This is a genomic window from Boseongicola aestuarii, assembly GCF_900184815.1.
Classification (GTDB): Bacteria; Pseudomonadota; Alphaproteobacteria; order Rhodobacterales; family Rhodobacteraceae; genus Boseongicola; species Boseongicola aestuarii.
Genome location: NZ_FXXQ01000006.1, coordinates 1 through 56,562, shown reverse-complemented (window position 1 = coordinate 56,562; position 56,562 = coordinate 1). Strand labels below are relative to the sequence as shown.

Sequence of the window (56,562 nt, the reverse complement as noted above, 5' to 3'; positions counted from 1 at the left end):
CAATGATCCTTGCGCCACCACGGTGACGAAGCAGCGCAGCATTTCTATCTTGATCGACATGACCGGAACAATTTCAGAAATCGCGAAATTTTCCAAGAAAATTTCAGCATGCCTGTAGCGCCGTTACCTCAGAACGTAGACCGCGCAATGGGCACGACGCACCACGCGTGACGCCGTGGACCCAAGGTGATAATCCTCTTGACCCGGGCTGTGAGACCCGACGATGATCAGATCAACACCCGCGTCCTTGGCGAATTTCGTGATTTGCACACCGGGTTTGCCCGAGATCACCTTGCAGTCGATATCCGGCGCACCGGCTGCGGCCTCATTCAGCTTTTCTAGCACCTTTGCGCTGAGGTGGTTTTCGGGTTTCACAGTGACGAATTCCGCCACGAAACCACCAATTTGCTCAAGCACGGTCAACAGGGTAATCGTTCCACCCGGCGCAAGCATATGGCGCGCCGCTTCGATCTTGCGAGCGACCAAAGGGGCGTGATCCAAAGCGACCGGAATTAGGATTTTCTTGTGCATGACGTTTGTCTCCTTGGTGCCGGGTGCGGGCCGCACTCGGGGTTAAGTCTATGATTTCGAACCGGATGCCAACGCGCGCGCGGCATCAAGGTATCGCGCGGAAACCAGCAATCCATCGGCCTTTGACGCCTGAATTGCGGCAAGTCGACGGGTGCCTGGAAGTCGCGCGCCCTCAAGGTCGGTGATGGCGGTCAGCAGTTCTTCAAGGCGGTCCGCAAAGCCAGTGCCATCCGAATTCGGTCGAATGGCGATCAGGGTCTGACCGACGCGCGGGCGCACACCATCGGCGGTAAAAAACGATCCGGCTTCAAAGCTGAAGGCGCTGCCGGTCAGCGGTGCGGCAAGGATTTCAACCATCAACGCCAGCGCCGCGCCCTTGGCATCGCCAATCGGCAGCATGGTTCCCGCAAGTGCGGCGTCGGCATCGGTCGTCGGATTGCCCGCGGCGTCCAAAGCCCAGCCTTCGGGGATGGCTTTGCCCTGCTTTTTGGCGTTCATCACCTTGCCACGCGCCACCTTGGACAATGATAGGTCTATGACCAGCGGATTAACCTTTGCGCGCGGGACACCGAAGGCGATAGGGTTCGTGCCGAACAGAGGCTGGTGCGATCCCCAAGGTGCAATCGCCTTGGGCGCATTCGTGAACATCAGGCCAATAAGTCCAGCGTTTGCAAGCTTTTCCACCTGCAACGACAGCGCCCCGCAATGATGCGAATTGCCAACGGCGGCAATGGCGATGCCCATTTCCTTGGCCACCGGCACCAGTTCCGAAATCGCGCGATCAATCGCGGGATAGGCAAAACCACAGTCGGCGTTAATCAACATTGACGCCGGGCGCAGAGCGTTAACCGTAATCTCGGCTTCGCGATTGATCTTTCCCGACCGAACCTGCGCCGCGTAATCCTCCACGCGCGAAAACCCGTGCCCGATCTGCCCCTCGGCCTCGGCCGACACCAGAGCAATTGCTGTGGGTCTTGCCTGTGCTTGGGTTGCCCCACACGCCATAAGCGCGTCGGAAATCAGGTCTGTCGCATCAGCAATGCTGATCCGGGCTGTGTCGCTCATCTTGGTTACCTTGGCTAATAAGTGCGGCCCGATAACACCGGGCCGCACACACACCGCTTAGGCGCTGCGATAAAGTTTGGTCATCGAGAATTCGCGGTGACCAAGGGCTTCGGCTGCCGTGAAACGACCGTTCGCGGTGCGGCGGATCATTTCGATCAGCGCATCGCCCGCTTCGTCGATCGTCTGTTCGCGACGCAGGATGCCCGAGACGTCCACGTCCACGTGCTCGGACATGGTCCGCACGGTCCGCGGGTTCGCTGTGATCTTGATGACCGGCACGATCGGGTTGCCGACAACGTTGCCCTGACCTGTCGGGAAGGTGTGAATTACGGCGCCACCGGCAGCCATAAGCGTCACACATTCCGCAGCCGCCGAAGACGAGTCCATGAAGTAAAGACCCGCGCCCGACTGTGGCGCTTCTGCCGGCCCGAGGATGTCGATGAACTTCGACGTGCGGCCGATCTTTTCGAGGTTGCCCAGAGCTTTCTCTTCGATGGTCGTCAGACCGCCTTCGATGTTGCCCTTTGTCGGCTGGCTGTCGGAGAGGTCATCCGTCTGGTGCGCGAAAATCACATCCTCGGAGTAGGCCTTCCACATTTTGTACCAGCGCTCTCCGACTTCCTCGTTGATCGCGCGCTTTTGACAGATGTGCTCGGCACCAGTGATCTCGGATGTCTCACCGAAGAAGCCCGTAATGCCTTCCGGCAGCAGCTTGTCGTACATGTTGCCGACGGTCGGGCACGAGCCGAGACCTGTTGTCGTGTCGCTCTCGCCGCATTTGGTCGAAACCCAAAGTTCGTTGATCGAGCACTCTTCGCGCTGGATTTCCGATGCATGGTGAACGAACTCTTTCGCGGCCCATGAGGCTGCGCGGATCGTCTCGAAGTCGCCCTTCTGTTCGATCGAGAACTCGGCTACTGGCTTGCCGGTCGCGCGGATGCCGTCGGCAATGCGCTTGGTCCAGCCTGGCTCGATGCCGATGACAACAACTGCCGCCACGTTGGCATTTGCGCCGGTGCCGATAATCGTGCGGAAGTGCACTTCGAGGTCTTCACCGAACTGCAGGCGGCCATAGGCGTGTGGGATAGCCATCGTGCCTTTGACGTTGTTTGCGACCGCTTCACAAGCGGCATTCGAGATATCGTCCACAGGCAGAATGATGACGTGGTTACGCACGCCAACCCGGCCGTTTTCGCGCCGGTAGCCCTGGACCGTGATGTTGGAATATTTAGAAGCCATTGTCTGAGTTCCTTACCAGCGTTTCGTTTTGCAATTGTGGGTGTGAACGTGCTCACCCTTACCGATATCGGCGATGATCTTGCCGATATCTTCGCCGTACTTCATCGCGGTATCGCCCGCTTTGAGGTCCTTCAGGGCGACCTTGTGCCCAATCGGCACATCGGCCTTGGACGTCAGGCGGAAGGTCGAGTTGTCGTGAGTGATGCAGCACAGCATGTCTGTGCCGGCCTTCAGACCCTCAACAACGACCACGCCGACATTGTCGGCTTCTTCGTGGACAAGAAGGTGCGGGATTTCGGACATTTCAGTCTCCTAGCGTTTCTTTCAGGGTTTCAGAATGATTTTGGGGGCCGCGGTGGCTCCCGAGCGGATGTCGGCGAAAGCGGCTGCCCCGTCGGCAAGTGGTCTCTGTTCAGTCCAGTCCAGCGAACCAAGGTGGCCCGCGAAAATCGCGGCCGCGGTGTCACGGAAGTCCTGCGCAGTATAGGTATAGGTTCCGGTGAAGGTGATCTCCTGCAGTGTCATCCGGCGGATATCAAGCCCGGCGGACCCGCCCCCAAGACCGATGTGCAGAATGACGCCACCGGGGCGAGCATGGGCCGATGCAGTTGCACGTGTGGAGTCGAAACCGACACCATCGATGACCATATCGAACATCTCCGAGCCAAGCTGATCGGGCGAAATAATCTTGAAATCAACGGTTTGCTCAAGGTAATTGCGGCGAATTTCGTTCGGCTCGCTCAAGGTCACATTGCCGATACCCTGCGCCTTCAGGCTCAAAGCAGCTCCAACCCCAATCGCGCCGCCGCCAATCACAAGCGCCGTGTCAGCCGCGCCGCCGATGATCCCCTTGCCAAGCCGCACCGCGTGCCAGCCGCAAGCGATCGGTTCGGCCAGCGCGGCTTTTTCGAACGAAACACCATCCGGCATCACCACCAGATTTTTCTCGGGCATCGTGACGAACTGAGCAAACGCCCCCTCGCGCGGCGGCATCGAAATGATCTGGCGCGTTGGACACAGATTGTCACGCCCGGCCTTACAGGCCGGACAGGTGCCACAAGTGACGAGCGGATTGATCGTCACGCGGGCTCCATCCATGGCACCACCGACAATCGTCCCTGCCCCTTCGTGACCAAGGATCAGCGGCGCCGGACGACGATCATCATGGCCGAGGTATGCGTGCATGTCCGACCCGCAAATCCCTACGCTGTCGATGCGGATCAAATGGGTATCGGGCGCGGCAACGGGGTCAGCCACATCGCGGAATTCAAGCGTCTCGACGCCGGTATAAACCAAAGCCTTCATTTTGCGGTGAACCCCCCGTCAACCATCAGGACTTGACCTGTCACATAAGCACATGCGTCTGAACAAAGGAACAGCAGCGGCCCGTCCATGTCCTCGACCTCACCGTTGCGACCGATACAGGTCTGGGCCGCGTTACGCGCAGCGCGGGCCGGGTCATTGAAGACCGCGGCCGTTAGTTCGGTGCGAAAGAAACCGGGGCCAATCGCGTTTGCGCATATGCCATGTTTTGACCAGGCCTCAGCCATGGCGCGCGTCAGTTGCGCGACACCGCCCTTGGACGCACCATACGAAAGACCGCCCGGAAACGCGCGATAGCTCTGAAGCGAGGCGAAATTCACGATTCTCCCCCAGCCCTTTTCCTTCATGCCACCAACAAGGTGTTGCGACAGAAAAAACGGTGCAGCCAGATTGAGGTTGATCGTCACGTCCCAACCTTCTGGCGTCACGTCGTCAGCCACTTCGCGGGTGTTGATCCCCGCCGCATGGACGACAATGTCAGGCGCACCAAAAGGTTCGGCGGCCCGTTTTGCGATATCGGCAAGAGCATTCCGGTCAGCCAGATCCGCAGGCAACGCTACAACCGGCCCTGGCGCTTCGTTGACCAGCGACGCCAAGGCGTCCTCGCGACGTGCAAGGGCGACCACAGACGCCCCTGCCATTGATAAAACCAGTGCAGCACGCCGACCAAGGCCAGAGCTGGCTCCGGTCACCAGGGCAACGTGGCCCGAAAGATCAGGATGATCGGCGGCGTTCATCTGGTTATTCGCTTGCGGTCAGATCGAAGGTTTCGTCGGGGAAGTATTTCGCCAGACGCACATCAGCGGCGCGCGCGTGACCTTCCATCCCTTCAAGACGCGAAATCCGCGCGGTTGCGATGGCGACATCTTTCGCCCCTTCCCGCGTGGCACGCTGCCAGGTGACGATCTTCATGTACTTGTGGACTGAAAGACCACCCGTATAGGTCGCCGCACGGCTGGTCGGCAGAACGTGGTTCGTGCCCGACGCCTTGTCGCCATAGGACACGGTTGTTTCCTCACCAAGGAACAACGAGCCGTAGCAATTCAGGTTCTCAAGCCACCAGTCCAGATCCTCGGCCTGCACCGTCAGGTGCTCGGGCGCGTAATCATCGGACGTTTTCGCCATTTCTTCACGATCCGCACAAAGGATTACTTCCGCATAATCGCGCCATGCCGCAGCCGCGTTTTCGCTGTTCAGCTTGGGCAGATCAGCGATCAGTTCGGGCACCAGTTCCATGACCTTCTCGGCCAGTGCACGGTCATCGGTCACCAGCCAGACGGGCGAGTTATACCCGTGCTCTGCCTGGCTAACGAGGTCGGTGGCCACAATGAACGGATCTGCCGTCTTGTCGGCCAGAACCAGACTGTCGGTCGGACCTGCGAACATGTCGATCCCGACGCGGCCAAACAGAATACGCTTGGCTTCGGCCACGAACTGATTGCCCGGGCCCACAAGGATATTCGCTTTCGGCAGACCGAACAGACCAAAGGTCATCGCCGCAACACCCTGAACACCGCCCATCGCCATGATCTTGTCCGCGCCGCAAACGTGCGCTGCATAGACAATCGCCGGAGCAACTCCGACGCCGGGGCGCGGTGGTGAACAGGCGACGATATGGCTGCAACCGGCGACCTTCGCCGTGGTCACGGTCATCACGGCGGACGCGATGTGGCTGTAGCGACCACCAGGCACATAACACCCGGCCGCGTCCACAGGGATCGTCTTTTGACCGGCCAAAAGGCCCGGTACGATCTCGACTTCGATGTCCGTCAACGTCGCCTTCTGCGCTTCGGCGAATTTCTTCACGTTGGCATGGGCAAAGTCGATGTCGCGCTTCAGTTTCGCTGGCACCAGTGCGCAGGCTGCTTCGATTTCCTCGGGCGACAGCATGACGCTGCCCTCGTACTTGTCGAACTTCGCCGCATACTCCAGCGCCTTGGAGTCGCCGCCCGCTTCGATATCGTTCAGGATACCCACAACCAGATCATGAACGTTGCTTGCGTCACTGGTCGAGGTCAGGGTCGCTTTCTTGAGATACTCTAAGGCCATTGGTCAGATCCTATTTATAGATATCCGGAAGGAACGCTGTCGAAATACCCGGGATGTAGGCAATCATCAGAGTCACGATCAGCATGAAAAGTACGAAAGGCACGGCGCGGTAGGCTATCTTCAGAATTGACTCACCGGTAATGCCAGATACCACGAAAAGGTTCAGTCCAAGCGGCGGCGTGATGAAGCCCACACCCAGCGCCGTGATCATCATGATACAGAACTGAATTTCGTTCATCCCGATGTTGTCCGCCAAAGGCTTCAGGATCGGTGCCAGGATCACGATATTGGGCGTCGTTTCCATGACGCAGCCCGCTGCAATCAGGATACCTACCATCATCAGGATCAAAACCCATGGCTCGTCCGACACGCCTGTCGCGGCCGCCACAAAGCCCTGTGGCACACCCATGATTGCCAGCGCCTGCGCCAGCGGCAAAGAGAAGGCGATGATTGGGAGAATGACACCGTTCACCTTGGCCGAACTGACCAGCATAGCCGGGAAGTCGGAGAGCTTCAGGGTCTTCAAGAAGAAGCCCATGAAAATCGTCACGACAACCGCAGTTGCGCCAGCTTCCGTTGGGGTCAGACGACCCGAGAAGATACCGTAGAAAATGATGCCCGGCACGATGAACGCGTACCAGCCGGACTTCAGCGCCTTGCCGAGACGGGAGAAGTACTCACCCGCCGACATGTTGCCGCCGCCTTCCCAGCCGTTCAGACGGTTCATGATGATGTTGGTGGCAAGAATCGACACCAGGATCGCCAGACCGGGGATAACGGCTGCAAGGAACAGCGTGGAGGCCGATATACCCAGCACCAGACCGATGATGATATAAGCAATCGACGGCGGAATAAGGATGCCCGTACAGGCACCCGCCGCGACCAGCGCACAGGCATAGGGGCGCGGGTAACCGCTTTCGACCAGACGGTCGATGGTCATCCGACCCACAGCCGCAGCACCCGCCGCGTCCGAGCCCGAGATCGCCGCGAACATGCCGCAGACCAGAACCGTGGCCGAGCCGAACCCGCCCTTGGCAAACTGAGTCAGCGCCTCGGCGACATCGAGGAATTTTCGGCTGAGGCCGGTGCGCACCAGCACGTCACCCGTCAGGATGAACAACGGTACCGCGGTCAGCGCGAAGTGGTCGATGCCGTGAAACAGGCTCTCGCCCACCAGCGACAGAGGCAGCGCCCCTGACCACATCAGCATCAGGATTGCAGAGGCACCGATCGCAGCCCAGACAGGCACGGCCAAAGCCACCAGAAGAACGAAGAGGAGAACCGGGCCATAGAAGTCCCAGCCAAGCTCGACGGTTTGTTCAAGTTGATTCCAAAGCATCTCGCGCCCCCCTTAGTCGAACAGTTTGTCGCCTTCGTAAACCGGGCGACCGGCACGAAAGTCATTGATATCACGTAAAAAAGACTGGACGAGACGGACCATCACCAAGGCAAAGCCAAGGGGGACCGCCGACAAGAACCAGACTTGGCTCACCCGAAGACCATGCGTCACCGAGCCGAATTTCCAGCTCACGTGTACCGCCTCGTACGACCAGTAAAGCGCGATGAGCGCGACCACCGCCATGACGATGTCACCGAACATGTACAGCAACGCTTTCAGTCGCGGGTTCAGATATTCCATGATCACATCGATGCGGATGTGACCGCGCTCCTTGACCGCCGCAGCGGCCCCGATCCAGGCTAGATAAATAAACGAATAGCGGACGATTTCCTCGCCCCAGATCGACGAATACGAAAACACTTCGCGCCGGATCACTTCGATGAACATCGTCGCAACCAGCATGACGTAGAACACCAGAAGCGCCCAGCGCTCCAGGTTTTTGTCCAGGCTTTTAATGATATCAGGCATAGAGTCCTCCCGTATGGATACGGACCATGCCGCACCACTCACGTCTCTCGCTTGGGTTCAGGGTAGATCTTGAAGGGTTCGGGGCGGCGCCGTTCCGGCGCCGCCCCTTTTGGTCTTAAGCGTCGTGCACGTAGTACTTGCCCTGCGTGCCTGCGGCTTCTTCGAGGCTTGCGAACTCGTCCATCGAACCGGCCAGCTCGACCTTGAACTCGTCCCATTCGCTGCGCTGGAAGCCACCGGCTTCTTTCCACTCGGCCAACTGATCTTCGTTCAGCGAGTGGAATTCAACGCCGGCCTTGACCAGTTCGGCCATCGCATAAGCGCGTGCCGATGGCACTTTTGCCAGGTTCTGGTGCGCCGTCATTTCGCCGGCCCATTCAACGCCGTCCTGTACATCGGATGGCAAGCCGTTGAACCACTCAAGGTTCATCGAATAGACTTGGCTGTCCGGAACCGCTTGCGTGAAGGTCACGTGGCTGAGGATTTCAGCGAAGCCAAACACGTAAAGCGCGCCCACGGATGGATCAAGAGCGTCTGCAACGCCTTGCTTGATCGCCGAAGGTGTCTCTCCCCAAGCAACCGGTGTCGGGTTCGCGCCGACCATGCGGTAATACTGCTGAAGCATCGCAGAACCCGGAACCCGGAACTTAACACCAGCCAGATCGCCCGGCAGAATGACAGCGCCAGCGCCGCCCTTGCGAACAGCAACGACGCGAGGGTCGATGTTGATGTAGAACAGCGGCTTGAAGCCCGATGCTTCCACTTTCGGATGCACTCGGTTCTTCCAGGTATCCGACGTCACAAGGTTTGTGAAACGCTGGTTGGAGCCGCAGAAGTAAGGCATGTTGATAAGGTCAGCCGCCGGAGCGAATGGAGCGAAGTTCGAAAGCGAGTGCTGCGCACACTGAATTGTGCCGCCCTGAACTGCCTGAACCAATGCTCCGCCTGCACCAAGCTGTCCACCAGGGGCCAGTTTGACATAGACTTTGCCGTTGGTTGCGTTCTGGATGTTCTCTTTGAGGTCAAGCTGCATGATCGGATAGCTGCGCGATGCACCCAGCACATAGGCAGTCGCCAATGTCATGGTGTGCTCGGCTGCGGCTTCGCGCTCGCGCTCTTCGTTGGCTGTCTGTGCAACAGCGGCGTCAGACCAGAGCATTCCGCCCGCGCCCACGACCATGGCTGCGGTAAAGCTACCTGTGCCTGCCAGTTTCAGAAAGTTGCGGCGCGACGCTGAGGCCAGCTCCTGTTTCGTTTTGGTATTCATGTATAGTCCTCCCTAGGATATTGATCAGTCTTGGTTTTCTTTAGCGGCGTCCCGTTCGGCTTCTTTCTTCAAAACCGAAGTGACGAATGAAATCGAGGCTCCAAACAACAAGAGCATCTCTTCGACGTTCCCAAGGATGGGCGCGCCGGCAACAGAGCCGATCACAACATTTGCGGCAAATACTAATACGAGAAGTGCGGCGATGATCAGTGCCATTGTAGTCCCTCCCAACGTCGTCATTTGCTGACGATTCGCCTTAATGTAAGCGCTTACATTTTCATAAGCAAGCATTTAGATCGCTTGGTTAGCGTTAACTTTGCGGCTATCCTCAGCTCATATTAGCAAGGTGACCATGACAAGAGAGAGATCTCCACTTACGCCCGAAAGCAGCGTTCCGACGCTGGCCGACGTTGCGCGGCGGGCGAATGTGTCCACGGCGACCGTTTCGCGCTGCCTGAATTCACCCGATCAGGTGATCGAGCGCACCCGAAACCGCGTCATGGACGCCGTCAACGAGCTTGGCTATGCCCCCAACTTCAGCGCCCGCGCCCTTGCCGCCCGACACACCAATACCATAGGGGCGGTCATCCCCACGATGGACAACGCGATTTTCGCGCGCGGCATTCAGGCGTTTCAGGAAGAGCTCGGACGGCACGGCTTCACGCTTCTGGTCGCCAGCTCATCCTATAAGGAAGCCCTCGAAGAAGAACAAATCCGCACACTCGCCGCCCGTGGCGCGGATGGTCTCTTGCTGATCGGCTATCACCGCAACCCGGCCCTGCACGAGTTCCTGCGCGCCCGCTCGGTGCCGGCCCTTGTCGCCTGGGCCTACGAGGTCGACAGCGATATTCCCGCCATCGGCTTTTCGAACCGAAACGCCATGGCCGACCTCGCCCGGCTCGTGTTCGAAAAGGGCCACCGCGACATCGGCATGATTTCGGCCGACACCAAAGGCAACGACCGCGCCCGGGACCGCCTTGCCGGTGTCAGGCTGGCCGCGCGAGAAGCCGCCATCGACGTGGACCGCATGCCGGTCATCGAAACAACCTATTCGATCGAAAGCGGCATGCAGGCGTTTCGCCAGATAATGGGCTGGACGCCGCGCCCGACGGCTGTCTTCTGCGGTAATGATGTCCTTGCGATTGGTGCTTTGAAAGCGGCCAAGGAGATGGGCCTCTCGGTGCCCGAAGACGTGTCGATCACGGGGTTTGACGATATCGAAATCGCCTCGCTTGCCGAACCCGCCTTGACCACCGTCCACGTTCCCCACCGCGAGATGGGTCGCCGCGCGGCGGGCATGCTGATCGACATGGTCACCAAGCGCACCGTACCGGAAAGTGTCGAACTGCAGACCGATATCCGCCTTCGCCGCTCGCTTGGCCCGCCCAAAACCTAGAATTTAAAGCTGTTCCAATCGCTCCAGCGCGGTCTCGAAAAAGCCCTCCGCCCCGAAGTTGCCCGACTTCAGCGTGATCGCAATGTCCACGCCCTCGCTCTTGGCAAAGCACCAAGGGACACCCGGCGCTATCTCGGGCCCCACATCCAGACGTGATACACCCAAAGCCTGCGTCACAGCCCCCGAAGTTTCGCCCCCTGCCGAAACGAACCGCCGCCGTCCGGCGTCACGCGCGGCCACCGCCAGCGCGCCCAGCGCCGCTTCGACCAACTCCCCCGCACGCGCGCGTCCCAGCTTCTCCTGAACGGCGCGCACCTCATCCGGCGTCGCGGTTGCATAGATCATCGGCGTCGCGTCCAACGGCTGATCTTCCAACCAGGCCCGCGCCGCCCCAACCCCCTCGTCGGCCAAAACCAACGGGTCAAGTCGATACGACGGATGACCCGCCTTGAAGGCCGCCACCTGCGCGTTGGTCATCGCCGAAGCACTTCCCGACAGGACCACCGCCCCCGCGCCCACCTCAGGCGCATGAAACGCCGCGTCCGAGCGCGACAATACACCGGCCTCGATCAACAACTCCGGCAAGGCCATCGCCACCGCCGACCCGCCCGTCATAAGGGTCATGTCGCGACATGCCTCGGCGATCACGCGCAGATCGGCATCCGCAACCGCATCCACCACAACATGCGCCACGCCCTCGCCCGCCAATTCCGCCAACCGCGTCCGCAACGCCTCGGCCCCGCGCGCAACGGTCAAATGGTCTGCCAGACCGACCGCGCCTTTCACCTGAGGCGCCAGCAACCGGCAGAGGTTCGAATCCCGCATCGGCGTCAGCGGGTGGTCCTTCATCGAGCTTTCCGCCAAAAGCTGCTGGCCGACAAACAAATTCCCCATGTAGATCGAGCGCCCGTTCTCTGGAAACGCCGGGCAATAAATCGTCTGCTCTGCCCCGACAGCCCCCATGATCGCCTCGGCCACAGGCCCAATGTTGCCCTCGGACGTTGAGTCAAACGTCGAGCAATACTTCCAGAAAAACCGCTCGGCCCCGGCACCCTTCAGCCATGCCAAAGCCTCCAATGCCCCGGACACGGCCTCGCCCACAGGCGCAGTCCGCGATTTCAAAGCGATCACCTCAAAGGGTGCCGTCTCACGCGGGCTCTCGTGCGGTACGCCAATCCGCAAGGACACCGCCACGCCCGAGCGCGCCAAGAGCCCCGCCAAATCCGTCGCCCCGGTGAAATCGTCCGCAATCGCGCCCAAATGTGTGGTCATGCCCTACGCCTCGCCCGGCAGTTTCAGACCGGCGTTGCGCGCATAAACCTTCGCCACCGCCGCATCATCCTCGCGCCCATGTCCTGACCCCGAGGCCGCCACGAACTGCTGCAAAGCCGCCGCCGTCAAAGGCGCGCCAAACTTCGCACCGCGCGCAATATCCAGCACGATTCCAAGGTCTTTCGGCCAGATATCCACCGCAGAGTGTGGCGTGTAATCGCCTGTCACGATATGCGGCGCTCGGTTTTCCAGCATCCAGCTTGTCCCCGCACACTGAGGGATCACACGCAGGAAATCCTCCGGGGCAATCCCCTGCGTCATCCCGAACGTCATGGCCTCCGCCATAGCCGCGATATGCACGCCTGCAAGAAGCTGATTCACCGCCTTCATCGCGGACCCTGCCCCAGCGGCATCGCCAAGGCGAAACACCGTCTCGGCACAAGCCTCCAACAAGGGAGCCGCCGCCTCGAACGCCGCAGGCGCACCCGACGCCATTACCGACAACTTACCTGCCGCCGCCTTGACCGACCCGCCCGATATCGGCGCATCCACATAATGCACGCCGACCGCGTTGCACTTCGCCTCCATGTCACGCGCAAACTCCGGCGGCACTGTGGCGCAAGACATCACGACCGCGCCCTTGCGCAACCCCGCGACAACCCCGTCCTTTCCAAACAACACGCTCTCGGTCTGGCCCGCGTTCAGCACCACAACCACGACCGCATCCAGATCGCCCGCGACGTCCGCCAAATCTCCCGACGCCCCGCCATCACCCTGAAACCGCGCAACCGCGTCCGCGTTCACATCAACGCCGTAAACCTCATGGCCGGCCTGCAAAAGCGACGAAGCCATTCCATATCCCATGGACCCAAGTCCAATCGCTGCCACTTTCATCGCTCGCCCTCCCCAAATAGCGTCATCCCAACGCCTGCCAAAGCATCCTAATCGACGTGACGAACAAGAACAGCGCAAAGACCCGCTTCAGCGGCCCCGCATCCATCGCGTGCGCCAACTTCGAGCCCACCGGCGCGGTGAACACACTCATCGCGAAAATCAGGACCGCCGCCGGCACGTTGACGAACCCGAACGACCACGGAGGCCGCCCCTCCACGCCCCAACCGGCCCAGATGAACCCGCAGACCGCAGGTACCGCAATCACCAGCCCCAAGGCCGCCGCCGTGCCGATTGCGCGATGCACAGGATAAGAGAACGCCGTCAGGATCGGCACTGACAAGGTTCCGCCACCGATCCCCATCAAAGCCGAGAACACGCCGACACCCGTTGGCACCGTCGTGCGTGCCAAGACACCGCCCGGCAGGCTTTCGGCCACAACGATGGTCTTCGGCAAGGCAAGGTTCACCGCAACCGCCAAGGCGATCACGCCAAAAAGCAGTGTCAGGAACGCGCCCGACACAAAATTCGCCAGTACGCCGCCCATCAGGGCGCCGAAAAACACGAACGGCGCCCAGATCTTCAACAGGTCCACATCCATACTGCCGCGCTTGTGATGTGAGCGCGCCGAGGAAATCGACGTCGGGATGATCGTCGCCAGCGAAGTGCCCACTGCCATCGGCATCGCCAGCTCCGCCGGGAACCCAAAGAACCCCGACAGCAAGAACAGCACCGGCACAATCACGATGCCGCCACCGACCCCCAACAACCCCGCCAACACGCCCGCAATCGCTCCCGTCGCCAACAGTCCGATGACAAACGCGATCAGAAACTGCGTCGAATACACATCACCCATGCGCCGCCCCCAATGCCACGGTCTCTCCGCTTGCCGCCGCCGTCTTGATCGCCTCGACCACGCGCAGGCTTTCCAGCCCCTCGCGGCCACTGACCAAAGGGCGCGCCCCATCGCGGATCACCGCCACGAAATCCGCCAGCTGCCGCATCAGCGGTTCAGCCGTCTCAAATCCGATCGTCTCCGAAGCAATCGGCTGCCACCAACTGCGCGCACCCTCATGGCGCCACAGCACCATGTCCGGCACAGACAAAGCCCCATGTGTGCCGCCGATCTTGTAACACGAGGTCGTTACCTTGGGATAAACCGGGTTCTCGCCACTTGTGAATTCCCAACTCCAAGGCGCCGAAATCGTATCCGATACGCTGACCGTTGCCAGGGCGCCATTCGCAAAGCGCAACAGGACCGCCATCGTATCCTCGACCTCGAAACCCCGCACCGAGCGGCTTTCCATCGCTTGCACAAATTCAACATTCCCGCAGAAATGCCGCATCAGGTCGATGTCGTGGATCAGATTGATAAACACCGGTCCCGCGCCGGGTGCCCGCCGCCAGTCCGGCGCGAAATAATCGTCTGGCTTGTAAAGCCAGAACTCGGCCGTCGCCGCGACAATCTCGCCCAGACGGCCCGCCTCGATCACCGCCTTTGCCGCCGCGACCAGAGGATTATGCCGCCGGTGATGGCCCACCAGAACGGCCACGCCCGCCGCTTCGGCCTCCTCGACCAAAGCCGTCGCCGAGTCCACATCGTTGGCGATCGGCTTTTCGACCAACACCGGGATTCCGGCCCGAACGCAACTAAGGCCCTGCGCGACATGCACCTGATTTGGCGTCGCCAGGATCACGCCATCGGGCCGTGATCCGGCAAGGTAATCTTCAAGGTCCGCAAACCAGACCGCATCATGGCGCGCCGCAAGCACCCTGGCGGACGGATCGGGATCGACGATAGCCGCCAGCCGCGCGCCGCGGCTCACGAGATCGACGTGCCTTTGTCCGATCAGGCCCGCCCCAACCACTGCAATCGCCGGTAATTCCGCCATCTGTCCCTCGCCTTCTTCACTGCCGGGTATCACGTCGGCCCAGCGCAAGGTCAAGTCGCCCCATAGATCAGAGAGCCTCCGCAAAAAATAGATCGGATTTTAGGAAACACCCTTCGGGTTAATCGGCTCGAAAGGGTTCGGCCATATTGCGACGATCATGACATGAACTTCCTGCTTGTTGAAAGGACCCAAACCGATGAAGAAACGCGCTCTTGCAGTGTTGTTGCCGATGCTGATGACGACACCCGTTGCCGCTCAGGATTTCGAGGCCGCGGCAAGGAACTATTTCGAAACGGCCATCTCGGAATGGGCGAATGCCCAGGTCCTGATCGACGCGGTCAACGCGCAGAACGCCACCACCGCCGGCTTTACCCAGGCGGAAATCGACGCCCTCGATCTGGCCTGGCGCGCCGAAGTCGGCGGCAGTTCGACGCCGACCATCACACCCGTTCTCGACAATCTCGCCGCCAGTTTCCTGCGCGAGCGCGTCACGGGCTCGGGCGACGCGATCACCGAAATCTTCGTGACCGACGCGCGCGGCCTGAACGTGGCGGCAAGCGATCTGACCTCGGATTACTGGCAGGGCGACGAAGCAAAGCACAGCGAAACCTATGCGCAAGGCGCCGGTGGCTTTCACATCTCCGAAATCGAACTCGACGAGTCCACTCAGCGCTATCAGGCCCAGGTGTCCTTCACGCTGGTCGACCCCGCTACGGGGCAAGCCATCGGCGCCGTCACCGTGGGCGTTGACGCCGACAGCCTGATGTAATCGACAGGATGACCAAAATGACCCCCCAAACCACACCCGCGCCGTTGCGATCGTTCGGTATCTCAATCCTTTTGAAGTGCCTGCTTATTCTGACCGCCGCAATCCTCACCGTCGCCGGTGTGTTGACCTACAACGCAGATCGCAATGCAACCACCGTGGCGCTTGACGGGATGCGGGTTCTTGCCCGCGACGTGACAGAGTTGACCACGGGGCAATTGCAGGGCGCGGTGCGGTTCGGGAAGGTCGACGACATCGACGCAACTCTGCGCGACCTCCTCGCAAAACACCCCGACTCCATCAAATCGGCGATCGTTGTGGACAAGGAAAGCAGCGTCATCGCGCAGACGGGCAGATCGGTTGACCCCGATCTCAGAACACTCGCGGAGACCGCAAGACAGACGACATCTCTGGAAACAACGGGGGATGGATTCTGGGTCGCCTATCCGATCGCTGCCACTGCCGAAGGCACGGCATCCGGCGCAATCGCAATCGCCTGGAGCCCGGATACTCTTCTGGCGGAATTGCAGGCGGTGCGACTACACAACCTGACCATATCCGCCAGTGTCTTTCTGATTGTCCTGATCGCCGCAGGCCTGTTTTTCCGCCTGTCTCTCGCAGACCCCCTGAAACGGGTTGCCAGCCGCACCTCGCTTATGACCGCAGGCGACCTTGTTACCGAGATTAAAGGGCAGAACCGACGCGACGAAATCGGCCTTCTTTCGCGCGAGCTGGACACATTACGCGCGCAACTACACGCCGCCGAAGCCGTCACCAAGGATGCCTATTTCAAAAGCGCGGGCTTCCTCGGCTCATCGGCAGCTCTCTCCATGACGGACCTCGACCTGAAGCTCACTCATCACAACGCGGCCTTCAAGTCGTTCATCAAGGCCACAGGCCCGTCTCTGTTGAAGGACAAGGATGTCACCTCCGCCAAAAACCTCGTCGGGGCCAATCTCTGCGAAGCACTCAACGACGATGGCGCAATCAAATCAATGATCTCAAAGGGGAATTTTCCCGTCCTTCGCGATCTTCGCATCGACAACCTGATTATCGCGCTTTCGATCAACCCGGTAAAAGACGACGCCTCCCAGACGATCGGCTATATCCTAGAATGGGAAGACGTCACGGTTCCGGGCACCAACAACGCGATCATCATGTCCCTTGAGGCGGATCAGATGCGCGCGGACTTCAATAGCGAAGGACAGCTAACTTTCGCAAACCAGATCCTGAAAAGCGCGCTTCCTTCTATCGAAAGCGCCCTTGGAAAGATCATGTTGGATCAACTCATCCACCCGACCAGCGAAACGGTATCGCTTGATCAGGCAGCGTCCGGCAAAGCAGTCTTCGACAAATTCGAAGTGGCGCACGCGGGGAACACCGCGACGGTTTCAGGCAATGTGACCCCAATTCTCGACCGCGATGGTCGGGCGACCGGCTATGTGTTCCTCGGCAAAGACATCACCCGCGCCGAAGCGGCCAAAAACGAAGCCATGGCCATTGCGTCGGCAATGGAGGAGGCGCGAAAAGCCGTCGTCGACAGTCTAAGCGCTGCTCTGACCGCGCTGTCCCAGGGAGATCTCTCGATCCGCTTGTCTAACGCCTTTGACGAAGACTACGAAGCCCTGCGTAGTCACTTCAACGAGCCCGTCCTGGCGCTCGACAGCGCAGTATCGCTTGTGATGGACAATTCCGGCGCCATTCTCGGCGAAGCCGGAAATATTTCGTCCGCCGCCGACGATCTGTCGCTCCGCACGGAACAACAGGCCGCCACCTTGGAACAATTCGCCGCCGCCCTGACGCAAATCACCGCTTCCGTGGCCTCTGCGGCTGACGGAGCCAGCAAAGCCAGTGAAGTCGTGACCGACGCGCGCAAAAACGCCGAGGCGTCAGGCACGGTGGTGCGCGAAGCTGTTGACGCAATGGGGGAAATCGCCAGTTCGTCCGAACAGATTTCCCGGATTATCTCGGTGATCGACGATATTGCTTTTCAGACCAACCTGCTTGCGTTGAATGCAGGCGTTGAAGCCGCACGCGCCGGCGATGCAGGACGCGGCTTCGCAGTCGTGGCGTCCGAAGTACGTGCCCTCGCCCAACGCTCCTCCGAAGCGGCGCGCGAGATAAATACCTTGATCTCGACCTCGGGAAATCAGGTCAAGCGAGGCGTCTCACTGGTCGACAAGGCGGGCACAGCCCTCAACGAAATCGTCACATCTGTGGGAGATATCGAAGAACATGTGACGGGGATCGCCGCCTCCGCGCGCGAACAATCAACGGGGCTTGAAGAAATCAATACGGCCATCAGTCAATTGGATCAGGTCACGCAGCAAAACGTGGCAATGTTCGAAGAAACGACGGCCGCAACACATACGCTCACCGCAGAAGCCAATGCACTTGTTGCAACGACTGGCAGATTCCGGATCACGGGCAGCGCCGCGGCGCCAAGACAGCAAACACCCCACAAACTCGATGGCGCGCGGTCCGCCAGCACAGGTTCACCCAACCCACAGTCAAGTCAGCGTCAAGGCGCCGCGCCCAAAGCCGCACCCGTCAAACCCAAGCCCGGAAGCGTGACGGACGGCTCACTGGCGATCGCGGATGACGATGACTGGGAAGATTTCTGAAACCTGATCTCACGTCAGTGCCGCATCCTGCCACCGTCCGGATCAAACGGTGAGGCGGGCAAGCGAACGGCGCGACGACGTTGACCAAGCACCTCGATCTCGAACCCCGAAGTGTCGTCCAAGCCTTCGCGAGGCACGAAACCAAAGGCAATCGATTTGTCCAACCAATGCGAATAACCGCCCGACGTACAAAAACCCACGACGCCCCCGTCGCGCCAAATCGGCTCGTAACCAACCACATCGCAATCCTGCGCATCCACCTCGAACGCACATAAAACGCGCGGCGGCAATGTCACCCTTTCAATCTCGGCAGCCTCGCGTCCTATAAAGTTCACAGGCTTTTGAAACTGGATAAAGCGGTCCAGTCCGGTTTCAGCCGCGGTATAATCCGGCGAGAACTCGCGTTGCCAGGATCCGAAAAACCGGTCCAGCCTCAAGGACATCATCGCCCGCATCCCGAAGGGCTGCAGTCCCATTGTTTGACCTGCACTCCACAGCGTGTCGAACAAATGCCTCTGACTTGTCAGGTCGCAATAGATCTCATAGCCCAAATCGCCGGTGTAACTGACCCGCTGAACTCGGCAATCAGCCAGTCCAATCGCGATAAGTTTCACGTCCAGGAACTTGAAAGCCTCAGACGACACATCCGCGGTCGTCACCTTTTGCAATAGCTCTCGCGCCATCGGACCTGCAATCTGAAACCCCGTCACCAAATCCGACAGGTTCTGCACCGATACATCCGGTTCCAGGTGTTGCTCGAACCATCTGAGATGATAATCCTGACTTGCGTAACTTGCCGTTAAGAAAAACGTCTTCTCGTCCAGACAAGAGATCGTAAAATCTCCAATCAGCCGCCCCTTGGGTGACAGCATCGGAGACAGAGACATGCGCCCCGGCTTTGGAATTCGTCCCGCCATGATCCGGTCCAGCCAACCGCGCGCATTCCTGCCGGTGACCAGAAACTTGCTGAAATTGTGAACCTCGTTGATTCCGACCGACCTGCGCACTGCATGGACTTCCGCGCGAGTCGCGTCCCAGGCATTCGAGCGGCGGAAACTCGGAGTTTCAAATCGCGGCTCGCCATCAGGGGCGAAGTAGTTTGGAACTTCCAGCCCATATGTCGCGCCGAAAACCGCGTTCATCCCGTCCCAGATATCGTACATCGGCGTGCGACGAAACGGACGCGCGGCGGGCAGTTCCTCATTCGGATAACTCACGGAAAAGCGGCGTTGATAATTCTCTATCACCTTCGGAAGTGTGTAGGCCGGCGTCGTCCAACGACCAAAGCGCGCAACATCCATGGCCCGCGGATCACGGTCCGTTTCGCCCTCGATCATCCATTGCGCCAGACTAAGCCCAACGCCGCCCCCCTGACTAAACCCGGCCATAACCGCACAAGCCGTCCAATAATTTCGCAGCCCGGGCACCGGACCGACCAGCGGATTGCCGTCCGGCGCGAACGTAAATGGGCCATGAATTACCCGCTTTACACCCGCTCGCTCAAGCACCGGGAACCGGCGATAGGCAAAATTAACGCTGTCCTCGATCTTTTCGAAGGAGTCATTCAGCAGTTCATGTCCGAAATCCCAAGGCGTCCCATTAACCGACCAGGGTTCACATTTCTGCTCATAAAATCCGATGCACAGCCCCCGCCCTTCCTGGCGCAGATAACTTTCACCGCCGGGATCCATCACATGCGGAAACTCTGACCCGCGTTCATATATTTCCGGGATGTCCTCAGTCACCAGATACTGATGCGCCATTGGCATCAACGGCAGATATACTCCCGCCATCGCCGCGACCTCTCGCGCCCAAAGCCCCGCTGCGTTAACCACGTGCTCGGCAACAACCGTCCCCTTTTCCGTAACGACATCCCAACCGCCATCAGCGCGCGGGCTGGTTTCCAGAACACGGGTGTGCGTGACGATTTCGGCCCCACCCATCCTCGCGGCACGGGCATATGCTTGCGTCGTGCCCGACGGATCAAGATGCCCATCAAGCGGATCGTATAATCCTCCAAGTACACCCTCGACATTGACAAGCTCTGCCATCTCCCTGATTTCGCTCGGAGAAAGCAATTCAGTTTCCAGACCCATATAACGGTGCTTGGCGCGTTCGGCCTTCAACATGTCCAGTCGCTCGGGCGTGTCGGCCAAAGTGATCCCGCCGACATGGTGCAAACCGCAGGACTGCCCGGTCAATTCTTCCAACTCGCGATAAAGCCGGATCGTATACCCCTGAAGCGCCGCCATATTGGTATCGCCGTTCAGCGTGTGAAAACCGCCCGCCGCATGCCATGTCGAACCACTGGTTAACTCGGATCGCTCAATCAGCATGACGTCGGACCACCCAAGTTTGGTCAAATGGTACAGCACCGAACACCCAACAACGCCACCGCCGATCACCACAACTCTGGCCTGTGATCTCATCTCCGTCCCGCCTCTGAATTACCCAAGTCAAACCCGTCCATTGCGATCCAGTCGAGCGAAAAGTTCGTGGACCAGTTCATGATCCGTCTCAAGCGCAAAGATCCACGCATGCGTGAGGAAAAAGCATTCCTTATCAATATCTTGCGCTGAATATGCCAAATCCGCTGCGTCACGATAAAGCGCAACCAAAGCCCTTCGGTCATCAATAGCATGGGCAGCCAACAGCGCCTCCTGAAGCGGATCGCGCGTCATGGCATTTGCGCCGAAATGAAACGATCGGACCTATTCGGCCGCATGTTGCGCGGACATCATGCGGCTTGCGACCCAACGATGGAAAACATGCGTCGGACCGTCCATCGCAGGCGAAAACCGCCCGCCGTCAAAACCCGGCGCGCCACGCGCGGCCTGCATCCCTTCGACGACGCCTATATCCTCGATGAAAACACCTTCCCAAAGATGCGCGTTCTTCTTGCGCAATGCTTCCGATGTATCTGGTGTGGCATAGAAAATGTGAACGTGTTCGCGCGTCAACCGTGGCCCTTTCGCCTCCAGAATGATGGCAAACACGTGATCGCGCTGCACGCCCAACATGACATTCGGCGTGACTGTGATGTATTCGCCCCCGGTATCCCACTTGTCGGAAAGATTGGGGAAATCGGGGAAAACCTGCCCGTTGTCGCCCTTGATCTGGCGGTAGACCTCGGTTCCCTGCCCCGAAAATTTTCCTTCAATTTCAATATTATAGTGATCTTCAAGCCGAGAATAGCTGTTCAGCCCCGGATGGACCCAAGGCAAATGATAGCTCTCGCTGTAATTCTCAACCGCCAGTTTCCAGTTCGTCTTGCAGTCCAGCGTGAACGTGCTGTCGGCGCCGCCGTGATACATCGGCACATCAAATTCCGCCCAACGCGCGATCAGATCGCGGTGCAACTCCGTGAATTCCGGCGCATCCCCGGAGAGGTTGATGTAGACAATGCCAAGCCAGACATGGCTGCGCACCTCGATCAACCCTAGTTCGTCGCGCTTGATATCGGGGTGCGAGTTCCGCCCCGGCCCGCCCACATGTGGTGTGGCCACCAGTGCGCCTTTATGGCTGTAACACCACGAATGATACGGGCAGCGAATGGCCCCTTCGATTCTGCGCGGTTCGGTGACAAGGATCATGCCGCGATGGCGGCAAATGTTCTGAAAAACTCGAAGAACACCGTCTTTTCCGCGCAACAGGAACAGCGGCACTCCCAGAAAATCAACAGGTCGCGCGTCGCCGGGTTCGGCGACTTCCGCTTCGGCGCAAATCCCAGCCCAGGACGAAAACCAAAGCGCATCGCGTTCAGCCGCGTAAATTTCGTCCGATGTATAGAACGCGTTCGGCAAGCCGTTCGCTACCGCAACAGGTTGCAGAACCGTGCTTAAATCCTCAATCCTCATCGCACCCCTCCGAAGGTTAACACCCAAAGTGTGCGAATCTCGCGTTATCCCATCGCGCTCTCTTGCGACACCCTCGTGTCGCTCACGACACCCGGCACACCCAGAACAACTGCCCCGCCCCCGCGTGCTGCGTCCTGTGCGGCGTGGCCCATCGCGACCGCCTGCGCACCGTCGCGCAACGAGACTTCGGCCTCACCACCCGAGCGCACCAGTTCCAGAAACCGCGCATGTTGGTAGAAAGTCGATCCATTGTGATCGCCAGCATCCAAGATCGTCGGATCTACTGGAATTTCAACAACTTGCGGCCCCTTTGGATGACGGGGCGACACCACCACCTGCGGCACCGGCGGCGCGCCGAGATGCGTTGGCCAGAACCGCCCCGGCCCCGGAACAAAGGCTTCGATCTTGCCCGCCGGTCCGACAACCGAAATCTCTTCCTGATACTTTGATCCTTCCGCATACATGCAAAGCTCAAGCATCGCCCGCGCTCCGGACGCGAATTCCACAATCACGTAAGCACCATCCCAAATATCCGGCGTCTCACCTGCGTATTTTTCGTCCAGATGGTTAACGTCCTGCCCGGCACTTGCGACAATGCGCACCGGCTCGGATTTCAGAATAAAGCGCATCAAATCAAAGAAGTGACAGCATTTCTCAACCAACGTTCCGCCCGTATAGCGGTTGAACCGGTTCCAATCGCCGACTTTTGGCAGGAATGGAAAACGATGCTCGCGGATCGTCAGCATCGTCGGGCCACCCGTCGCGGCCTCGACCTCGGAAATCAGGGTCTGGATCGGCGGCATATAGCGATATTCCATCGCCACCCAAACCGGAGCGGGATAGCTCGCGGCCAACTCGTCAATCCGAGCGGCGTGGGCAGGGTCGGTGTAAAGAGGCTTTTCGATTAACAAAGGTAAAGGCCGCGTCGCTGCGATCTCTTCAAACTGCGGCACGTGCAGATGGTTCGGCGAGACAACCAACAGGCAATCCACTTCCGAAATCGCCAAAAGCTCGGCAATCGACCCAACCAGCTTTGCGTTCGGCGCAATCGCTTTTGCGGCATCCGCCATGTATCGGTCGGGTTCGAAAATCGCCGCAACGCGCGCGCCTGGCAGCAACGCGATATTGCGAAGATGCTCCTGGCCCATCATGCCGCATCCAATTACGCCATAGTTTACAACACGTTCCATTGAGTTCGCTACCTTATCCGCGCAATGTATCGCGCAACCGCAGGGTCAAACCACGTGCGCGAATATTCAGCGATGGCGCCGTCATTCGCACGCCCCCACCGTTCGATATACCCCGCCGCAGTCCCGGGTGTGGGTTTGAAATCCTCAACCGCCCAGTCCGGAACAGCGTCAACGCCAATCCGGTCTTCCGCCCGGGCGATCCATAGCCCGAGGCGCGTGCGGTAATAATAGTAAAGACTGTCCAGCAAATCCTCGCGGCGCACCGTTTGCGCCCAATGAGCATCCAGCCAGATCTCCTCCAACGCCGCGGGTCGCCCCGACAACCGACGCAACCGGCGGATGCGATGCGCATCCCGCGACGCCCCGAATTCAGGTAGATCGGCCGATTTCTCCATCCTCTCGACCGACAGCAAATCTGCCGTCGGCAATCCGCCTCCGTCGATCAGCTCCAACCGGAAGAACGCATAGACCCCCGCCGCATCGGCCCGGTGGCGGACATAGTTTCCCGACCCCTGGATGCGCTCCAACAGCCCCTTGTCGGCCAAATCGTTCAAGGCCTTTCTCAAGGTCCCGACCGAAACATCCAACTCGCCCGCCATGTCGCGTTCCGGCGGCAGGCGCGCGCCGTCGGCCAAACGCCCGGCTGCGATCTCGCGGATCAGCAACTCTGCGGTCTGGACGTACTTTGGCAGCGCGGACGTGTCGGGCACCGAAAAGGCCAATCTCTAAATTGATACACTATTGATGTATATCAATGCGGATGCTACGCAAGATAAAAATAGCGCCCCGGAGAAGAATCGTATGACCGTTGTTCCCGTCACCTCCGCCGACCTTGAGGCTGCCGAAGTCAGTTGGTTTTCTGCCTTGTGTTCAGATGACTACGCCTATCTGGGCGTGCCGGACGGATCGCTCAGATCGTCTTGGGAACACTGCCGGGACATCGTACTCGAAGCCGAAAAGCAGGGTTTCCGCAACATTCTCGCGCCCTCGTCCTATCAGGTCGGACAGGACACACTTAGCTTCGTTGCCGGCTGCGCACCGCTCACTGAAAAAATCAATATGCTCGCTGCCGTCCGCTGCGGCGAGATGCAGCCAATCATGCTGGCGCGCACCATCGCGACTCTCGATCACATGTTGAAGGGGCGTCTGACAATCAACATCATCTCCTCGGATTTTCCCGGCGAGGTGGCCGAAAGCAAACTGCGCTATCAGCGCTCCCGCGAAGTGGTCGAGATCCTCCGTCAGGCCTGGACACAAGACGAGATCAACTACGAAGGCGACGTCTACACCTTCAAGAACGTGCCCACCGATCCCGCCAGACCCTACCAGCAAAATGGCGGCCCTCTCATGTATTTCGGCGGCTACTCCCCCGCCGCCCTCGACCTTTGCGGTCAGCATTGCGACGTCTACCTGATGTGGCCCGAGCCAAAGGAAAACCTCGCCCAACGCATGCGTGACGTTAATGCTGTCGCCGAGAAATACGGGCGCACTCTGGACTACGGTCTGCGCGTCCACATGATCGTGCGCGACACCGAGGCCGAGGCCAAGGAATACGCCGAACACCTCGTTTCAAAACTCGATGATGAATACGGCAAACTGATCCGCGACCGCGCCCACGACAGCATTTCGCTGGGCGTCGCCCATCAGGCAAAAGCGCGCGAGCTGGCCGACAAGTTCGGCTATGTCGAACCCGGCATGTGGACCGGCGTTGGCCGCGCGCGTTCGGGCTGTGGAGCGGCTCTTGTCGGCTCAACCGATCAGGTCCTTTCCAAGATCGAAGAATACCAGAAGATGGGCATTCGCGCCTTCATCTTCTCGGGCTACCCCCACATTGATGAGTGCGTACACTTTGGTAAACGCGTCCTCCCCGAATTAAAAACTGCATCCCTTCCAGAGGCTTACGGCCGCGTGCCCGCCTCACCCCCCGCAACACCACTTGGTGTCGGAGAAAGAAAATAATGGACCGCGTAACCCTTACCGAAGACCTCAGCTTTTCCCGCATCGTCTACGGCATGTGGCGTCTGGACGAGGCCGACGACACCTCGCCCGCCCACATCCAAGCCAAGATCGAGGCCTGTCTCGAGCAAGGCATCACCACCATCGACCAGGCCGATATCTATGGTCTGTACAAGTCCGAAGAACTGCTCGGCACGGCCCTGAAATCGTCGTCGCTGCGCGACAAGATCGAACTCATCTCGAAGACCGATATCGTTGTGCCCTGCGACGCCTTTCCGAATGCCCGCGTCAAGCACTACGACACCTCGGCCGAACACATCACCTCACAGGTCGAGCGTTCACTGAAGCTGATGCACACCGACCACCTCGATCTTCTGCTGATCCACCGCCAAGACCCTTTCATGGATCATCACGAAACCGGCCGGGCCCTCGACGCGCTTGTCGAAGCCGGCAAGGTTCGGGCCGTCGGCGTGTCCAACTTCCGCCCCTGGGATTTCTCGCTGCTGCAATCGGCAATGGAAAACGACTTGGTCGTGAACCAGATCGAGATCAGCCTGTCTTGCTTTGACGCCTTCACCAATGGAGACCTTGCCTTCCTGCAAGAAAACGAGATTGCGCCAATGGCATGGTCCCCCCTCGGTGGCGGCGGCCTGATGACCGGCGAAGGTGACGTGCAGGCCATCCTTTCGCGGGTCGCACATGAAACCGGCACCGATGCCGCCGCCGTCGCAACCGCGTGGCTTCTGGCGCACCCGTCCGGCATTCTTCCAGTCATGGGCACCAATAACATCAACCGTATCAAGGCCTTGGGCGACGCGCTGAAAGTCGATATGGATCGCGAAACATGGTTCGAACTTTACTCCGCCGCCGTCGGACACGAGGTGCCATGACCGCTTTCACCCCAACCCTCGAAAACGCGCGCGCCTTTCGCGACGCCTTGGGCACTTTTGCTACCGGCGTCACGATCGTGACCTGCAAGACCGAAACCGGCCCCATTGCCATCGCGGCCAACAGCTTTTCGTCGCTCTCGCTCGATCCGGCCCTCGTGCTGTGGTCTCCGGCCAAATCCTCGCGTCGCTTTCCCGCCTTCGAGGCCGCCCGCCACTATGCGATCCACGTCCTCAATGCCGAACAGGTCGCACTGTGCCAGACCTTTGCACGCGATGGCACCGCCTTTGACGGCCTCGACTACAGCGAAAACGCGCACGGTGTGCCATTAATCAACGGCTGCCTTGCGCGCTTTGAATGCACGCAACACGCCATCCACGACGGCGGCGATCACGTGATTATCGTCGGCGAAGTCAACCGCGCAGAAATGACGGACGGCGCCCCCCTTGTGTTCTCGAAAGGGTCATATGGGCGCTTTACAGACGTTGAGTAAGCATCGACAGTAAGTCGATAAAACCGGACCCCATAAAACAAAAAACGGGGCCACTAGGGAGGATAGACGCTATGGCGTTTCTCAATGGGCTATTGTGGCCCTTCCAGGCTTGGAACGACTACGTTCTCAAGATTGGACGCGCGATATCGCTTGTCGCTATCGCGCTGATGGTCCTGGCGATCCTTGTTCAAGTCTTTTTCCGCTATGCCCTGAACAACGCCCTGCCCTGGCCCGATGAAGCCGCACGCTTCATGATGCTCTGGATGACAGGGCTGATGGCTCCGATGGCCTACCGCATGGGTGGCTTCGTCGCGATCGACATGGCGGTCGAGGCGTTGCCAAGGGCAATCGGCGCCCTTGTCAGCCTGATCCTTCTGATCATCTCGGGCTTCGTCCTTGCCCTCGCGGTGCAGATCGGCTGGTCCGAGGTGACGGGCTTTTCCGGCAGCTTCGCGACCTCCTCTCTCTTTGTGCCGGGCAACGGCACTGGCATTTGCGACGCCCTCGGCGCCAAGGGGGTCGGCTCGGGGCCATGGTGCCGCGTGCCGCGCAGCTGGATGATGCTCTCGTTCTTCCTCGGCATGGTCCTGATGCTGATCGTGAACATCGAGCTGATCCTGCGCACCCTGATCACGCTCCTCGGAGGCGAGGTCAAAGACCTCACGCCGTCCGACGCTGAAACACTGGTGGAGTAACGCACATGCTGATCTGGTTCCTCCCTGTCTTCCTCGTTTTCCTGATGATCGGCCTGCCGGTATTCTTCGGCCTGCTCGCTGCGCCGGGTATTCTTCTTTATCTCAGCGCGCTGGACGAAGGTGCCGTCAACCCGACCAAGGAACTCACGCTTCTTTACCGCAACGTCTACAACGGCATGGACAGCTTTCCGCTGATGGCGATCCCGTTCTTCATGCTGGCGGGCGAGCTGATGAACAAAGGCGGCATCACCGAACGCCTCGTTGAATTCTCCCAGGCCCTTATGGGTCACCTGCGCGGTGGTCTCGCGCACGTCAACATCCTGTCGTCCATGCTGTTTGCGGGCCTCTCGGGGTCCGCCGTGGCTGACACTTCGGCGCTTGGTTCGATGCTGATCCCTGCCATGGAAAAGCAAGGCTACACTCGCCGCTTCGCCGCTGCCGTTACCGCCGCGTCTTCGGTCATCGGCCCGATCATCCCGCCATCCGGCATCATGATCATCTACGCCTATGTCATGGGCGAAAGCGTGGCGGCGCTGTTCCTTGCCGGCATCGTCCCCGGCGTAATGGTCGGCCTCGGCCTGATGTTGGTCGTGCGCCTTATGGCCAACAAATACGACCTGCCGAAAGCCGAACGCATCGTGCAAAAAGGCATGACGCTCACCTCCCGCGAATACTGGGTCAGCTTCGTCCTTCTGCGCCTCAACGTCGGTTGGCTGATCTTCGCGCTGTTCCGTGGCACCACAGGCCTTGCCGGCGAAGGCGCGTCAACCCTCGTGGTGATGACGACCTTCCTCGTCGGAGTGATTGCCGCCCACGTCCTTTTGATGAACATGCGCCGCCGCATCGACAGCGACTTCCGCATGGTCACCAAACGTGCGGTCGTGCCGCTGCAAACGCCGATCCTGATCCTCGGCGGCATCCTTCTCGGAGTTTTCACCCCCACCGAAGCCGCCGCCGTCGCCGTGGCCTATGCCATCGTCGTCGCATTCTTCGTTCTGAAAACCATGACGCTGCAAGACCTGCCGGCGGTTCTCAGCCGCTCGGCCATGACCTCAGCGGTGGTCCTCCTCCTCGTCGGCGGCGCGATGGCGTTCAAGACCGTGGTCTCGCTGTCTTACGCGCCGCAAATCCTTGCGGACTACATCCTCAGCCTGTCGGAAAACCCGCTGATCCTGCTGTTTTTGATCAACATCCTGTTGTTCATTGTTGGCATGTTCCTTGATGCGGGCCCGGCGATCATCATCCTCGGTCCCATTCTGGGTCCGATCTTCGTCGATCTCGGCGTGCACCCCGTGCACTTCGCGATCATCATGTCGGTGAACCTCACCGTGGGGCTTGCAACCCCGCCCATGGGACTGGTCCTGTTCGTCGCCTCCTCCGTTTCGGGGGAAAAGGTGCAGACCATCGCACGGGCCATCCTGCCATTCCTCGCCGTCGAGGTACTGGTGATCTTCCTGATCACCTATATCCCGGCCATTTCCATGACGATCCCAAGACTGACCGGGTTCGTTCAATGACCAAAGCAACCTACAGGGAGTTACCAATGCTAAAAGGTCTTACAACTGCGGCGCTGGCCGCAACACTGGTCACCGCAGGCGCGTTTTCCGCCTATGCGGCCGGCCACGCGCAATACACTATCCGCGCAACTGCAAACTCGAACGAGAATGACGAAGACGCCGACGGCCTCAACGTGTTCAAGAACTTCGTTGAGCAAGCCTCCAACGGCGCAATCGAAGTCGAAGTCTTTATCGGCACGCAGCTTTGCTCGAATGGCGCCGAGTGCCTTCAGGGCGTGGCTGACGGCAACATCGACGTCTACATCTCAACCTCGGGTGGTGCTTCCGGCATCTTCCCCTTCGTTCAGGTGCTTGACCTGCCGTATCTCATGGCAGACGACCGCGTGGCTGAAGGTGTGATGGAAAACAACACCGAATTCATGCGCACCATGAAGGAAATGACACTGGAAGCCTCCGGTGAAACGATCCGCCTGATGACCGTCGGCAACACCGGCGGCTGGCGCAACTTCGCGAACACGCAGCGCCGTGTCGCAATGCCATCCGACATGGAAGGCCTCAAGATCCGCACCGTGGTCGCCGATCTGCCACAAGAGCTTGTGAAAGCACTTGGTGCCTCGCCAACTCCGATCCCATGGCCCGAGCTGTTCACCTCGCTGCAGACCGGCGTCGTCGAAGGCTCCAAGAACGGCATCACCGACATCATGGGCATGAAGTTCCCGGATGCGGGCCTGCAGTACGTGACCCTCGACGGCCACGCTTACATGGGTGCGCTGTGGTTCATGAACAACGAGAAGTTCACCTCCATGCCAGACGACATGAAGCGCGTCGTGCTTGACGGCTTCTATGCGCTCCAGCAGGCAACTTTCGCGTCTCCAAAGCGCAAGTCGATCGCCGCTTACGAAGAATTCGCAGCGGGCGGCGGTGACCTCTACGTTCCGACCCCGGACGATAAAGCTGCATTCAAAGAAGCAGCCTCGCCTGTTTTCGCATGGTTTGGTGAAAACGTCGAAGGCGGCACACGCATCCTCGATGCGCTGAACGCCTCTGTCGCCGTCGTCGAAGCCGAAATCGACGCAGCCCGCGCGGCCGACCTGAACTAAGAGGTCTTAGCGAAGGTTAACGCCTCACTGAAAGCCGAAAGGGCGCCCCACAGGGCGCCCTTTTTCGTGGCGCATGCGCCCCCCACCCTGTCCCGGCTAACCAATTTAAATCTTTTAGGGAAACGCAAAGCGACCTGCTAACCTGCCCCAAACACTGAAAGGGATCGCATGACACGTCAACATATCGCCGCCGCGCTCGCGCTCGTTCTGACGGCAGGCGCCAGCGTCGCGCAGGACCGCATCGTCATCAACAACATCTACAGGATCAATCAGCAATCTTACCAACTTGCCGACAAGATTTTCTTCACACAAGACAACGACGGCTATTTTGAAGTCATCGAAGGCCCTCTGGAAGAAGGCCCTGTGCGCTGCATCGGCTCGGGCTTCGGCAATCAGGACGGCACAGGCTCGATCCAGGGGATCTGCATCTACGGCGAAGGCGACGACACCTTCATCATGGAATGGCAGGCAGGCCAGCAGGGTGCCGCAAACACCTGGACCATCGAATCCGGATCAGGAAAATTCGAGGGTATCACCGGGGAGGGCATCGCGACCACGTCCGTCGAGATCATGTATAAGGCCATGCCGCTTCGGGAATCCCGTGTCGTCGGCACGATAACCCTACCCGAGTAAGCGCCAAAAACGTCCGCTCAAGACCCGCCTTCGTCCTCGGGCGGATTGAAGGCGATAAAAAACTGATGCGCGCAATAGGCCCCGATCGCCGCGAACAAAAGCGCCCAGCCCGGATTGCCGCTCCACCATTCCAAAATCGCCCAAAGCCCGCACACTCCCACGATCGCCACGCGTCGCCAAAGTGGAATGAACATGCGTGACTGCACGTCGAAGGCGCGCAAAAGTGACCTATTTTCCTTTGGCATAAGCAGCTTGCCTCCCCGTCCGGACGATACCACACTTTAAGGACCTTGGCCCTTTCGGATCCATCGGTCACGCAACTGGCTAAACTGCCATAGCCTGCAAAGCCATAATTTAGCCCCTTACCATTTTTAATGTTTACCTGAAAAAAGACGAGGAATGAATGACATGGACCAGACCGCTCCCCCAATCCGCCCGGCGAAATTCGGGCTGGCGGGCTTTTTCCTCGGGGCTATCAGCCTCGTCATTCTGGTGATCCAGATGTCGGCGATCTTCGAGGAGCCGCCCGCGAAAAGCGCGGGCACGGTCATCGGCGAAATCGCCGCCGACATCCGGCTCTCCGCCAGCCGTGCGCTGTCGGGCGAACCCGCCCCCGTCGCACCGCCGCCGCCCAGCTATGCACCTGCGATCACCATCGCCGCGCTCGGCATGGCAGGTGCCGCGATGGCTCTGGGCGGGATCGCACTTTTTCGCCACGAGCCGACACGGCTTCCGACGCTTGCCATCGGCTTTGGGGCTTCGGCCATCGTCATGCACTTCGTGTTCTGGCTGGCGCTCATGATCTGCGGCATCGTGCTGCTGGTCAGTATCATCAACAATATTGGCGACATCCTGCCAGGCTGACGCCGCCTTGGTCCGGCCTCAGGCAGCGCGCGCTTTTGCGCCGCCCCGGTTTGGCCGACGTCTGCGCTTGTTGCTGTTGGGTTTGCCCGCTGGACCGCCCGGCTTGGCTCCGCGCCGGTTGCCGCCGGCTTTCTGCCCCTGAGGAGGCTCTGGCGGACGACCGCCGATCACCGGAATCGCCTTCTTGATCGTCTTTTCGATATCGCGCAGTTCCTTCAGCTCTTCGGCTGAACAAAACGCCACCGCACGGCCCGTTGCGCCCGCACGCGCCGTGCGACCGATGCGGTGCACATAATTGTCCGGCACGTTCGGCAAGTCATAATTATAGACATGCCGTACGCCCGGAATATCCAGACCCCGCGCGGCCACATCCGTGGCCACCAGAACCCGCAAGTCGCCGGTCTTGAACGCCTCAATCGCCCGGTCCCGCTGACCCTGGCTTTTGTTGCCGTGGATCGACCCTGCCGCAAATCCGGCCTTCACCAAGCCCTTCATCAACCGCTCCGAACCATGCTTCGTGCGCGCAAAAACCAGCGCCATCTCGTCGCGATGGCCGTCCAGATACTCGATCAAAAGCTTCGTCTTCTCGGACTGCGCCACATAGTGAAGTCCTTGCGTGATCTTCTCGATAGGCTTGCCCGGAGGCGCCGCTTCCACGCGCACCGCATCCGTCAGATAGGCATCCGCCAGTTCGCTCATCTGCTTGGGCATCGTGGCCGAAAACAGCATCGTCTGGCGGTTCGGCGACAACAGAGGTGCAATCCGGCGCAGCGCATGAATAAAGCCCATGTCCAGCATCTGATCGGCCTCGTCCAGCACCAGAAACTTCGTCTGATCCAGACGCACCGCGCGACGGTCGATCAGGTCGATCAGACGCCCCGGAGTCGCCACCAAAAGGTCCGTGCCCTTCGCCAGCCGCTGTATCTGCACATTGATCGACTGACCGCCCACGACGATCCCGATCTTCAGATGCGTGCCCTGGGTATAGGCTTTCAGGTTATCGGAAATCTGCTTCGCCAACTCGCGCGTCGGAGCCAGAATCAGACCATGCGCGGTCTTCGGTTCGGGCTTCACGCCCATTTTCATCAGGGTGTGAATAAGCGGCAAACCAAAGGCCGCCGTTTTGCCCGTGCCGGTCTGCGCCAGCCCCATCACGTCGCGCCCCTGCATCGCGTAAGGGATCGCTTTCTTCTGGATCGGGGTTGGATCGGTGATCCCCTGCTCGGCCAGTTTCGCTACAATACGGGGCTGAAGCCCCAACATATCAAAGTCCATTAATTCTCTTCTTTCGACGCGGGCCATGCCGCGCGTCATTGTAAATCGCACCACCGCCCGGGATCGGACGGTCAGGTCGCAGTCGGGTTGCGCGCCGCGCTGATCCAAAGGCCGAATGCCGCTGGCTCGTCGTCGCGCCGGACCCCTGCGTGAGGTGGGTGCCTTTGATTGGTCTGACGCCTCGCACCTCAAAAGGGCGCGGTCTGCTCACGCGGCAGAATCGTCGTAGGGGGGACATGGGGCCAAAGACAGCTCAAGTCAACCGTTTTGGCCGCTCCATCAGCAAGGAAGCGAGAAAAGCTGTTAAAATCCAATGGTTCTGCGCAAAAGTTAAACCAGATGAACGAACCCCTAATCCGGCGCGCGGTCGCACCGACGCGACACCGACGTTGTACCGACGTTGTACCGACGTCGCATTTCAGCCTGTTTTGCTGACCTCAGCGGAACGGATACATCCACGGTTTATAATCGTTAATCAGCACATCCGCGCGATCAATCTCATCCTGCGTCATCTTTTTCTGTATTTCTTCCAACGAGATAGCCGCATCCGGATCGCCGCCGATTGTGCTCAACCCATACCACAGATACGCCCGCACCAAATCCGGCGCAGGCATTCCAAGCCCCAATTCGTAATACCACCCCAACCCCGACTGAGCCCCCGGATGCCCCTTCAAAGACGAGCGCAAGTACCACTCGAACGCCCGCTCCGGATCACGCTCAACACCCAGTCCAAGCGCATACATCACGCCGATCAATTCCTCAGCATCCGCGTTTCCAGACCGTGCCGCAGGCAGGAATTCCTGCATCGCTTCTTCAAACCGGCCCGCTTCCATAAGGTCGCGGGCTGTTTCGATTTCAGCCCGAACAGGGCTTGCGAGCACGGCTGCACCTGCCAGAATAAACCCATGAATCGTCTGTTTCATATCCTTGCCCTTTGCATCGCTCTGCCCGCGTCGGCGGCGGACGTTCCGAGGCCGCTTACGGACGATGATTTCATCGCCTTTGACCCGGAAAAAGCCAAAATCGGTCAACTTCTGTTCTATGACAAGATCCTGTCGGGCAACAGAAATATCTCTTGTGGCACCTGTCACCACCATGACCTTGGTGGCTCGGACGGCCTTAGCCTCGGCATCGGTGAAGGCGGTGAGGGCGTGGGTCCAGAACGTCACGCAGGCACTGGCCCGGATCGCATCGAAAAGCGCATTCCAAGGAACGCGCCCGCCCTGTGGAATCTCGGCGCGAAAGACATAGACGTCCTGTTTCACGATGGCCGCCTCTCCGTCTCGGACATCTTCGGCAATGGCTTCAACTCGCCGGCTGAAGAATGGCTGCCCGAGGGCTTGGAAACCATCCTCGCCGCCCAGGCCCTGTTCCCTTTGACCGCGCGTTTCGAAATGGCAGGCGCCCCGCGCGAAAACGAAGTCGGTGGCGCCATCAATGACCGCATCGACAACGCCTGGCCGATCATCACTTTGGCCGTGCGCACCAATCCGGACTATGGATTAATGTTTGTTAAGGCGTTTGATGACATTAACAAACCTGAAGATGTGGAAATCGTCGACATCGCGAACGCACTGGCGGCGTTCATGGGGACCGAGTGGAAAAACCACGACAGTCCTTTTGACCTGTTTCTGGCTGGCGACGACACCGCGCTGACGCCCGCTGCCAAGAACGGCATGGAGTTGTTCTATGGCGACGCAGGATGTGCGTCCTGTCACTCCAGTCCACTCATGTCGGACCAGAAATTCCACGCCCTCGCCCTACCCGCATTCGGTCCTGGCAAGACCCGACGCTTTGACCTTCAACCCCGCGATGTGGGGCGCATGGGCGAAAGTGACCGGCTTGAAGACGCGTATCGCTTCCGCACCCCCATGCTGAGAAATGTTGCATTAACAGCACCTTACGGACACAACGGGGCCTATCCAACGCTGGAAGGCATCGTGCGTCACCATCTCGATCCTCGCACCGCTCTCGATCAATGGACCCGCGATCAGGCCCGACTGCCGTCAGTTCCATGGTTGGCGCGCGCCGACTTCGCCGTCCAATATCAGCACCGCGAGATCGCGCGGCAACGCGCCAAGATCGACATCACCCCTCGTGACCTCAGCGACAATGACATTGCCGATCTGGTTGCTTTCCTTGAAAGCCTGACGGGCAAAACCGCGCGAAATCTCCCCCTCGGACGTCCCGAAACTGTGCCATCTGGTCTCACTGTCGATTAACCCTCTGTTCGCACGCCGCAACCGGGTTAAATGTCCCACATGGTCCTTTCAGTAACTTCCGTTAATAAAAGCTTTGGCGACGTTGTAATTCTGCGCGGTGTCTCCTTGTCACTCGCCCCCGGCGAGGTCGTCGCCCTGACCGGCGAAAGCGGGTCCGGCAAGTCAACACTTTTGCACATGATCGCCGGCCTTGAGCCCGTCGATGAAGGCGAAATCATCATAGATGGCAGTAACTTGGCCGGAATGCGCGATAGCGCAAGCGCCGCCCTCAGGCGCGAGAAAATCGGAATAGTCTTTCAGCAATTCAACCTTATTCCTTCGCTGACAGTGGCTCAAAACCTTACGTTTCAGGCGCGCCTGTCTGGCAAAACCGCCGACGCCGCCGCGCTTGCAGCCTCCCTCGGCCTGACCGACCACCTCGACAAATACCCCGAACAACTCTCTGGCGGCCAACAACAACGCGTCGCCATAGGCCGTGCCATCGCTGCGTCGCCCAAACTCATCCTCGCAGACGAACCGACCGGTAACCTTGATGAACAAACCGGTGACCATGTTTTTGATCTCCTTTTGTCCGCGGCCCGTGACCAGAATGCCGCGCTCCTGATCGTCACACATTCTACCCGGCTTGCCGCCCGCGCCGATCGACGTAAGCACCTCAGCCGAGGTCAATTCCAATGATGTCGCGCGCCGTTCTTCTGGCGCTGCTCTCGCACTGGAAAAAGCGCCCGTTCCAGTTGATCACGCTCATCACCGGCCTGGCTCTGGCAACCGCGCTGTGGTCCGGCGTTCAGGCCATCAACGCCGAGGCCCGAAAAAGCTACGACGACGCCGCGCGTGTTCTTGGGGGCGATCCCGTCCTGATCAACCAGTCAGGCGCCGCGATTGCCAACGATACCTTCGTCGCCTTGCGTCAAAGCGGCTGGCTGGTCAGCCCGGTGGTCGATGGCTGGCTCTCGGGAGGCGATGGCCGTGTCCGCGTTCTTGGCGTTGATCCGCTGACGTTATCCCGGGAAAATCCGGCGGGCGCTGCCGTTTCTGAAGTTGAAATTTCCGATTTTCTGGGACCGGACGGTCTCGTTCTTGCGGCACCCGCCACGGCTTTGCGCCTGGCTGATCTCGGCGCACGGGTGCGCGTCGTCGAAGGTGTCGCCCCTGGCCTCGCCATCATGGATATCGCTGCCGCACAAGCCCTTACAAACATTGAAGGTATAAGCCGTCTGACGGTTCTTCGCGAGCAGCCATTTCGTCAACCTTTACTCAGCGAAGTTGCCCCCGAATTGACCCTTCGCGCACCAGACAACGCGGCCGATCTTGGGCGGTTGACGGACAGCTTTCATCTTAACCTGACGGCTTTCGGCTTGCTGAGTTTCGTCGTCGGACTGTTCATCGTGAACGGCGCGGTCGGGCTAGCCTTTGAGCAAAGACGGACGGTCTTTCGGACGCTTCGTGCGATTGGCGTCACCACCCGCAGTCTTGTGGCGCTGCTGATGGCAGAACTCTTGATGTTCGCGCTTGTGGCGGGCGCTTTGGGCATCGGACTTGGGTATCTTGTGGCCGCCGTCTTGCTCCCGGATGTGGCCGCCACCTTGCGCGGCCTATACGGTGCAACGGTGGAAGGAACCCTGACACTGTCTCCGGGATGGTGGGTCAGCGGCCTTGCAATTGCTATCGTTGGGACCGTATTGGCGGCCGCTACAAGCCTGTTCCAGGTCGCGCGTCTCACGCCTCTTGCAACTGCACTTCCAAGAGCTTGGTCCATGGCCTCGGCGCGCACCATGCGCATGCAGCTATCGCTGGCCGGTCTTGCGCTTTTAATAGCGGTTTCAGCGGGACTTTTTGGAAGCAATCTGCTTTCAGGATTCACTCTACTCGGAGGGCTACTGATCGCCGCCGCGTTAACACTCCCTGCCGCTTTGGTCATACTACTTAATCTTGGCCAGCGCTTCGCCGGCTCGGGTCCTGTTGCGCAATGGTTTTGGGCCGATACTCGTCAACAGATCCCGGGGCTGTCCCTTGCCTTGATGGCGCTGTTGCTCGCTCTGGCGGCAAATATCGGCGTCTCAACGATGGTCGGCAGCTTTCGCCTGACTTTCACTGGCTGGCTGGACCAAAGGCTTGCCAGCGAAGTCTACATAGGCGCGGAAAACGACGAGCAAGTCGAAGCGTTAATTGCCTTTGTCACACCCCGCGTTGAAGCTGTCCTACCGATCTGGCACACCAGTACTGAAATCCTTGGCGCGCCGGGCGAAATTTACGGTGTCGTCGATCACGCGACTTACCGGGAAAACTGGCCGCTTATTGACGGCGTTGTGGGCGTTTGGGACTTGATTGGTCAAAACGAAGGCGCGTTGATTAACGAACAACTGGCAAGACGTGAAGAACTTGGCCCCGGCGATACGATTGCAATGCCCGGAGGTTGGAAGACAACGATTACAGGTGTTTACAGCGATTACGGCAATCCACTGGGACAGGTCATTCTACCTCTCGACATTCTGACGGCACGCTACCCGGATGTCGATCGTACAGATTTCGGTCTCCGTCTCGACCCTCTTGATGTCGCATCATTACGGACAGCCCTAACCGAGGATTTTGGGCTCCCGCCCGAGAACATCGTCGATCAGGGCTCACTTAAGACGTTCTCGCTCGAAATTTTCGACCGCACTTTCGCGGTCAGCGCCGCACTGAACGTCTTGACGCTCTCTGTTGCCGCGGTTGCAATTCTTACCAGCCTTCTGACGCTTGCGGCAATGCGTTTGCCGCAACTCGCACCCGTTTGGGCCATGGGCATACCCCGCAAGACCCTTGGATTGATCGAGTTCTTCAGAGCGCTCGTTCTGGCGTGTCTGACCTTCATTCTGGCTATACCTGTCGGCCTGATACTGGCCTGGGTGCTATTAACAATCATTAACGTCGAAGCTTTCGGATGGCAGATTCCCATGACGATTTTTCCACTTGATTGGGTCTGGCTCCTGGGGCTTTCCCTGGTCGCGGCAGGGGTCGCTGGCCTTTGGCCCGCGCGACGCCTTGCGACCCGTCCGCCTGCTGATCTCATCAGAGTATTTGCCAATGAGCGTTAAGATTTTCCTGACAATTCTTATGACTCTTGCAGTGCCCGTCGGCCTCAAAGCGCAAGGTTTCGCCGGGATGGGAGCGGACGCCGATGGTTATGCTCTCCCCGACCCCGCATCCCGGTTCAAGTTTCCCGAAGATCATGGCGCGCACCTGAACTTCCGAATCGAGTGGTGGTATGTGACCTCCGTCATGAAGGCCGCAAATGGCGACATCTACGGCGCGCAATGGACTCTCTTTCGCAACGCCATTCGCCCGACAGGTCAGAGCGCCGATCAGATCTGGCTGGGGCACGCCGCCGTTTCGACGCCGCAAGGACATTTTCACTCCGAACGCATTGCACGCGGCGGCGTTGGGCAAGCCGGTGTGACAGCCGCGCCCTTTCTCGCCGAAATTGACGAATGGAAATTGGCCGGCCCAAGTCCAAACAACATGACTGTTTCGGCCCAAGGCACTGATTTTGCATACGAACTGACCCTTGAGGCGATACATCCCTTTGTTCCACAGGGGCGAAATGGATTCTCCCAGAAATCCGCGTCCGGGATGGCAAGCCATTATTTCTCTCAGCCCTTTTACACCGTGCGCGGCACGATCGACCTCCCAAGTGGGCCGGTTGCCGTGACGGGTCAGGCCTGGATGGACCGTGAGTGGTCTTCGCAACCTTTGACTCCGTCCCAGACGGGTTGGGACTGGTTTTCACTGCATCTCGACAGTGGCGAAAAGTTCATGGGCTATCGACTGCGCGACACCCAAGGGGAAGACTACATCGTGGGAACATGGATTACAGTTGACGGACGACCCGACCCGTTGGAGCCCGGAGAGTTGACTTTGACACCCCGTGTTTGGGCACGCGTCGAGGACCGGGATCTTCCTGTTGGCTGGACAATCGAACTGCCTGAACGAGACTTCAGCGTTAACGTTAATGCGGTCTATCCGCAAAGCTGGATGCCGACGATTGTTCCTTATTGGGAAGGCCCGGTCACCATAGAAGGTTCGCATCGGGGTCTCGGATATCTGGAGATGACCGGCTATGAGTGACGCATTAACCTCTCTTGACGGGACGTACGAAACGATTTGGAGGCTTCTTGAAGACGGAGCGAAATCCAAGACGTCTGCAGCGAGTAACTTGGTTCTGGCAACCGCATCAAAGGCACATGGACCAAGTGTGCGAATTGTAGTGTTGCGTGATGCGGATCAAGCATCAGAGGTTTTGCGCATTTTCACGCATGCCGCATCACGGAAAGTCATCGATCTTAACGACAATGAACGCGCTGAAATTCTGGTCTGGGACCCTGAGCAACAGTTTCAGATCAGGTTGTCGGTCTCTGTCAGGATGTCGCGTATCGACGACAAAACATGGGAGAGTCTCGGGACCGGAACGCGCCTTAACTACGCAATTGACCCCGCGCCCGGAACACCCATCGCGCGACCCGAAATCGCGCAGCAGGCCTCACCGCACCAGCACCAGATGCTCGCGCTCGACGCCAGAATTCGTAAAATCGAAACGCTCCATATTTCTCCCGACGGGCTGAAACGCGCGGTCTTCGAAAACGGGACTTCACAGTGGATTGCGCCCTGAGCACTCGCCAAAACGAAGCGGTCGCGTTAACTGCTTTCCATGAACACTATTCTGCCACTTCCCTTAGTCAGCGACGTCGTCTTGATTGGCGGGGGTCACGCACATGCGTTGCTTTTGCGCCGCTGGGGCATGAAACCAATTCCGGGCGCGCGGTTAACGCTTATTAATCCCGGAGCAACCGCACCTTATACTGGGATGTTGCCTGGATTCGTTGCAGGGCACTACGGTCGGCAAGCCTTGGAGATCGATCTGATCCGGTTGGCGCGCTTTGCCGGAGCGCGGATGATATTCGGCGCCGCAACCGGAATAGACCGAACTGCAAAGCAGATTTTTGTCCCGGGCCGGCCCCCAATTTCCTACGACATCGCTTCGTTGGATATCGGCATTACATCCCACATGGCAGGCGTTCCGGGTTTCGCCGATCATGCCATCGCGGCCAAGCCCCTCGGTCCTTTCGCGGAGGAATGGCAAGCCTTTGTGGAAAAACAGAAAAAGGGTCCGGTTTGTGTTATCGGTGGCGGCGTTGCGGGCGTTGAGCTTGCGCTTGCGATGCATCACAGGCTTGAAGTCATCGGGGCAAAATGCCCCGTGACTGTGATCGAGGCCAACAAAATTCTTGGTGGGACGTCAGCGGCAACCTCGCGAAAATTGAAGGCTGCGATGTCCGCCGCGGGGATTGCGGTAATCGAAGGAGCAAACCCGATTGAAATACGCGCAGACCATTTGAAACTCAGCGACGGCCGGTCGATCTCTTGCGACTTTGCGGTCGGTGCCGCCGGTGCGCGGCCATTTCCATGGTTGGCGGAAACAGGACTTCAACTAACGAATGGTTACGTCAGCGTTGATGACACATTAAGGTCGGTTAACGACGCAAGTATCTATGCGGTGGGCGATTGCGCCGATTTATCCCATGCACCGCGTCCCAAGGCCGGCGTTTTCGCTGTGCGCGCCGCGCCTGTTCTCACCGAAAACATCCGCGCCGATCTGACAGGCTCAGCGCGGAAACGCTTTGTGCCTCAGATGCATTATCTCAAGCTTGTGTCGCTTGGTAAAAAATCCGCCGTTGCCGACAAATATGCACTTGCAGCCTCTGGCGAATGGGCTTGGCGCTGGAAGGATTTGATCGACCGCCGCTTTATGGATCGCCTGAATGCCCCCCCTCAAATGGCCAGTCCAGACGTGCCGAAGGGTGCCGCAAAAGGAGTCCGTGATGCGCTCGGCGTCAAGCCTATATGCGGCGGTTGTGGATCGAAAGTCGGAGCGTCGGTGCTGGACGAGGCGCTGGCCCAACTGGACTTCGAAGTCCATCCCGACATCGCTAAATCGACGGGCGATGATGCGGCCATCATTAATATTGGTAAACGCCAGCAAGTCATATCGACCGACCACCTGCGCGCGTTCTGGGACGATCCATATTTGATGACGCGGATTGCAGCCTTGCATGCGATGGGCGATGTCTGGGCGATGGGTGCAAAGCCGCAGGCGATGTTGGCGCAGATCACCCTGCCGCGCATGTCGGAAGACCTTCAGACGCACACTTTGCGAGAAATTCTCGCAGCCACACAGGACATTAGTAGAGAAATCGGGGCGCCCCTAGTTGGAGGTCACACGACGCAAGGCGCCGAGCTTACGCTTGGATTCACTGTGACCGGGACACTCGCCGCTACGGCAAAGAGCTTTGATCAGGCGCGGGCCGGCGACGCGCTGATCCTGACGCGTCCCATCGGAAGCGGGACATTGATGGCTGCTGAAATGGCGGGGAAAGCTGCAGGCGATCATATCGAAAACGTGGTGAATGTCATGGCCACCTCGCACGGCAATGCCGCCGAAATCCTCAGTGTCACCGCACACGCAATGACGGATGTCACGGGCTTCGGGCTTGCGGGTCACGCGCAAAGAATGGCGGCAGCGGCGGGCCTGACTGCGGTGCTAAACAGCCGCGACGTGCCCCATTTCCCCGGTGCGCACCAATTGGCCAAGGATGGCATCGCTTCGACGCTGGCGCCCGCGAACCGCGCCGCTCTGGTCGTCGCCTTGCCCAATACCGCCGCCGCAAATCTGTTGCTCGATCCACAGACCGCAGGTGGTTTCCTGGCCGCCGTCCCGTCAGGACTTGCCGACAAGGCCTTGGAATCTCTTAGGGATATCGGTCTTCTACCCGCTGTTGTTGGTCATCTCAAGGCGTGGTCGGGCGGGCCTCTTGAAGTGACTTGACCGCCCCCGCAACCTGATCGGCCAATGTCTCGAGACCCGTATCGTCCAACGTTTCGGCGGAAATCGAGGCGACGACATTGGCCCCGATGCGTTCGCGCACTTTGGCATAGCGGGGATCGTAGTGAAGCTCGATCAGCGACGCCGCCACCTCTTCGAACCGACCGTCCATCACTGCACTTTTCCACGCCGCGACCTGGGCCGCGCCGCGCAAATCCACCAACCGGTCAAGCCGGTCGACGAACTCGGCGCGGTCGACGGATCCATCTCCATAGGTGCGCGCCAGAAACGCCGCGCGTGCGCGGACGGTGGCCGAGATCACGATCCTTGGAGCAGCCCGCATCGCTTCGAACAGTTTCGGTGTCACATTCAATGCGCCTATGCGGCTCGACTCAGCCTCGACCACGACCGGAGCTGCCGGGTCAAGTGCATCAATGGCCTGATACAGCGCTGATTCGAATGCCTTTTGCGACGGCTGCGCACCATACGCCCCAAGCACCGAACCACGGTGTGCAGCAAGTCCCTCAAGGTCCAGCACCTGCACACCACGGCCAACCAGACGGTGCAGGACATCCGTCTTGCCTGACCCGGTATTGCCGTCCAGCAGGATCACTTTCGACGCGATTTCGCTTTCATAAAGTGAATCGACCACACGTCGGCGATAGCTTTGATACCCGCCCTCCAGAACTTCGACCCTCCAACCGATCTGCGCAAGGATCGCCGCGAAAGAGCCGGATCTTTGGCCACCGCGCCAGCAATAGATCAGAGGTCGCCAACTTCCGTCCTTGTCCGCCAACGGACCCTGCAAATGCATCGCGGCATTCTTCGCGACAAGGGCCGCGCCGATCTTGCGGGCTTTGAATGGGCTGACCTGCGTGTAAATCGTTCCCACTTCAGCGCGTTCATCATCAGACAAGACCGGCAACGAGATTGCGCCCGGCAAGTGATCTTCCTGGAATTCAGACGGCGAGCGTACGTCGATGATCGTGTCGAAATCGCCGCGCGCAAGGTCGGACAGAGTGTTGAACGTGAAAGCCATGCGCTCTCCCTTAGACGTTCACGACCTCTCTGGAAAGCACTGCCTTGGCCATTTCCAGTCCGCTTTCAAATCCATGCTCGGCGCGGCGCCCGAGGGTCCAGTCGCCGCCGACCAGAAGACCGCTTTCGGCGTCCCCCAGAAACGGACGTCCCAAAGGCTGATCCGCAAATGCATAGCGCCACCGATGTGCATCGAGATAGCGCGCCCGCGGCAGGGAAATGCCATAGGCCTCACCGAAGGCTTCCAGAATAAGCGGAGCAACGATCGCGCGGTCCGCAAACACATCCTCAAGCACATATTCTGGGCGCATATGAATGACCCAGGCTTCTCGCTTGTCCTGTCGGGCAGGCTTTGAGGCCATTCTGTCAGCGCGCAAGACGCGGCCCCGCCCCTCAAGCTTGCCAGGAAGTGGCAGGGGCGCGTCGAACTCGACAAGACACGTCCAGACGGGCTGCATTCGTACCGAACTGATCTCGCGCGCGATCTTCGGGGCGACCGGTGCGACCAGTACCTGCGCCTGAGGCGCCGGGGCCGTGACCAGTACCGTGTGAAAATGCGCCACAGACCGACCGTTGGTCAGTCGCACGACCCAACCCCGGCTGTCACGCGCAAGCCCGGCAATCTCGACCCCCTGCCGAATATTCAACCGCGAAATCAACGGATCGAAGATCGAGCGCATGCCGGGCGCGCCGTAATTCGATCCGCAATCCCCCGGAACCGCCCCAAGCGCGGCCAGAAAGTCACGAAACGCGCCCGATGTTGCCTGAAGTTCGGGTGCACCGTGGTCGAAGATGCCGCCTTCTGTGCGGCGTGTGGATATACGCCCGCCACAGCCCCGTCCCTTGTCGAAGATTTCGACGTCACGTCCCGCCTTGACCAGCTGATCTGCAGCCGTCAGACCGGTGATACCCGCGCCAATGATGGCGATGCCTAAAGAATGCTCCAACGGTTTATCCACCCGTTTTTTGTCCTATATACAGGCAGATAGTTCGAATTCGATTTGTGCCAAATTCTGAGTGACCCAAGGAAACGACGTGAAGCTGAACGGCCTTGAATTCATGTTTGCGGTTTTGGTTGCGAGCGCGCCCCTGCCGGCTCTGGCCGATTGCGTCGTGATCCTGCACGGCCTGGCGCGCGGGCCGTCGTCGATGGCAATCATAGATACAGCTCTCGAAAACGCTGGCTACAGAACCATCAATCAGGGATATCCCTCGACATCCATGCCGTTTGAGGCATTAGTCGGTCAGGCGCTGGACGAGCCGGTCAAGGCCTGCGGCGATGACGTGACCCACTTCGTCACGCATTCAATGGGCGGCATTCTTGTGCGCGCGTGGCTGGAAGAGAACCGGCCGAAAAACATGGGCCGTGCAGTGTTTCTTGGCCCGCCCAACAATGGCTCGGAGCTTGTTGATATATTCGGAGATCTGGGCGCTTTTCGTTGGCTGAACGGCCCGGCGGGTCTGGCGCTTGGAACAGACGAAACAAGCGCGCCGAACCGGCTTGGACTGCCGCGCTTTGAAGTGGGTGTCATCGCCGGAAACCAGACGCTGAACCCGGTATATTCCTTTCTGATCGACGGACCCGACGACGGCAAGGTGTCGGTCGCCTCGACCCGCCTTCCGGGTCTGACGGATCATATCGTTTTGCCGGTCACTCATACGTTCATGATGAATGACCCGCTTGTCATTCGCCAAACACTTGAGTTCCTGGCGGTGGGGTCGTTTGATCGTGACATCGGATATGGAGAACTGCTCAAAGAACTCATTGAGTAGCGCCGTTGGCGGATCAGTCTGCATGATCTGAACCGCGCGTCCCATCGTAACAAATCCAAAGACAACAATAGCCTTTGCATCGATCGCCGCCGGGCTATGTTCTGCAGGAGTCAAAGGAGCGGGACATGCGCGTATTCGGATACCTCTTGCTGGCAATGCTTGTTGCGGCGCCTCAGACCCTTGCGGCCCAAGGAGGCCCTGCCGCTGTCGGTGTGCAGGTGGTCGAAACGCGCGCGCTTTCGGAAACCGTGCCGGTCTTTGCCGAAGTCAGCACGTCCCGCGAAGGATCGATTGCCGGACGGATAGCCGGAAACATCGAGCGCGTGAACGTGCTGGCCGGGGATCGCGTCGAAGAGGGCGACGTGATGGTCGAATTGAGTCGCGAGCTTCTGGCCATCCGCGTTGCCCAGTCCGAAGCGCAGATCGCCGAAGCGCAGGCCGGTACCGACACGGCGCGCGCGCGGCTTGATCAGGCGCGCATCATCTTCGACCGTACGGCCGCATTGCGCGGCACTTCGGCTTTTTCGCAAGGTCGTTTCGACGATCTTCAGGCTGACCTGTTTCAGGCGCGCTCGCAATTGGCCGAAGCCCAGGCCCGCGAGATCTCGGCCCAAGCCCGCCTGGCCGAGACTCAGTATCAACTGGACCGCACCTCGATCACCGCGCCGTTTTCGGGCGTCGTGCTTGAAGTCGCCACCATTCCAGGCGCGTTCATTCAGGCCGGAACGCCCGTCGTCCGCCTGCTCGACACCAGTTCATTCGAAGTGAAAGCCAACATCCCTGCCCGCTATGTCGACACCCTGACAAAAGGTGACGCAGTGACCGCCGACACCGAAACGGGTGCTCGGATCAACCTGTCGCTACGTGCGGTCCTGCCTGTCGAAAACCCTTCGACCCGGACCCGCACGGCATTGTTCACAACGCTGGACGATATGGACCCCAATCTGGTTGCGGTCGGTCAATCCCTGACGGTCAACGTGCCCATCGGCGCCGCCCGCGATGTGCTGTCCGTGCCGAAAGACGCGCTTGTGCAAGCGCGCGGCGGCTGGACCGTCTATGTCGCGGCGGACGGCAAGGCCGAACCCCGGACGGTGTCCATCGGTGTGCCTTTGGGCGACCGCTATGAAGTGCTGAATGGACTGGCCGCAGGCGAACTCGTCGTCGTGCGCGGAAACGAGCGTCTGAGGCCCGGTCAAGACATCGCGCCTTCGGTCGTGGAGACCAACTGATGAACCTGATCCGTTACGCCATTGATCGCCCCGTCGCTGTCGTGGCGGCTGTTCTGATCGCAGTGCTTTTCGGGACACTGTCGCTCTCTCGGATCCCGGTGCAACTGGCACCTGACGTGCGCAAACCGATTGTCGTTGTTGAAACGAACTGGCCCGGTGCCGCGCCTTCCGAGATCGAGCGCGAAATCGTCAACCCGCAGGAAGAAACCCTGCGCGGGCTTGATGGCCTTGAGATCATGACTTCGCGGTCCCAGACAGGTCAGGCTTCAGTGACGCTGGAATTCGCCGTCGGCACCGACATGAGCCAGTCGCTCTTGCTGGTGTCGAACCGGCTCGATCGCGTCGGCAACTACCCTGACGAGGCCAGCCAGCCGACGCTGAACACCTCCGGTTCGGACGATAGTCCCATCGCATGGGTGCTTTTGACCGCAGCCGAGGGCAACACGCGCGCCATGCCCACCTATGGCGATTTCCTTGAGGACGTCATCAAGGACCGCGTGGAACGCATCGAAGGCGTATCTGCCGTGAACGTCTTTGGCGGCACCGAGCGCGAACTACAGGTCGTGATCGACCCCCAGCGCCTCTCGCGCTTTGGCCTCACTGTGCCCGAAGTCGTGCGCATTCTGCGAACCGAAAACATCTCGATCTCAGCCGGTGACGTGGACGAAGGCAAGCGCCGCTACGTGGTGCGCACCGAGAGCAGCCTCAACACCGAAGAGGCGATCCGCAGTGTCGTTCTGCGCTCGGACGTAGCGCAAGGCTCCAGCGGTCGCGTGCGTGTCAGCGACGTGGCCGAAGTGTCCTTCGCCTACCGCGAAGCCACCAGCCGCCTGCGCTTCAAAGGCGAACCGGGACTGGCCTTCAACGTCGTGCGCGAAAGCGGCGCCAACGTGATTAGCGTCATGGAAGAGATGCGCGTCGTTCTGGAAGAACTTCAGGAAGGCCCCCTGAATGACGTCGGTCTGATCGCGGATCTGGTCTACGACGAGACGATCTACATTCAGGGCGCGATTGATCTGGTGGTGCAAAACATATGGATCGGCGCGGCCCTCGCAGCCCTGATCCTGATGCTGTTCCTGCGAAGTCCCCGCGCGACACTGATCGTCTCGCTCTCGATCCCGGTGTCCATTGTGGCGACCTTTGTCGTGATGGCCCTGACAGGACGAACGCTGAACGTCATATCGCTGGCGGGGATCGCCTTTGCCATCGGTATGATCGTCGACGCCGCCATCGTGGTGCTGGAAAACATCTTCCGCCTGCGCGAAGCCGGACACAGCCGCCGCGAAGCTGCCTACCTCGGGGCGAAACAGGTCTGGGGCGCGATCCTTGTCTCGGCCCTGACAACCGTTCTGGTCTTCGTGCCGATCCTGATCATGCAACTGGAAGCTGGGCAGTTGTTCCGTGATATCGCCGTGGCGATCTCGGTCTCGGTCCTGTTGTCGCTGCTCGTCGCGGTCACCGTCATTCCCGCCCTTTCAAGCCGCCTTCTCAGCGCAAAAGACCAAAGGCCCATGCGGCTTTGGGGCATCGACCACCTCGCTGCGGGCTTTCGCAACGCCGTCATGGCCTATGTGCGCCTGACCGTGCGCGTGCGCAGCATCGGCATCATCATGGTCACCGTCATCGCCGGAGGGGCTGCCATCGCAAGCTGGACCTTCCTGCCGCGTCTCGAATACCTGCCAGAGGGCAACCGAAACCTTGTTTTCGGCCTGATCATTCCACCGCCGGGCTATAACCTCGAGACCACCGAAACCATCGCCCAGCGCATCGAAGGCGTTGCAAAACCCCTCTGGGACGCAGCCCCCGCGATGGCGATCGAAGACGGCACACCCACAATCGAAAACTTCTTCTTCGTCGCAACCCCCGGCAATTCCTTTGTCGGCGCGTCTGCAACCGACGGCCAGCGCGCAGGCGATCTGATCCCCGCCCTGAGCCGCCCGATCTTCGCCGAACCCGGCACGTTCGGCTTCATGACACAACCTTCGCTGTTCGGACGCGGCGTCGGCGGCGGGCGCACGATCGAGCTCAACGTCTCGGGACAGGACCTGAACGAAATCCTTGGTGTGGCGGGTCAAGCGGCCGGTATCGTGTCCGGGCTTCTGCCGCGCTCGGAAGGCCACCAGTTCCGCCCTATTCCGGGCCTCGAGCTTGGCGCGCCCGAAGTGCGCCTTATCCCGGACCGCCTGCGCCTTGCGGACGCCGGGCTTGATAGTTCCGCGCTTGCCGCCACGGTCGACGCCTTCAATGACGGCCTGCGCGTCGCACAAATCACCATCGGTTCGGATCGCGTGGACCTCGTGCTGAAAGGCGATCCGTCGGTCACCGCAGCCGCGCGCACCCAAGACGTGGGCAACTATCCCGTGGTGACACCCAACGGCCAGATCGTGCCAGTCTCGGCGCTTTCGCAAGTCCTGCTTACCGCAGGCCCCACCGAAATCCGTCACCGCGAGCGCCTGCGCACCGTCACTCTTGAAGTGCGCCCCGCCAACAACCTGCCACTCGAACAGGCCGTCGAGCTTCTGGAAACCGAAGTCGTCGCCGTTCTGGAAGCTCAGGGCCTGCCCAGCGACATTCGCCTCAGCGTTTCCGGCACAGCCGACCAACTAAGCCAGACATGGTCCGCCATCCAGATCAATCTGGTGGTCGCGCTGATTATTGTGTTCCTTGTCATGGCGATCCTGTTTGAAAGCTTCGTGTTGCCGCTGGTGATCATGATCGCCGTGCCTGTCGCTGCGGCGGGGGGTGTCGGCGGCCTGGCTCTTCTCAACACATACCAAACGCAACCCCTTGATATGCTGACATTACTCGGCTTCATCATCCTTGTCGGCATCGTGGTGAACAACGCCATTCTGATCGTGCACCAGACGCTCTATCACCTACGCGAAGACCGGATGGAACCGATAGACGCCATCGAAGAGGCCACCCGAAACCGGATTCGACCGATCTTCATGTCGACCCTGACCAGCGTCATGGGCATGCTGCCCCTCATCATCTTTCCCGGCGAAGGCTCCGAGCTTTACCGGGGCCTCGGCGCGGTTGTCGTGGGCGGTCTTTCGACGTCGGCCTTCCTCACGCTCTTGACGGTGCCGCCGCTCTTGCGTCTGACCATCCGCAAACCCGCGGCAGAAGATGAAAGCGTCGCACCTGCCCCACGACCCGCGAAAGCATAGGGCACGCGACTGTTCATTCTCACAGCACCCCTTCTCGACACCTGAACAGCTGTCAGGATAGCAACCAGACCTACAAGCCGGACGCCGATGACGAACGCGGTGCCACGCACCGGCGAAAGTCAGGCCAAACGCATAGCCATAATTTCACAACGGCATCCCCCGGATCAGGGCGCGCCGGATGTTTGCCGATCCCTCCACGTCGTTCATGATCCACGTCAAATCATATGCGCCTGAAGACGAATAAGACTGCATCGGGTCACGGGGTAACCCGGAATGACCCTGCGCTGCCGCCTGTTTATTCGAGATAAGTGAGATCAAGGACTGATGAAAACATTACTCTTATTCTCTCTTTTTCTGATCGCGGTCGGCGTGCTTGCGCTCGTGGTGTGGAGGCAGTTCGATCACCGCGCCGACCGCACAGAAATGGCGCGACTGATCGCAACACAACCACACGCACCACAATCCTTCAGCGCGAATTTGATTTCCGACCTTCCCGAACCGGCCCGACGCTATTTTTCCTATACGATCGCAACCGGAACGCCCCTCCATACGGTCGCGGAAATCAAGATGAGGGGTCAGTTCGCCCTCGGCAACAAGCAAGACCCGAAGAACATGCCAATCGAGGCAAAACAGATTCTGGCGGCTCCTTTCGGTCTGGTGTGGAAGATGTCCGGAGGCTCGGGTCTGATGCGCATGTCCGGCTCTGACAGCGGATCATGGATGCGCTTCTGGATCTCCGGGATCATCCCGGTTGTGCGACTTGGCGGCACCCGCGACCACGCGCGCTCCGCCTTTGGACGCATCATTGGCGAGGCCGCAATCTGGACCCCGGCGGCTTTGCTGCCAGCAACCGGAACGGTATGGGAAGCCGTTGACGACGATACGGCGCGTTTCACCGTGACATTCGACGACATCACTCAGTCCGTGGACATCACGGTCGATGGCGAAGGCAAGCCCACTCAAGTGCTGTTCCAAAGGTGGAGCGATGCAAATCCTGACCGTGTGCACCAACTTCAACCCTTCGGCGGCGTTCTTTCCGAGTTCCGCGAATTTCAGGGTTTCCGCCTTCCAACACATGTCGAGGCAGGCAACTTCTTTGACTCCGAAGACTATTTCCCCTTTTTCATCGTCGATGTCACTTCACTGCGCTTTCCAAGTCCCTGACCCCATAGTCGACGCGTCCAAAGCCGCCCGACCTTCCTCGCGGATCCGCTCTACGACCGCCCCACGCGAGCCGGTCATTCGGTATCCTTGCTGCCGACAAGCAGCTCCGCCAAGGCAGCTTCAAGCGCCGGAACCAGATCCGAGCTGTCATCGGCAATGCCGACGTCCGTATTGATCTGGAACGCAATGGTTATCGCATGATCGCCATAGTGCCGGAGACTAGTCACATACCCTGGGATCCACCCTCCATGACCATAGACCGGACCAAGCGGCGTATCGCGGTAAATTGCGACCCCACTGCCGTAAAGGAGGTCAGGCGCATCCGCGTCCACAGGCACGCCGTCCAGCAAGCGGTCCAGATAAGGCGCAGCCATGGCTTTTCCCGTGAACAGCGCCTGTCCCCATCGCGCCAGATCATGCGCCGTTGAGACAAACCCACCGCCGGTCCATTCAACAGCGGGATTCCAAAGCAAAGCACCGTCCTCGGTGTTTGTCCGCTGCGGCAAACCGAAGGGATTGCCCTCGAACGTATAGCCAATGGCCAGACCCTCGATTGACGGCGTCACCGAAGGGGCCGTATCGTCAAGCATCAGGCCGGAAAACAGGCGCTCGGACGCAAGGTCGTAAAAGTCTCTTCCGGTGGCCTTTTCGATCACCAGACCCAAAAGCAGATACCCTGTGTCCGTGTAGGACCATGCCTGCCCCGGCTCGAACAACGGCTGCGTATTCAGGACGAAAGCAATGGCCTGCTCGGGCCGCATGTGTCCTGATGAACCCGCCGCGATCATCTGCGCGGCCACACCATCGATGTGAACATGATCCAGCAAACCACTGGAATGGTTCAATAAATGCCTTACTTTGATCACTTCGGCATGCGGCAGCCCACCAAACCACTCGGCATCTTGCAGATACTGGGAAATCAGATCGTCCCGGTCGAGAACCCCCTCGCTTTCCAGCGAAAGAACAAGTGCCCCGACAATGGTTTTTCCAACACTTGCAGCCAACATCCGCGTCGCGGGGGTCATCGGCAGGTTGGCTTCAACATCCGCCAGTCCGATTGCCGCGTCCAAGACGCGTCCGTCCGGCAGGGCGACGGCAACAGTCGCGCCGGGAAAGTCATAGACCTCGTAGAAGTCCGCCAGAAGGTCTTGCACCTTAGCCGCCAGGCCCACCGAAGCCTCTGCCCTCGCCTGCACCGCCGACAAGCTCATCGCGGCCAGAACTGCCGCGATCACCGTCGCCCGGATCATTGCGGATGCCCGGATGCGTCGGCAAAGACCTCGGTTGCCGCCCCCTTGCGCGACAGCATCGTGTCGCGATTCCACCAGACCACAGCGGCGGCGACGACCACCAGAATCCAGGTGTCATAGGGCTGCGCGTCGGGCCAGAAGGGGTTGATTAGCTGCCAGTGAAACAGCATCGGCCAAAACAGACCACCGCCCGAGCGATTAAAGATCGGCGTCACCAGAACCGCCAGAGTGATGTTGCCGACCAGAAACGGCAAGAAATTCCAGCCCGCGAAAACAGTCCCCGACAAGAAGAAGGCCGGAAGGTGCCAGACACCCCAGATCGTTCCGATCAAAACCCCCGCCCAGAGTGGCGCCATGTGGCGCTGAAGGATCGGTTGCGCCAGCCCCCGCCAGCCGAATTCCTCGATTGGGCCGAGAAAAAGCATCATAAACAGCACTGCAACCATCGCCCCGACGCCTTCGGGCGGTACAGGCGCTAACAACGGGCCACCCTTCCAAAGCGACCCCGCCAAAAAGACCAGCGGGACACCAACCAGAACAAAGGCGACCCACCCGCGCGAACAGCGCCACAGGAAAACCCGCGACAGAAAAGCTTTCAATCCCGCGACCCCGCCGAAATAAACGACCAGCACGAAGGCCGAAATCGCCGGTGCCCAAGTCGCCACGAAAAAGAACGGATGCGCTCCACTGATCTCGCCAAAGGTCCGGGTAGCCCATTCGGGCACCAGAATGTAAACGCTTATCAGCCCCCATGTGATCGCAAACGTCAGAAGAAAGAAGACGATAACAGCCAACGATGGAATATCGTCTATTCGTCGATGCGTCGAACCAGTTGCGACTGTCATATCGATGCCCAAACCAGTTGTGACCTGAAAAGGTCAGTATGCCACGCTCCGAACCCAAGCCCTTTGATATTGCTCAAGAGCGCAAGGATCACGGCGCTGGCCGGCGCGCCTCAGTTCAAATCTAGCCGCAGCAACTCGGGACAACCGTCTCGCGGCGGGATCTCAGCATCCGACATATCGAACAGCGCCTGAATGGCTGCCGGCGAGCAAGACGCGACACTGTGATCGCCGCCACTTCCATCGGCCGGATTGCTCAGATCCAGCACCGCCACATCCAGCCCCGCGACCTGTTCGGGATTTTCAATCATACCTGCCTCGGCCCGTAGCGACCGCCGGGATGACGCTGGGTTGGCAAAGCGCCCATAGCCCGACAACCTGAACCGCTCGGGCGTGTTCCGCCAATTGCGCAACTCGATATTGCCCGGACAGTGCGACGTCGGCACGCCCACGTCGGTCCGGCTGTTTGTGATCGGCCGGGTTTTCGTCGCTCCGGAACGCGACGGGGCCTAAAGCAGTGAGCGGGCGGCGATATGGACGCGCTCCACCTCTGCTCTTTGCGGCATTTCTTCGATCAACAGAACCGATTTCCAAGAACCCGAAAATGTAGTCGACGCCGAATGCAGCACTCCAGAAACGCCAACCCGCACGCCATACCCTGCCTTCATGACTCTTCGTCCACTCTGAATCCCAACTTCGACTCAACTCGGAGTAATCACGAAAGAACGCCCTTGATCGACCTCAATTGGCGCAACCGACGGTCGTCTTGAAAACGGGTCGACCCATCCAACGCAGACCTGCTAGGCTTTGCAGCAACAACCGGAAAGGACACTCCATGCGTATCTTGTTCACCGGCGGATCGGGCAAAGCCGGGCGCCATGCCATCGCGTATCTTCTGGATCAGGGCCATCGGGTTCTGAACGTTGACCGCGTGCCTCTGGACCTTGAAGGCGTCTACAACCGCATCGCTGACATCACGGATGCCGGCCAGATGTATGATGTGATGAACAGCTATACAGACTTCGACGAGTTGGAGCCCGGATCGGGCGTGCCCCGGTTCGACGCGGTGGTCCATTTCGCCGCTGTGCCACGCATCTTGATGACCACCGACAACGAGTGTTTCCGCGTCAACACCATGGGGACCTACAACGTCATTGATGCCGCCGTGAAAGCCGGGATCGGCAGAATCGTCTTCGCCTCGTCCGAGACCACCTACGGGGTTTGTTTCGCGGACGGTGAGCGCAAGCCCGAGTATCTGCCGGTCGACGAAGAGCACCCCACGATCCCGGAAGACAGCTACGCGATGTCAAAGGTCGCAAATGAAGTCACCGCGCGCAGTTTTCAAAGGCGTACCGGGTTCGACATCTACGGCTTGCGCATCAACAACGTCGTCGAACCGCATGAATACGAACAGAACTTCCCCGCCTACCTCGAAAATCCAGACCTACGCCGTCGCAACATCTTTGCCTATATCGACGCACGCGATCTTGGACATATGGTGGATCGGTGTCTGGCGGTCGATGGATTAGGTTATCAGGTCTTCAACGTGTCCAACAACAACCACTCGGTCGCAACACCGACGTCAGACCTCGTAAATCGCTTCTACTCAGGCGTGACCCTGACCCGTGACATCGGACAAGACGAGACCTTCTATGACAACACCAAGGCCAGAGAACTCCTCGGTTTCCAGCCACAACATGATTGGCGCAATCACCTGAAAGCCTAATGGATCAGGTGCTTGGCTGGACTGTCTAAAGGCTTTGAGGCGTGCTTTTCGGGCGTTGGGTCTAGCGCAAAGTTCTGACACGGCTCTGGCTGCCTGCCTTAAATCTGCAAGCCAAGGAACATAACCGCCAATGGCACCGGTGACACGGCGATGGCAATCGTGATGAAGGTCGCAATGGGAGAGAAAATTCCGCTCAACCCCGCCATCATCATGATGCCGCCGCCCCCGCCAATAAAGGAATTGCCGGGCGTATTCACCGCAAGCGCCATGGCGACATAACGATACTTCAGCCCCCGCGCGAGCTTACCCTTTGAGGGACCATCGAGCAGCATGTTCAGACGGTCCTCCCCCGACAGCGGCGCGGCGCGCGCAACAAGGGCTGCCGCGCGACGCATCCGAAAGAAAACCAAAAGGCGCTCCAAGACGGTGATCGGCAAGAACCGTCCGATGGTGAAGGTGACGGGTGTGTTCGGGGTCTCGCCGCGCTCGTTAGAAGAGGTACAGCAGGATGAAGGGCAAGAGGACTATCCAGAGACGTCGGTAGAAGAATTGGAAGGCGGTGACGATCGTGTCGGAGAGCCAACCATGGCGACGAGGTCGCGCGCAAGAGGCGTTAAGGCTGCCCGAGCCTCCTCGACCGCGTCCTGCGCTAGCTGGATGCGAGCAGCATCACCATCATTGAAGACAGCATCAGCCAGCTCATTTGAGACAGCATCGCCTGGCGTTAGACGATGACATAGGCCCTTGCCGGTCAATGTGTCGTAGTCTGTGCGAAAGTTCTGGGTATCGGGACCCACGTGAACCGTCACGCCAAGACAGATCGCTTCCCACGGATTGTGTCCGCCGAGACCGCCGAAGGACCCACCGACGAATGCGGAACGGGCAAGCCTGTACCATATGCCGAGTTCGCCAAAACTGTCGGCCAGGTAGACTTGCGTATCAGCTTCCGGGAACTCGTCGGCACTGCGAGTGGCATAGCTCAGGCCAGCCGCTTCTATCGCTGCCACTATGTCAGCGGCGCGGTCCGGCGAACGGGGAACCAATATCAGAAGTGCGGTCGGGTCTTTTGCCAAGAGCAGAGTCTGCGCATGAAGTACCACGTCTTCGTCGTCCGCGTGGGTGGAGGCAGCCACCCAGACCGCCCTGCCGGACAGTAATGCCCGGAACGACTTGAGGGCTTGCTCGTCCACGGCCAGCGGCTGCGCGGCCGGCTTTAGATTGCAGTTGGGAGCGTTGACCGTCCCGCCGAGCGCCGCAATAGCCGCCGCGCTTCCTTCATCCTGTGCCGAGATCAATGCAAACCGATCGAAAATAGCGCGATACAGTCCTTTCAGCCTCGCGCGCCGCGCCTTGGCCTCGGAACTCATCCGCGCGTTGACAAAGGCTAGTGGAGTGCCACGCGCATCCGCGTCGTGAATTGCGCCGGGCCACAGATCCTGCTCCGACCAGATCGACAGGTCTGGACGCCAGTGATTAAGGAAGCGACGAACGAAGCTGGGGCCATCGAGCGGAAGAAACTGATGGATGGTGCGAGGTGGCAAATTCGAGTCGATCACTCGGGCGGAAGATCGCGCAGTCGAAGTGATGAGGAAATTCAGCTTCGGGTCTTCGGAATGCATAGCCCGTATAAGCGGCCTGAGAGCCAGCAATTCCCCAAGGCCGACAGCATGTATCCAGACAAGTTGTCCATCGGGACGTGTGATAGAGGACTTACCGAACTTCTCGCCTACTCGCTCCGGCTCTTCCTTTCCTTGTCTTAGCCTGCGTCTCAGTATCCAGGGCATTGACGGCTGAAGGACGACGCGCGCGGCAAGGTATGCGCGTAACTGCCAGTGGTCCGCCTTCCTCGTCCCCATTTACAATTTTCCGACCCGTCCTGCTGAGAGATGTCTCTTGTGAGGGGCATTTCACATTTCGTCAATCTTGGCCTGTGCCGTAACGGCCTCTTTCGATACGTCTAGCGCGCCTTCGGATAGTTGGCTGCCCTTAAAGCTGATTTTCCCCTTCGTTCTTTGCAAATGCTTATGAACTCTCATCAAAGGCACTATGAGACACCCTCTGACTCCAAGAATTCGGTCCATAGCAAGGTGCGCAAGATGATCGAATGGCCGATTTTTTCCAAACACAGCGCAAGTTGCTGTATTTGGTCTCTTATTTGTTCGATCCAAAAGAGTTCGGGTCTTCACTTGGACCCTTCCATATTCCGGATGCTCTAAATCGTAGTCCTTGAAAGTCGGCGGGATAAGTTTCCCGCCAATCGCAGCTTGGACAATTAGCTCACCATAGTCACCGTCAAAGCTCGCGATTCCTTTTTCGGCTATGGCGTTGTGAGCCTCGACGTACAGCTCTCGAGCTTGGCCTATCTTCATTTTATCTTCTGTAACAAACGAGCCAAATTTAGACGTCGACGGAGCTTCTGACCGAATAGCGTCTCTTCCGAGCCAGCGCCACAAGCTAAACGAAGCCAACGTAACAGGCGGATGTCCAATCTGTCCATTTGTCCAGAACGCTCTCCGGCCAACGGCCCTTTGAACTGGGCTCGACCTGTCGGTGATATCTATATGATCGGGCTTGATACGCTTGCCGAAGGACAGGGAGCGGGAAAACTATCGTCCGACAGTCTGTCTTTCCTGCAAAAC

The 56,562-nt window shown here is 59.4% G+C and carries 55 protein-coding genes (1 of these 55 only partly in view); 22 read left to right on the top strand and 33 right to left on the bottom strand.

The features are described from left to right. The 12 genes from BOA8489_RS09865 to BOA8489_RS09810 all read right to left on the bottom strand — a co-directional run. Positions 1-96 carry the 5' portion of a LysR family transcriptional regulator gene (locus tag BOA8489_RS09865; protein ID WP_245813767.1) on the bottom strand. The gene continues 843 nt to the left of window position 1, outside the view, so 96 of the gene's 939 nt are visible here — the first part of the coding sequence; it begins with the start codon at positions 94-96; the stop codon falls past the left edge of the window. Between the two features lie 27 nt (positions 97-123). Continuing rightward, positions 124-531 (bottom strand): universal stress protein, encoded by a 408-nt coding sequence (locus tag BOA8489_RS09860; protein ID WP_093974010.1) that lies wholly within the window; start codon positions 529-531, stop codon positions 124-126. A gap of 48 nt (positions 532-579) precedes the next feature. Further along, positions 580-1,596, bottom strand: a complete 1,017-nt coding sequence (locus BOA8489_RS09855; protein ID WP_093973861.1) for an Ldh family oxidoreductase — start codon at positions 1,594-1,596, stop codon at positions 580-582. Positions 1,597-1,653: 57 nt separating this feature from the next. Then, on the bottom strand, positions 1,654-2,835 hold the full coding sequence (locus BOA8489_RS09850) for a UxaA family hydrolase (protein WP_093973860.1): 1,182 nt from the start codon (positions 2,833-2,835) through the stop codon (positions 1,654-1,656). 12 nt (positions 2,836-2,847) lie between these two features. Continuing rightward, positions 2,848-3,138 carry a UxaA family hydrolase gene (locus BOA8489_RS09845; RefSeq protein WP_093973859.1) on the bottom strand — a complete coding sequence of 97 codons (291 nt, stop codon included), beginning with the start codon at positions 3,136-3,138 and terminating at the stop codon, positions 2,848-2,850. A gap of 21 nt (positions 3,139-3,159) precedes the next feature. Next, positions 3,160-4,140 carry a zinc-dependent alcohol dehydrogenase gene (locus tag BOA8489_RS09840; protein ID WP_093973858.1) on the bottom strand — a complete coding sequence of 327 codons (981 nt, stop codon included), beginning with the start codon at positions 4,138-4,140 and terminating at the stop codon, positions 3,160-3,162. Next, positions 4,137-4,895 carry an SDR family NAD(P)-dependent oxidoreductase gene (locus BOA8489_RS09835; RefSeq protein WP_093973857.1) on the bottom strand — a complete coding sequence of 253 codons (759 nt, stop codon included), beginning with the start codon at positions 4,893-4,895 and terminating at the stop codon, positions 4,137-4,139. Before BOA8489_RS09835 ends, BOA8489_RS09840 begins: the two co-directional genes overlap by 4 nt. A gap of 4 nt (positions 4,896-4,899) precedes the next feature. After that, a complete protein-coding gene (gene hisD / locus BOA8489_RS09830) occupies positions 4,900-6,207 on the bottom strand; it encodes a histidinol dehydrogenase (RefSeq protein WP_093973856.1) in 1,308 nt (435 codons plus the stop codon). Between the two features lie 10 nt (positions 6,208-6,217). Next, a complete protein-coding gene (locus tag BOA8489_RS09825; protein ID WP_093973855.1) occupies positions 6,218-7,546 on the bottom strand; it encodes a TRAP transporter large permease in 1,329 nt (442 codons plus the stop codon). 12 nt (positions 7,547-7,558) lie between these two features. Then, a complete protein-coding gene (locus BOA8489_RS09820) occupies positions 7,559-8,074 on the bottom strand; it encodes a TRAP transporter small permease (protein ID WP_093973854.1) in 516 nt (171 codons plus the stop codon). Between the two features lie 115 nt (positions 8,075-8,189). After that, positions 8,190-9,341: a TRAP transporter substrate-binding protein gene (locus BOA8489_RS09815; protein ID WP_093973853.1), complete on the bottom strand. Its 1,152-nt coding sequence runs from the start codon at positions 9,339-9,341 to the stop codon at positions 8,190-8,192. A 24-nt stretch (positions 9,342-9,365) separates the two neighbouring features. Continuing rightward, complete coding sequence (locus BOA8489_RS09810; RefSeq protein ID WP_093974009.1) at positions 9,366-9,557, bottom strand: hypothetical protein; 192 nt, start codon at positions 9,555-9,557, stop codon at positions 9,366-9,368. A gap of 136 nt (positions 9,558-9,693) precedes the next feature. On the opposite strand from BOA8489_RS09810, the gene BOA8489_RS09805 reads away from it, so the two are divergent. Beyond that, on the top strand, positions 9,694-10,737 hold the full coding sequence (locus BOA8489_RS09805; protein ID WP_093973852.1) for a LacI family DNA-binding transcriptional regulator: 1,044 nt from the start codon (positions 9,694-9,696) through the stop codon (positions 10,735-10,737). A gap of 3 nt (positions 10,738-10,740) precedes the next feature. Here BOA8489_RS09805 and otnK read toward each other — a convergent pair whose 3' ends face one another. From otnK to BOA8489_RS09785, 4 genes are read right to left on the bottom strand one after another with little or no spacing between them, the layout of a single operon-like run. After that, positions 10,741-12,009, bottom strand: a complete 1,269-nt coding sequence (otnK, locus tag BOA8489_RS09800; protein ID WP_093973851.1) for a 3-oxo-tetronate kinase — start codon at positions 12,007-12,009, stop codon at positions 10,741-10,743. A 3-nt stretch (positions 12,010-12,012) separates the two neighbouring features. Continuing rightward, positions 12,013-12,903, bottom strand: a complete 891-nt coding sequence (ltnD, locus tag BOA8489_RS09795; RefSeq protein WP_093973850.1) for an L-threonate dehydrogenase — start codon at positions 12,901-12,903, stop codon at positions 12,013-12,015. Between the two features lie 22 nt (positions 12,904-12,925). Next, complete coding sequence (locus tag BOA8489_RS09790; RefSeq protein ID WP_093973849.1) at positions 12,926-13,756, bottom strand: sulfite exporter TauE/SafE family protein; 831 nt, start codon at positions 13,754-13,756, stop codon at positions 12,926-12,928. Continuing rightward, on the bottom strand, positions 13,749-14,792 hold the full coding sequence (locus BOA8489_RS09785) for a Gfo/Idh/MocA family protein (RefSeq protein WP_093973848.1): 1,044 nt from the start codon (positions 14,790-14,792) through the stop codon (positions 13,749-13,751). Before BOA8489_RS09785 ends, BOA8489_RS09790 begins: the two co-directional genes overlap by 8 nt. Positions 14,793-14,988: 196 nt before the next feature. Between BOA8489_RS09785 and BOA8489_RS09780 the strand changes: the two genes are divergently transcribed. Beyond that, positions 14,989-15,561, top strand: coding sequence for a PDC sensor domain-containing protein (locus BOA8489_RS09780; RefSeq protein WP_093973847.1), 573 nt, complete (start codon positions 14,989-14,991; stop codon positions 15,559-15,561). A gap of 17 nt (positions 15,562-15,578) precedes the next feature. Then, entirely contained in the window at positions 15,579-18,182 is a 2,604-nt protein-coding gene (locus BOA8489_RS09775) for a methyl-accepting chemotaxis protein (protein ID WP_176440263.1), read from the top strand. Positions 18,183-18,196: 14 nt separating this feature from the next. Here the strand turns inward: BOA8489_RS09775 and BOA8489_RS09770 are convergent, their stop codons facing one another. Genes BOA8489_RS09770 through BOA8489_RS09750 form a run of 5 tightly spaced genes read right to left on the bottom strand, consistent with a single transcriptional unit; the run spans position 18,197 to position 23,939 of the window. Further along, positions 18,197-20,611, bottom strand: coding sequence for a GcvT family protein (locus BOA8489_RS09770; protein ID WP_093973845.1), 2,415 nt, complete (start codon positions 20,609-20,611; stop codon positions 18,197-18,199). Positions 20,612-20,638: 27 nt separating this feature from the next. Further along, positions 20,639-20,863, bottom strand: coding sequence for a hypothetical protein (locus BOA8489_RS09765; protein ID WP_093973844.1), 225 nt, complete (start codon positions 20,861-20,863; stop codon positions 20,639-20,641). Positions 20,864-20,893: 30 nt separating this feature from the next. Beyond that, a complete protein-coding gene (locus tag BOA8489_RS09760) occupies positions 20,894-22,039 on the bottom strand; it encodes an aromatic ring-hydroxylating oxygenase subunit alpha (protein ID WP_093973843.1) in 1,146 nt (381 codons plus the stop codon). A 44-nt stretch (positions 22,040-22,083) separates the two neighbouring features. Beyond that, positions 22,084-23,229 (bottom strand): Gfo/Idh/MocA family protein, encoded by a 1,146-nt coding sequence (locus BOA8489_RS09755; protein ID WP_093973842.1) that lies wholly within the window; start codon positions 23,227-23,229, stop codon positions 22,084-22,086. Between the two features lie 8 nt (positions 23,230-23,237). Then, the gene (locus tag BOA8489_RS09750) at positions 23,238-23,939 is read right to left on the bottom strand and encodes a GntR family transcriptional regulator (protein ID WP_093974008.1); all 702 of its coding nucleotides are present in this window, start codon (positions 23,937-23,939) and stop codon (positions 23,238-23,240) included. 91 nt (positions 23,940-24,030) lie between these two features. On the opposite strand from BOA8489_RS09750, the gene BOA8489_RS09745 reads away from it, so the two are divergent. The 7 genes from BOA8489_RS09745 to BOA8489_RS09715 all read left to right on the top strand — a co-directional run bounded on the left by BOA8489_RS09745 (position 24,031) and on the right by BOA8489_RS09715 (position 30,511). Then, positions 24,031-25,188, top strand: coding sequence for an LLM class flavin-dependent oxidoreductase (locus BOA8489_RS09745; protein ID WP_093974007.1), 1,158 nt, complete (start codon positions 24,031-24,033; stop codon positions 25,186-25,188). After that, a complete protein-coding gene (locus BOA8489_RS09740; RefSeq protein ID WP_093973841.1) occupies positions 25,188-26,075 on the top strand; it encodes an aldo/keto reductase in 888 nt (295 codons plus the stop codon). Before BOA8489_RS09745 ends, BOA8489_RS09740 begins: the two co-directional genes overlap by 1 nt. Next, positions 26,072-26,566: a flavin reductase family protein gene (locus BOA8489_RS09735; protein ID WP_093973840.1), complete on the top strand. Its 495-nt coding sequence runs from the start codon at positions 26,072-26,074 to the stop codon at positions 26,564-26,566. Before BOA8489_RS09740 ends, BOA8489_RS09735 begins: the two co-directional genes overlap by 4 nt. A 71-nt stretch (positions 26,567-26,637) precedes the next feature. Next, positions 26,638-27,261, top strand: a complete 624-nt coding sequence (locus tag BOA8489_RS09730) for a TRAP transporter small permease (protein ID WP_093973839.1) — start codon at positions 26,638-26,640, stop codon at positions 27,259-27,261. A 5-nt stretch (positions 27,262-27,266) separates the two neighbouring features. Beyond that, positions 27,267-28,778 (top strand): TRAP transporter large permease, encoded by a 1,512-nt coding sequence (locus BOA8489_RS09725; RefSeq protein ID WP_093973838.1) that lies wholly within the window; start codon positions 27,267-27,269, stop codon positions 28,776-28,778. 26 nt (positions 28,779-28,804) lie between these two features. Next, positions 28,805-29,878 (top strand): TRAP transporter substrate-binding protein, encoded by a 1,074-nt coding sequence (locus BOA8489_RS09720; protein WP_093973837.1) that lies wholly within the window; start codon positions 28,805-28,807, stop codon positions 29,876-29,878. 168 nt (positions 29,879-30,046) lie between these two features. Next, positions 30,047-30,511 carry a hypothetical protein gene (locus BOA8489_RS09715; RefSeq protein WP_093973836.1) on the top strand — a complete coding sequence of 155 codons (465 nt, stop codon included), beginning with the start codon at positions 30,047-30,049 and terminating at the stop codon, positions 30,509-30,511. A 17-nt stretch (positions 30,512-30,528) separates the two neighbouring features. Here BOA8489_RS09715 and BOA8489_RS09710 read toward each other — a convergent pair whose 3' ends face one another. Further along, on the bottom strand, positions 30,529-30,756 hold the full coding sequence (locus BOA8489_RS09710) for a hypothetical protein (RefSeq protein ID WP_093973835.1): 228 nt from the start codon (positions 30,754-30,756) through the stop codon (positions 30,529-30,531). A gap of 163 nt (positions 30,757-30,919) precedes the next feature. Between BOA8489_RS09710 and BOA8489_RS09705 the strand changes: the two genes are divergently transcribed. Next, positions 30,920-31,375, top strand: a complete 456-nt coding sequence (locus tag BOA8489_RS09705; RefSeq protein ID WP_141138268.1) for a hypothetical protein — start codon at positions 30,920-30,922, stop codon at positions 31,373-31,375. 18 nt (positions 31,376-31,393) lie between these two features. On the opposite strand, the gene BOA8489_RS09700 is transcribed toward BOA8489_RS09705, so the two are convergent. Then, positions 31,394-32,650 (bottom strand): DEAD/DEAH box helicase, encoded by a 1,257-nt coding sequence (locus BOA8489_RS09700; protein ID WP_093973833.1) that lies wholly within the window; start codon positions 32,648-32,650, stop codon positions 31,394-31,396. A gap of 437 nt (positions 32,651-33,087) precedes the next feature. Further along, positions 33,088-33,573 carry a tetratricopeptide repeat protein gene (locus tag BOA8489_RS09695; RefSeq protein ID WP_093973832.1) on the bottom strand — a complete coding sequence of 162 codons (486 nt, stop codon included), beginning with the start codon at positions 33,571-33,573 and terminating at the stop codon, positions 33,088-33,090. Between BOA8489_RS09695 and BOA8489_RS09690 the strand changes: the two genes are divergently transcribed. Genes BOA8489_RS09690 through selD form a run of 6 tightly spaced genes read left to right on the top strand, consistent with a single transcriptional unit; the run spans position 33,556 to position 41,734 of the window. Next, on the top strand, positions 33,556-34,872 hold the full coding sequence (locus BOA8489_RS09690) for a cytochrome-c peroxidase (RefSeq protein ID WP_093973831.1): 1,317 nt from the start codon (positions 33,556-33,558) through the stop codon (positions 34,870-34,872). The two genes, BOA8489_RS09695 and BOA8489_RS09690, sit on opposite strands and share 18 nt — an antisense overlap. A gap of 39 nt (positions 34,873-34,911) precedes the next feature. After that, positions 34,912-35,550, top strand: coding sequence for an ABC transporter ATP-binding protein (locus BOA8489_RS09685; protein ID WP_093973830.1), 639 nt, complete (start codon positions 34,912-34,914; stop codon positions 35,548-35,550). Further along, positions 35,550-37,949, top strand: a complete 2,400-nt coding sequence (locus BOA8489_RS09680) for an FtsX-like permease family protein (protein WP_093974006.1) — start codon at positions 35,550-35,552, stop codon at positions 37,947-37,949. Before BOA8489_RS09685 ends, BOA8489_RS09680 begins: the two co-directional genes overlap by 1 nt. After that, a complete protein-coding gene (locus BOA8489_RS09675) occupies positions 37,939-38,979 on the top strand; it encodes a lipocalin-like domain-containing protein (RefSeq protein WP_093973829.1) in 1,041 nt (346 codons plus the stop codon). The genes BOA8489_RS09680 and BOA8489_RS09675 overlap by 11 nt, the downstream gene beginning before the upstream one ends. Further along, positions 38,972-39,520 carry a pyridoxamine 5'-phosphate oxidase family protein gene (locus tag BOA8489_RS09670; protein ID WP_093973828.1) on the top strand — a complete coding sequence of 183 codons (549 nt, stop codon included), beginning with the start codon at positions 38,972-38,974 and terminating at the stop codon, positions 39,518-39,520. Before BOA8489_RS09675 ends, BOA8489_RS09670 begins: the two co-directional genes overlap by 8 nt. A 39-nt stretch (positions 39,521-39,559) precedes the next feature. After that, the gene (gene selD, locus BOA8489_RS09665) at positions 39,560-41,734 is read left to right on the top strand and encodes a selenide, water dikinase SelD (protein ID WP_093973827.1); all 2,175 of its coding nucleotides are present in this window, start codon (positions 39,560-39,562) and stop codon (positions 41,732-41,734) included. On the opposite strand, the gene mnmH is transcribed toward selD, so the two are convergent. Continuing rightward, the gene (gene mnmH / locus BOA8489_RS09660; protein ID WP_093973826.1) at positions 41,697-42,770 is read right to left on the bottom strand and encodes a tRNA 2-selenouridine(34) synthase MnmH; all 1,074 of its coding nucleotides are present in this window, start codon (positions 42,768-42,770) and stop codon (positions 41,697-41,699) included. The genes selD and mnmH overlap by 38 nt on opposite strands. Before the next feature lie 10 nt (positions 42,771-42,780). Next, the gene (locus tag BOA8489_RS09655; protein ID WP_093973825.1) at positions 42,781-43,728 is read right to left on the bottom strand and encodes an NAD(P)/FAD-dependent oxidoreductase; all 948 of its coding nucleotides are present in this window, start codon (positions 43,726-43,728) and stop codon (positions 42,781-42,783) included. 76 nt (positions 43,729-43,804) lie between these two features. Here BOA8489_RS09655 and BOA8489_RS09650 point away from each other — a divergent pair, with 76 nt between their 5' ends. From BOA8489_RS09650 to BOA8489_RS09635, 4 genes are all read left to right on the top strand, one after another. Then, the gene (locus tag BOA8489_RS09650) at positions 43,805-44,542 is read left to right on the top strand and encodes a lipase family protein (RefSeq protein ID WP_306345756.1); all 738 of its coding nucleotides are present in this window, start codon (positions 43,805-43,807) and stop codon (positions 44,540-44,542) included. 125 nt (positions 44,543-44,667) lie between these two features. Continuing rightward, a complete protein-coding gene (locus tag BOA8489_RS09645) occupies positions 44,668-45,771 on the top strand; it encodes an efflux RND transporter periplasmic adaptor subunit (RefSeq protein ID WP_093973824.1) in 1,104 nt (367 codons plus the stop codon). After that, on the top strand, positions 45,771-48,941 hold the full coding sequence (locus BOA8489_RS09640) for an efflux RND transporter permease subunit (RefSeq protein ID WP_093973823.1): 3,171 nt from the start codon (positions 45,771-45,773) through the stop codon (positions 48,939-48,941). The genes BOA8489_RS09645 and BOA8489_RS09640 overlap by 1 nt, the downstream gene beginning before the upstream one ends. Positions 48,942-49,265: 324 nt before the next feature. Next, on the top strand, positions 49,266-50,105 hold the full coding sequence (locus BOA8489_RS09635; RefSeq protein WP_093973822.1) for a DUF6544 family protein: 840 nt from the start codon (positions 49,266-49,268) through the stop codon (positions 50,103-50,105). 74 nt (positions 50,106-50,179) lie between these two features. Here BOA8489_RS09635 and BOA8489_RS09630 read toward each other — a convergent pair whose 3' ends face one another. From BOA8489_RS09630 to BOA8489_RS20425, 4 genes are all read right to left on the bottom strand, one after another. Then, on the bottom strand, positions 50,180-51,355 hold the full coding sequence (locus tag BOA8489_RS09630) for a serine hydrolase domain-containing protein (protein WP_093973821.1): 1,176 nt from the start codon (positions 51,353-51,355) through the stop codon (positions 50,180-50,182). Beyond that, entirely contained in the window at positions 51,352-52,200 is an 849-nt protein-coding gene (locus BOA8489_RS09625) for a CPBP family intramembrane glutamic endopeptidase (RefSeq protein WP_093974004.1), read from the bottom strand. Before BOA8489_RS09625 ends, BOA8489_RS09630 begins: the two co-directional genes overlap by 4 nt. A gap of 110 nt (positions 52,201-52,310) precedes the next feature. After that, the gene (locus tag BOA8489_RS20180; protein WP_141138267.1) at positions 52,311-52,508 is read right to left on the bottom strand and encodes a hypothetical protein; all 198 of its coding nucleotides are present in this window, start codon (positions 52,506-52,508) and stop codon (positions 52,311-52,313) included. A gap of 198 nt (positions 52,509-52,706) precedes the next feature. Continuing rightward, on the bottom strand, positions 52,707-52,865 hold the full coding sequence (locus BOA8489_RS20425; protein WP_176440262.1) for a hypothetical protein: 159 nt from the start codon (positions 52,863-52,865) through the stop codon (positions 52,707-52,709). A gap of 167 nt (positions 52,866-53,032) precedes the next feature. On the opposite strand from BOA8489_RS20425, the gene BOA8489_RS09615 reads away from it, so the two are divergent. Next, positions 53,033-53,923, top strand: coding sequence for an NAD-dependent epimerase/dehydratase family protein (locus tag BOA8489_RS09615; RefSeq protein ID WP_093973819.1), 891 nt, complete (start codon positions 53,033-53,035; stop codon positions 53,921-53,923). A gap of 98 nt (positions 53,924-54,021) precedes the next feature. On the opposite strand, the gene BOA8489_RS09610 is transcribed toward BOA8489_RS09615, so the two are convergent. The 3 genes from BOA8489_RS09610 to BOA8489_RS09600 all read right to left on the bottom strand — a co-directional run bounded on the left by BOA8489_RS09610 (position 54,022) and on the right by BOA8489_RS09600 (position 56,292). Further along, positions 54,022-54,360 (bottom strand): hypothetical protein, encoded by a 339-nt coding sequence (locus BOA8489_RS09610; protein ID WP_176440261.1) that lies wholly within the window; start codon positions 54,358-54,360, stop codon positions 54,022-54,024. Positions 54,361-54,447: 87 nt separating this feature from the next. Further along, positions 54,448-55,779 carry a 3-deoxy-D-manno-octulosonic acid transferase gene (locus tag BOA8489_RS09605; RefSeq protein WP_093973818.1) on the bottom strand — a complete coding sequence of 444 codons (1,332 nt, stop codon included), beginning with the start codon at positions 55,777-55,779 and terminating at the stop codon, positions 54,448-54,450. 51 nt (positions 55,780-55,830) lie between these two features. Next, positions 55,831-56,292, bottom strand: a complete 462-nt coding sequence (locus BOA8489_RS09600) for a hypothetical protein (RefSeq protein WP_093973817.1) — start codon at positions 56,290-56,292, stop codon at positions 55,831-55,833. Positions 56,293-56,562 lie beyond the last annotated feature (270 nt).

What these genes read in the sequence shown, in the direction of transcription:
- BOA8489_RS09840 (WP_093973858.1), bottom strand. Translation starts at nt 4,140, where the DNA reads ATGAAGGCTTTGGTTTATACCGGCGTCGAGACGCTTGAATTCCGCGAT.
- BOA8489_RS09785 (WP_093973848.1), bottom strand. Translation starts at nt 14,792, where the DNA reads ATGGCGGAATTACCGGCGATTGCAGTGGTTGGGGCGGGCCTGATCGGA.
- BOA8489_RS09675 (WP_093973829.1), top strand. Translation starts at nt 37,939, where the DNA reads ATGAGCGTTAAGATTTTCCTGACAATTCTTATGACTCTTGCAGTGCCC.
- BOA8489_RS09725 (WP_093973838.1), top strand. Translation starts at nt 27,267, where the DNA reads ATGCTGATCTGGTTCCTCCCTGTCTTCCTCGTTTTCCTGATGATCGGC.
- selD (WP_093973827.1), top strand. Translation starts at nt 39,560, where the DNA reads ATGAACACTATTCTGCCACTTCCCTTAGTCAGCGACGTCGTCTTGATT.
- BOA8489_RS09680 (WP_093974006.1), top strand. Translation starts at nt 35,550, where the DNA reads ATGTCGCGCGCCGTTCTTCTGGCGCTGCTCTCGCACTGGAAAAAGCGC.
- BOA8489_RS09715 (WP_093973836.1), top strand. Translation starts at nt 30,047, where the DNA reads ATGACACGTCAACATATCGCCGCCGCGCTCGCGCTCGTTCTGACGGCA.
- BOA8489_RS09770 (WP_093973845.1), bottom strand. Translation starts at nt 20,611, where the DNA reads ATGAGATCACAGGCCAGAGTTGTGGTGATCGGCGGTGGCGTTGTTGGG.
- BOA8489_RS09825 (WP_093973855.1), bottom strand. Translation starts at nt 7,546, where the DNA reads ATGCTTTGGAATCAACTTGAACAAACCGTCGAGCTTGGCTGGGACTTC.
- BOA8489_RS09765 (WP_093973844.1), bottom strand. Translation starts at nt 20,863, where the DNA reads ATGACGCGCGATCCGCTTCAGGAGGCGCTGTTGGCTGCCCATGCTATT.
- BOA8489_RS09855 (WP_093973861.1), bottom strand. Translation starts at nt 1,596, where the DNA reads ATGAGCGACACAGCCCGGATCAGCATTGCTGATGCGACAGACCTGATT.
- BOA8489_RS09685 (WP_093973830.1), top strand. Translation starts at nt 34,912, where the DNA reads ATGGTCCTTTCAGTAACTTCCGTTAATAAAAGCTTTGGCGACGTTGTA.
- BOA8489_RS09755 (WP_093973842.1), bottom strand. Translation starts at nt 23,229, where the DNA reads ATGGAACGTGTTGTAAACTATGGCGTAATTGGATGCGGCATGATGGGC.
- BOA8489_RS09720 (WP_093973837.1), top strand. Translation starts at nt 28,805, where the DNA reads ATGCTAAAAGGTCTTACAACTGCGGCGCTGGCCGCAACACTGGTCACC.
- BOA8489_RS09635 (WP_093973822.1), top strand. Translation starts at nt 49,266, where the DNA reads ATGAAAACATTACTCTTATTCTCTCTTTTTCTGATCGCGGTCGGCGTG.
- BOA8489_RS09850 (WP_093973860.1), bottom strand. Translation starts at nt 2,835, where the DNA reads ATGGCTTCTAAATATTCCAACATCACGGTCCAGGGCTACCGGCGCGAA.
- BOA8489_RS09600 (WP_093973817.1), bottom strand. Translation starts at nt 56,292, where the DNA reads ATGAAGATAGGCCAAGCTCGAGAGCTGTACGTCGAGGCTCACAACGCC.
- BOA8489_RS09640 (WP_093973823.1), top strand. Translation starts at nt 45,771, where the DNA reads ATGAACCTGATCCGTTACGCCATTGATCGCCCCGTCGCTGTCGTGGCG.
- BOA8489_RS09730 (WP_093973839.1), top strand. Translation starts at nt 26,638, where the DNA reads ATGGCGTTTCTCAATGGGCTATTGTGGCCCTTCCAGGCTTGGAACGAC.
- BOA8489_RS09790 (WP_093973849.1), bottom strand. Translation starts at nt 13,756, where the DNA reads ATGGGTGATGTGTATTCGACGCAGTTTCTGATCGCGTTTGTCATCGGA.
- BOA8489_RS09690 (WP_093973831.1), top strand. Translation starts at nt 33,556, where the DNA reads ATGAATCGTCTGTTTCATATCCTTGCCCTTTGCATCGCTCTGCCCGCG.
- ltnD (WP_093973850.1), bottom strand. Translation starts at nt 12,903, where the DNA reads ATGAAAGTGGCAGCGATTGGACTTGGGTCCATGGGATATGGAATGGCT.
- BOA8489_RS09625 (WP_093974004.1), bottom strand. Translation starts at nt 52,200, where the DNA reads ATGACAGTCGCAACTGGTTCGACGCATCGACGAATAGACGATATTCCA.
- BOA8489_RS09775 (WP_176440263.1), top strand. Translation starts at nt 15,579, where the DNA reads ATGACCCCCCAAACCACACCCGCGCCGTTGCGATCGTTCGGTATCTCA.
- BOA8489_RS20425 (WP_176440262.1), bottom strand. Translation starts at nt 52,865, where the DNA reads ATGAAGGCAGGGTATGGCGTGCGGGTTGGCGTTTCTGGAGTGCTGCAT.
- BOA8489_RS09605 (WP_093973818.1), bottom strand. Translation starts at nt 55,779, where the DNA reads ATGGGGACGAGGAAGGCGGACCACTGGCAGTTACGCGCATACCTTGCC.
- BOA8489_RS09835 (WP_093973857.1), bottom strand. Translation starts at nt 4,895, where the DNA reads ATGAACGCCGCCGATCATCCTGATCTTTCGGGCCACGTTGCCCTGGTG.
- BOA8489_RS09740 (WP_093973841.1), top strand. Translation starts at nt 25,188, where the DNA reads ATGGACCGCGTAACCCTTACCGAAGACCTCAGCTTTTCCCGCATCGTC.
- BOA8489_RS20180 (WP_141138267.1), bottom strand. Translation starts at nt 52,508, where the DNA reads ATGATTGAAAATCCCGAACAGGTCGCGGGGCTGGATGTGGCGGTGCTG.
- BOA8489_RS09805 (WP_093973852.1), top strand. Translation starts at nt 9,694, where the DNA reads ATGACAAGAGAGAGATCTCCACTTACGCCCGAAAGCAGCGTTCCGACG.
- BOA8489_RS09820 (WP_093973854.1), bottom strand. Translation starts at nt 8,074, where the DNA reads ATGCCTGATATCATTAAAAGCCTGGACAAAAACCTGGAGCGCTGGGCG.
- BOA8489_RS09615 (WP_093973819.1), top strand. Translation starts at nt 53,033, where the DNA reads ATGCGTATCTTGTTCACCGGCGGATCGGGCAAAGCCGGGCGCCATGCC.
- otnK (WP_093973851.1), bottom strand. Translation starts at nt 12,009, where the DNA reads ATGACCACACATTTGGGCGCGATTGCGGACGATTTCACCGGGGCGACG.
- BOA8489_RS09700 (WP_093973833.1), bottom strand. Translation starts at nt 32,650, where the DNA reads ATGGACTTTGATATGTTGGGGCTTCAGCCCCGTATTGTAGCGAAACTG.
- BOA8489_RS09695 (WP_093973832.1), bottom strand. Translation starts at nt 33,573, where the DNA reads ATGAAACAGACGATTCATGGGTTTATTCTGGCAGGTGCAGCCGTGCTC.
- BOA8489_RS09810 (WP_093974009.1), bottom strand. Translation starts at nt 9,557, where the DNA reads ATGGCACTGATCATCGCCGCACTTCTCGTATTAGTATTTGCCGCAAAT.
- BOA8489_RS09735 (WP_093973840.1), top strand. Translation starts at nt 26,072, where the DNA reads ATGACCGCTTTCACCCCAACCCTCGAAAACGCGCGCGCCTTTCGCGAC.
- BOA8489_RS09670 (WP_093973828.1), top strand. Translation starts at nt 38,972, where the DNA reads ATGAGTGACGCATTAACCTCTCTTGACGGGACGTACGAAACGATTTGG.
- BOA8489_RS09705 (WP_141138268.1), top strand. Translation starts at nt 30,920, where the DNA reads ATGGACCAGACCGCTCCCCCAATCCGCCCGGCGAAATTCGGGCTGGCG.
- mnmH (WP_093973826.1), bottom strand. Translation starts at nt 42,770, where the DNA reads ATGGCTTTCACGTTCAACACTCTGTCCGACCTTGCGCGCGGCGATTTC.
- BOA8489_RS09860 (WP_093974010.1), bottom strand. Translation starts at nt 531, where the DNA reads ATGCACAAGAAAATCCTAATTCCGGTCGCTTTGGATCACGCCCCTTTG.
- BOA8489_RS09645 (WP_093973824.1), top strand. Translation starts at nt 44,668, where the DNA reads ATGCGCGTATTCGGATACCTCTTGCTGGCAATGCTTGTTGCGGCGCCT.
- BOA8489_RS09745 (WP_093974007.1), top strand. Translation starts at nt 24,031, where the DNA reads ATGACCGTTGTTCCCGTCACCTCCGCCGACCTTGAGGCTGCCGAAGTC.
- BOA8489_RS09630 (WP_093973821.1), bottom strand. Translation starts at nt 51,355, where the DNA reads ATGATCCGGGCGACGGTGATCGCGGCAGTTCTGGCCGCGATGAGCTTG.
- BOA8489_RS09845 (WP_093973859.1), bottom strand. Translation starts at nt 3,138, where the DNA reads ATGTCCGAAATCCCGCACCTTCTTGTCCACGAAGAAGCCGACAATGTC.
- BOA8489_RS09815 (WP_093973853.1), bottom strand. Translation starts at nt 9,341, where the DNA reads ATGAATACCAAAACGAAACAGGAGCTGGCCTCAGCGTCGCGCCGCAAC.
- BOA8489_RS09780 (WP_093973847.1), top strand. Translation starts at nt 14,989, where the DNA reads ATGAAGAAACGCGCTCTTGCAGTGTTGTTGCCGATGCTGATGACGACA.
- BOA8489_RS09710 (WP_093973835.1), bottom strand. Translation starts at nt 30,756, where the DNA reads ATGCCAAAGGAAAATAGGTCACTTTTGCGCGCCTTCGACGTGCAGTCA.
- hisD (WP_093973856.1), bottom strand. Translation starts at nt 6,207, where the DNA reads ATGGCCTTAGAGTATCTCAAGAAAGCGACCCTGACCTCGACCAGTGAC.
- BOA8489_RS09760 (WP_093973843.1), bottom strand. Translation starts at nt 22,039, where the DNA reads ATGAGGATTGAGGATTTAAGCACGGTTCTGCAACCTGTTGCGGTAGCG.